A 57,671-nucleotide genomic window follows, 5' to 3' on the forward strand; every position below is an offset into this window, starting at 1 on the left:
TTTAACTTTCAAACTATTGAGTTTTCTAGGTTCTGGCGTTGGTAGGAGGTGTTTGCCTCTCTCCCTGCGCATTTACTAATCTAGCAACTCTACCTTTGAGTGTCAACCCCTTTGAGCAAACTTTTTTTCTTAAGCGCTACAGCTAAGTATTCGTATTTCATATATGACAATGCTTTCAAGGGTTTATTTTTTTTTTGAAAGACATCAAAATAAAATATTAGATTCAAAAATATGCGAAATAATGTCCATGTTGAATTTGATTTTTGGACTATTTCTTTTTGCTTAAAGTTTTGGACTATTTCTTTTTGCTGATAAGGAAATTAAAGGAAAAAGGACTAATACTACGATACTAACTACATATATATACATCATAAGTTATCTCAAATCTAAGGCCACAGAAGAAATTGAAGAAGGCACTTATGCAGGTGGCACTTATGCTGGGCATCGCTGAATACTGGGATGATTTCGGCACTCCACGGGGACACACCGGACACACAGGACACGGGGATTATGGTTTCTGCTATCTGACAAAATCATCCCGCAATTATGCAATGCCTTATGCTGAAGGAACTTCTCAGAAGGAACTTCAGACCCCTCCTGAAAAGGAGCCACTGAACGGAGTTGCTGTGGGGGATTTAAACCCTTGCTCCCTCTCTGTGATCGCCAGAAGTACCAGGCAGATTGCCTTCTGCCCTCTGTCTTCGTAATTTCTGCCTTTTTGTTCACTATACCTAGCTAATTCTGACAAGCTACATATAATAAAATCTACAAATAACAGGTTCACTATTTACGACGATATAAATTCTCATAAAGGATGAGGATATTGTTATTAATGCCATAGTCTTGGTGTAAAGAATTACTAAAATGAACTAAATAGAGAGTAGTAATGGCCTATAAATGTTATCGTAGGGGTAAAGACAGAAAGCGAAAACTTCTCTAAAGTTCATCAAACTTACTCATGACTATAGCTATCAAACTAAAATGAGGAAGTTTGCTCAGTTGTCTATCCATTGAGTCGTTATCAGCTACAATAAAGGTATGAAGCTAGTTGAACGTCATGTTATTACCAAATCACATGATTTGTGGCCAAAAATTGACCACAAGGCTTTTTTGTCAAAAAATCTGTTCAATTTAGCAAATTACTATTATCGCTAATATTTTTTTGAAAACAAAAAGAAACTAAGCTTTAATCAACTGTATCACAAGGTATCTAAAAGTGACGATTATCAAGCTTTACCTACTAAGGTAAGCAAGCAAATAATCAGAAGATTAGACTCAGCTTGGAGTAGTTATTTTGCAGCCTTAAAAGCGTGGCAAAAACAGCCAAATAAATTTTTAGGTAAACCAAAAATCCCCAAATATAAACATAAAACATGCATGCCGAAATATTCTGCCCTATCCAGATGAATCAATTTACAAAAAAACCTTAAAAAAAGGAATTTGTCACCTGTCAATGAGTGAAATAAAAATACCCACTTCACAGACAGAAATAATAGAAGCCAGAATTATCCCCAAAAGTAGCTGTTACATAATAGAAATAGTCTATGAAAAATCGGAGGAAACAACAGATGATCGACAAGTAGCAGGAGTAGATTTAGGGGTAAATAACTTAATAGCTGTAACTACAAATCAAACAGGAACTGCACCTCTATTGATTAAAGGCAGACCATTAAAAGCAATTAACACCTTTTATAATAAACAGCGCTCTTGTTTACAATCTCAATTAAATAGTCACAATAAAAGTAATTCTCATCGGTAAAAAAAAAATAACTCACAAACGAAATTGCCTAAGAGTAGAAAACTATCTTCATACAGCAAGTAAAAGAGTAATAGACTGGTGTGTAAACAATGAAATAGGAATCTTAATCATTGGGCATGATCGGGATTGGAAACAAGAGATAAAATTAGGGAAAAAGAACAATAAACAATTTGTGAATATCCCTCATTATAAGTTAATAGAGATGTTAAGATATAAAGCCCAACTAAGAGGAATAAAAGTAATAATTACAGAAGAATCCTATACATCTCAATCAAGCTGTTTAGATGGGGATGATTTACAAAAATATGGAGATAAAAAACCGAAATTGAGTGGAAGAAGAGTAACAAGAGGGTTATATAAAACCAGAGAAAATAAATTATTAAATGCAGATGTAAATGGGTCATTTAATATAATTAAAAAAGTAATTCCTGATGTCTTAGACCAAGGAATAAAGGGTTTGCCGTTTAACCCTATGGTGGTAGATCCACTAAGAACAACTAAGCTTTCAGGCTTTTGATTAAGTTTGAGTAAGTTTAGTTGAGCGGTAGAGGCAATTTATTAAGTATAAGGATTGTTGTGAAATGAAAAATTATGCTTGTATTGCCATTGGTATAAATCAATATGAGTTTATTCAACCTCTCAGTTATGCTAAACAGGATGCAGAAACACTGCATAGCTTTTTGCTAAACGAAACAAATTTTTCACCAGAACAATGCCTATTATTAACAGATAGTAATTTATTACCAATTTGGGAACAACCAACTTATCCTAGTAAAGAAAATATACTAAACCTGATAGAATACTTTTGTCAAAAACAATTGCAAAAGGAAAATTTTCTCTGGTATTTCTTTAGTGGTTATGGTGTTGTTCATAAAAATCAAGACTATATAATGCCAATTGATGGTAATCCTAAAGACCCTGAAACTACAGGAATATCCATAACAAAACTACTAGAAACTTTGAAAATATCTCCTACGGGAGATATTTTGGTTATGTTGGATATTAACCACAATAGTTTTATGGGAATGAACAACAAAATTGGTGTTAAAACAGTAGAAGTAGCGAGAGAGTTAGAAATACCTCTGTTAATGTCATGTAGTCCACACCAAGTTTCCTATGAAACGTCTGCACTACGTCTAGGATTTTTTACAGCGGCTATTATAGAAGGGTTACGTGATGGGAAATGTACAACACTCAAAGAGTTAGATGATTTTTTAAGTAATCGCTTACCGGAATTATCTGCTCAATATCTACAACCAAAGCAAAATCATCTAATAATGATAAATTCTGCTGAAAAAATGAATCAGGTGATTTTACCTCAAAAAAATTACGATGATTCTAACTCTACCGAAGAAAAAGAAAGTGTAATTGTTGATTCATTAATTGCTTCTACAACAAAAAAACAAGTTTTAAAATCAGTAAAAACTCCTTTAACAAACATTACTAAAATAAATATGGTGAATGGTAATAAGAGTCATAATCATCAAATTGAATCTCAAATAAATAGTAAAAATAATATATATATAAAAGCAGAAATGTCTGAAAATATTTCTCAAAATATTAATTCTGATAGATATTTTTTACAAAAGTTGATTGCAGGAAGTAGTCTAACTTTTCTAGTACTTCTATTAGGCGTATTTTTAACAAATAAATCTATATTTACAGGTACACAGGCAGTAGGTTTAAGAACTATATCTACTATAAAAATGGAGGAAGATGAGTCATCAGAAGTAAGTTTATCAACATTACCTGTGGTCTCTTCTTCTGAAGGTCAATCTAAGGGAAAAACTGATGTTACTAAAGAAGGCAGCAAAAAGCAAGAAGAAAATCAAGCTCCAGCAAATCAATTAATATTATCTGAAGCTGCAACTGAACTTGATTCACTTACAGCTTCTAGTTTTAGTAAAGCAATTATTAAAGCTTCCCAAATTTCTCAAAGTGATCCGCTTTATCCTGAAGCACAAAATCAAATAGAACGTTGGAGTTTAACTATTCTTGATATAGCTAGTGGACGAGCATTTAAAGGAGATTATGATGGTGCAATTAATACAGCTAAATTAGTCCCTGTGAGTGTCCGACCAATTTATCAAGAAGCACAGTTAGCGATCGCTGAATGGCAACCCCAAGTAACTCAACAAAAAAAAGCTAATAAAGGGTTTAATGAAGGATTACTCAAAACTGCAAAAGAAAAGATTAAGCCAGGACTAGCTTCATCTTATATTGAAGCAATTAATGATGCCCGTAAAGTTCTACCTGGTGAGCCTAAGTATGAAGAAGCTCAAAAACTTATTACTCAGTGGAGTAATACTATTTTTAGCATAGCTAAAGTACGAGCCAAAAATAACAACTTAAGTGAAGCTATTTTGGCTGGTGAATTAGTTCCTTATGGAACACCAGCTTATGGATCTGCTCAAGAAGCACTAGCAGACTGGAAAAACCAACAACAAACAAAGAAAAAAAATTGAACCAATCGTAATAATAAATTATCAATCAATAGCTATATTTATAAAAATTATAGAAGCATAGCTTACTGATAACTTTAACTATGCTGTATTCAAGTAATTAATTTGGCTATGCTCAATTCAATACTGAACTTAGGGGATAGAAGTTAGGGAATAGCAGAAGTCCAAGGATAGGATGTAGTGATTTTTATTGCTATTCCTTCATAGGTCATAATAAGAAAATATGAAGTATAAAAATTTGTATTGCTTAGTTGAGTCAACAGCTAAATTGATGAATTCTATCTTCACTAATCAAGTAGTTTATAGTTATTCATTGTATAAAATTACTCTCCAGTAAAGTATGAATTTAAATTATAATTATAAGTTTTAAAATATATATAGCAATCAGGAATGATTTATTAAAGAGAACTATAAATTTATAGTGTTAGGAATCATCAAGATGTCTTGATTGATTGTCCACTTAGCTTCTCACATCTGATTCCTGATTGCTATAGTTTTTTTAAATGATTTGTAAATTTAGATAGTGGGACTTAAACATTTTTAGGTCGAAAAATGCCTGAGAGTCGGTCTAGATCACGAAATTACGTCAATGCCCTAAAAATGCCTAGAACCCTTAGTAATTAAGGATTTATGCCTTTTGAACTTCAAAGCCTTTTCCTGTCTATATTTAAGCGTATTTTCTACTTCTATTTTGTGTAAGTCCCAATAGTCTTTATTTTTGACAAAAAAATTTCTGCATTCTCTTTCCCTGATTGGAGTGCACCTTCCCTCTTTTGGTCGATTGGATATGGGGCGCAGGTTTCTCTTCCCGACAAGACCCTAAGCATTTTTTTAGGGAATGCTGCGAAATATATCAGCGATAGCTGTTAACGTAGTTTTGTGCTAGCAAAATGCTCTCTTGCCTCTAGTCTCTTATAGAAGAGCTAAAGCACTTCGCTAACATAAAGTCCCACTGCTGTTGTTTTTTGTGGACTATTGAGTGTTTATGAGCCAGATAAAAATTTTATAGTAGTTGAAAATTCAACTTTTTCTGATGTTAATAAGTATATATTCAATTGTGGAGACTACAATAATTTTGTGTCCAAATAATCCACAACCATATTTTAATAAGTTCTGCTCAAAAAAATTAATATTAAAATTAGTCTGATAGCTTGATAATACAAATTAATATTTACAATGTCTACTAAATTTTAGTAATTTTTAATATAATTAAAATCTTTAAATATTGAAGCATTATCTGCTTTAAAACTTTAGTATTTTTAACTAATTTAGCTTAGTAGCTAAATCAGAATATTCCTACAATTTAAGATACAGTAATTATCAGTTAAATATAAAGCAAAAAAGTAAAGTTGTCTGAAATTATAATTACTAACCAATCTAAGTACCGATACTGAATTTCAAAAAATAGCTACAATAGAAGTAAGATATCTAATGCAGGTTAACTACATTATATATTCCTGGATTCCTTATTGCTGAAAACTCACATTTTTCCCTCGTCAATTGAAAGAATGCTACAAGCAAAAGCTTTCTCAATACTTTACTTAGTTAATGGATAAGAAATGAGGATTTTATTATCTACAAGAGTTAAATGGAGTATACCGTCAATAGATATAGTTCCATTCGTGAATTTCTGGAGTTGATTGAATTTTCAACCCTAAATTAATCCTTAACAAGAGAAAATTAATATTAAAGTTATGTAGCTTGTAAACCTAAGAAATTCTGTCAATCAGAAACTCGTCTACTATGACTCACACCCAGCTAAAATCCCAAAAATTTGATAAACTTCTAGAATCATTGATCCATAAAGCTTGTTTAAGTATTAATGGAGATTATGTAGAAGTATGGATACCAGATAGTAATGGTACTAGGATGGAGTGTAGTCCAATCTGGTATGGACGACCTGAGATTCAAGAATTACTAACAAAATTTCATAGTTACAGTGAAGAAATAACATTTCCACCTAATGTTGATATGGCTGGTCGAATTTGGATTTCTCAACAACCAGAGTGGGAACAAGATATTAGTAGTTTATCAGAAACAATTTATGTACGAACTAAAAAAGCAACTGAAGTGGGTATCCAAACAGCTTTAGGATTTCCAATTTTAGCGAACAATATTGTTGCTGCAGTTATTATTTTTTATTTTAGAGAAATTCGGCAGTACGATCAAAATATAGTAGATTTAATATTTTCTTTCAGCCACTTAGGAGCATTGATTTCAAATATATCTTCTCCAATGAGACTACTTGATAATCAAGATTACTTCCGCCTAATGATAGAAAGTAATTCTGATGCAGTCACGGTTATAGATATTGGGGGCAATATTTTATATAATAATTTAGCCACCGAAAAAATCTTCGGTTATCAAAGGCAAGAATTAATTGGAAGAAATTTTCTAAAATTTGTTCATCAAGATGATTTTTTACTTATTATAGATAAATTAACGGAGATTATTCATAATCCAGAATCAACAGTAAACATACAAGCAAGACTTTATCATATTGATGGTTCCTGGAATCTATATGATTTGGAAGCAAAAATTTTTTTTAAAACATCAGAAATTGAGCAAATACTAATCTATAGTCGCGATATTTCACAATTAAATCAGGAAGATTTTTTACCTAAACAAGACTTATTTTATACAAAAGAAATAGTAAAAAGTAGCAACAATGGAATAGTAAAATTTGATATTAATTATAATTGTATAGATTGGAATAATCGACTAGAACAAATATCAGGAATTAGTACCAATGATGCTATTGGTAAATCAATATTCGCTCTATTAGTATTCACTGTAAATCACAAAAAAAAATCTGAAAATATTTTTTTTCAATCTCAAATAATCAATAGTAAAAATGCTTTTAATGAAACCATACAATCTACTGCCATAAATACAGAAAAAGAAAGATTATTAGAATTTGATTCTTACCCTATTAACAATGAAAAAGATCAATTTATTGGTGGCTTGATTACCATTCGCGATATTACTGAAAACCAACAGCAAAACACGCGAAAATATGATATCTTTAAAAAAATTTTACTAGAACATATACCTATAGCAGTAGCTATTTTAGACCAAGATATGTGCTACTTATGGACATCTAGGCGTTGGTTAACTGATTACAATTTAACAGAAAAAGATATTATTGGGCATAGTCACTATGAAGTTTTTCCCAACATTACCGACCGCTGGAAGCAAATTTATACCACTTGTCTTGCAGGAGAAATTCAAAAATGCGAGGAAGATCGATTTTCTAAACCAGATGGTTTCTTGGACTGGATACGATGGGAAATACACCCTTGGTATAATAGTAAAGGTGAAATTGGTGGCATAATTATTTTCACTGAAGTAATAACAAATTATAAATTATCGCAGAAAGAACTTATAGATCGAAATGCTAACTTACAACAGGTAGTAGATGCTGCAACAGAAGTTGCGCTCATTGCTACAAATATTGACGGTCAGATTACCACATTTAATTCTGGTGCACAGAAGCTTTTGGGTTATGAGAACAAAGAAGTAGTTGGTAAAGAAAACCTGACAATATTTCACGACAAATTTCAATTGATAGAACGCACCAAAGAATTAAGCAAGAAATTAAATCGCCCCATAAAAGATTTCGATACGTTAGTAGAATCAGCACGGCAAGGAATTTTTACATCTCAAGAATGGAATTACATCAGAAAAGATGGTTCTAATTTATTAGTAAATTTAGTCATCACAACACAACTTGATAGTGAAGGAAAAATTATTGGATTTCTTGGTACTGCTATTGATATTACACAACAAAAACAAACAGAAACTAAACTAAAACAAGCAGAAAAAAATATTCGCGGTTTCTATACATTAGCTTCAGAAACAGACCAAAATCTTGATACTCTTTTACAAAGAATTTTGGAAATGGGGCGAAAGCAATATGGAACAGAAATAGGCATCTTAGCAAAGATTAAAGGAGAAACTTATGAAGTAGTAGCATCTCAAGTACTCCAGGGGTTTCCTTTTTCGATCACAGCAGGAGATACAACCGATATAAAACAAACTTATTGTAGCGAGACAATCAAAAAAAATGAACCAATAAGTATTGAAGCAGCAGGAAATTCAGAATGGCAAAATCATCCTGCTTATGCTCAAACATTTTTTAAGCTAGAAACTTACATTGGGTGTCGCGTAATGGTAGAAGGTAAGGTGTATGGTACTATAAATTTTGCAAGTCCATACCCAAAAACGGAATCCTTTAAACAGAGCGATCACCAGATATTAAAACTAATGGCACAATGGGTAGGAAATCAAATAGAACGTTATTCCTCAAAAGCTGCCTTAAAAAACAACATAAAACACATTTTACTCCATAAACGGTTAACCACAGAAATTCGTTCTAGCTTAAATAGCGATCGCATATTTCAAACAGCAGTCAAACTAATAGGTCAAACATTTAAAGTAAATCGCTGCTTAATTTATTGCTATATTGTTAAACCATCACCACAAATTCCTCTAGTAGAAGAATATCTCGAATCAGGTTATAAATCAATACAAGGTCTATCACTAGTATTAGAGGAAAACCATAGTCTGCAAAAATTATTAGCTCAAGACGAAGCTATTAGTAGCGAAAACACTCAATTAGATCCATTATTATTCAAAGATACTGAAGTTTGTTGCTTAATAGAAGTGAAGTCAGTATTAGCAATTCGCACCTCATACAAAGGAGAACCGAACGGAGTAATTGTTCTACATCAATGCGACCGCATTCGTCATTGGGCAAATGAAGAGATATATTTATTAGAGTCAGTTGCTGTACAAGTAGGAATTGCCCTAGCACAAGCTCATTATGTAGAGCAAGAAAAACGGCGACAAATAGAACTACAAACTGAAAATTTAGAGTTAGAAGTAGCGAAACAAGAAGCTGAATCTGCCAATCGAGCTAAAAGTGAATTTCTAGCTATGATGAGTCATGAAATTAGGACTCCAATGAATGCAATAATTGGCATGACTGGGTTATTACTGGATACAAAATTAGACTCTCAACAACAAGATTTTGTAGACACTATTCGTCATAGTAGTGATTCATTGCTAACAATTATTAATGACATTCTTGATTTTTCTAAAATTGAATCTGGGAAACTAGAATTAGAAGACCAACCTTTTAATCTCCGCAGTTGTATAGAATCAGCCTTAGATTTAGTAACCCCCCAAGCTGGTGCTAAAGGTTTAGAATTAGCTTATATTATCCATCAATATACCCCAGAAGCAATAGTAGGTGATGTGACAAGGTTACGTCAAATACTTGCCAACTTACTTTCTAATGCTGTTAAATTTACTGCTAGTGGGGAAGTCATTGTCTCAGTAAATGGAAAAAATTGGTTGTCAGCTAATAGTCAATTGTCTCAGTCAGAAGATATTGATAATAACCAAACCAGTACAAACTCAGTAGCTAAAAGAAATCCCACACCTGTTGATAACCTATACGAAATTGAATTTGCGGTAACAGACACAGGAATCGGAATTCCTACAGATAGATTAGAAAGATTATTTAAACCTTTTAGTCAAATAGATGCTTCAATGACCAGAAATTATGGAGGTACAGGTTTAGGATTAGCTATTAGCAAAAGGTTAAGTGAGGCTATGGGTGGTCAAATGTGGGTGGAAAGTGAAATAGATAAAGGTTCTACTTTTCATTTTACCATGATGGCAATGGCAACTGAAACAAATACTGAATCTAACCTCAAAAAATCACAGCCTGAACTTACAGAAAAGCGACTACTTGTAGTTGATGATAATGCAACTAATCGCCAAATTATCACTCTACAAGTACAATCTTGGGGAATGAATGTCACAGCAGTGGAGTCAGGAGAAACAGCTTTACATTTACTCCGCTGTGGGGAAATTTTTGACATTGCAATACTAGACTTACAAATGCCAGAAATGGATGGCTTAACCTTAGCGGAGAAAATTCAATCCATGCCAGAATATAGAAAATTGCCTTTAGTAATGCTAAGTTCAATAGGCAAACTGACATCAGAAGAAATTGCAGGAAGAGCTTCATTTGCAGCTTTTGTGAGTAAACCAATTAAACAGTCTAACTTATATGAAATGTTAGTTTCTGTGCTAGGAGTACAACCAATATCAGTGAATCCTGAAACTTCAAAAGCAAAATCAATTTTAAGTGATGAAGTAGAAGTTGGGTTGCCATTACACATCCTGATAGTAGAGGATGTAACGGTAAATCAGAAAGTAGCTTTACTCTCCTTAAAGAGACTAGGTTATCGTGCTGATATAGCTAATAATGGATTGGAAGCTCTAGAAGCATTGCGCCGTCAACACTATGATTTAGTTTTCATGGATGTACGAATGCCAGAAATGGATGGTTTAGAGGCAACAAAACGAATTTGTCAAATTTTCTCTGAAGTCAAACGACCTTGGATCGTAGCTATGACTGCTCACGCAATGCGGGGCGATCGTGAAGAGTGTTTAGAAGCAGGGATGAATGACTATATAAGTAAACCAGTGCGAGTGGAAGCATTGGTCGAAGCATTAAATAATTATATTAGTCACAGAAAGTCAAAACAGATAAATGATTTGCCCACAAAAAGTTTAGTAGTAGAAGATAAGATAGTTGCAGCAGTAAAAGAAGTTGATTCACAATCAAATCAACTTAATCAAGAGTTAATTCCAGAACAAATTGTAAATTTGGAAAATCAAGTTCCAGTAGAATCAAATATTACTCTACAAAATAATCTAGTATTAGAAGATGAAGATCGCAACGATCATTTATCTTTAGTCAACTCTCTCAACGAAAATATATCAAACTTTATAACTCCACCTATTGATGAATCAGTATTTGAATATCTAAGAGAGCAAGCGGCAGGGGGAGACGAAAGCATTTTACAAGAAATAATTAATAGTTATTTAGAGGAAGCTCCTCAAAAGCGAGATGCAATTATAGCAGCAATATTAGCTCAAGATGGAACTGCATTGAGAAATGCGGCTCATGCTCTAAAATCTCTTAGCTTAACCATAGGAGCTAATAATTTAGCTCAACTATGTGGACAATTAGAAGCAATAGGTAGTATGGGCACAACAGAAAATGCAGAGCAATTAACAGAAGTAATGAATCAAGAACATCATAGAGTGAAAGTAGCATTACAATCAAAAAATAGAAATAAATCTATAAAATGATTAAACCAGGTTGTTGGACTGTAGCACCCCGAATACTAATAGTTGATGATGAAAAGACTATTCGACTAATACTGCGTCGTATATTGCAGAAAGATGGGTATCAAGTTATTGAGGCAAATAATGGAGAACAATGCTTAGAAATTTGTCAAAAACAATTAGCAGATATGGTATTACTTGATGCAATGATGCCCCAAATGGATGGCTTTACTTGCTGTGCTAAACTACATCAGCTATTGGGAGAAGATAGTCCACCAGTATTAATGATTACAGTTCTTGACGATCAAGCATCTGTTGATTTAGCATTCCAAGTAGGAGCAACAGATTATATTACTAAACCAATTCACTGGGCAGTTTTACGTCAACGAGTTCGACGTTTATTGCAAACTCAATGGGCAATGAGTGAACTACGACGACAAATAGAAAAAGAACAGATGTTGATTGAAAAACTGGGAAAAGCTAATAAAGAATTGGAGCGTTTAGCTTCTTTAGATAGTTTAACCATGATTGCTAATCGTCGCAACTTTGAGCAGTTTATAGAAAGTGAGTGGAAGCGTTCTCATAGAAATGGTTTGCCATTATCCATAATTATGTGTGATGTGGATTTTTTTAAAGCTTATAATGATACTTATGGCCATCAAGCAGGAGATACTTGCTTAAAGAAAATTGCTGATATTATAATTCAAAATGTTAATCGTTCTACTGATTTAGTAGCTCGTTATGGAGGTGAAGAATTTGTAGTTGTTTTACCAGAAACAGGGGTAGAAGGAGCTGTTTATGTGGGAGAAAAAATTTGTAAAAGTATTAAAGATGCTGCTATTGCTCATCAAGGTTCAAAAATTAGTAATTGTGTGACAATTAGTTGTGGAGTTGCTACTAGAAAATCATTATTATGGGAATCTGAATCTGAATTTCAGCCTAGTGATTTAATTAAAGAGGCAGATTCAGCACTTTATGAGGCTAAATCTCAAGGGCGCGACCGAGTTTATTATTCTTGTATAGATTAAATAATTGTCATTATTACGAAACTTTTTTTTAATAAAAATTATTCTCAGTGAATGGATTTAATAAATGATAAAACAACTGAATAATTATATAGTTTTGATCAAAACTATTTTTCTGCAAAAAATCAAGATACCGCTGCGGGGAATGATATTTTTATCTTTGATTATTCCTACATCAATTACAGTTTTATTTATCGCCTGGGCATCGTTACAAAAGGAACAAATAGCAGTTAAGCAATTAGCCATTCAGCTTAACAGTCAAACAGGTAGTTCTCTTACCCATGATTTAGATAATTATTTAGAAGTACCTAGTTTGATTCATAAAATCAACCAGGATTTAATTAAGTTAGGATGGTTGGATTCTAATGATTTAATTAAAATCAAGGATTTGTTTTTTCAGCAAATAAAACAATTTAATGTCGGCCAGATTAATTTTGGCAGTACAAAGGGAGAGTTTGTGGGAGTAAAGAGAAAAAATGACAATAGTTTAGTCACTAATTTAATGACTAAGTCAAGTTCGGAAAATCTCACAGACATATCTAAAGATAACGAATATAATTATCAAACAGAAAGTTGGTATAGAGATGTCGTTAAAACAGGTAAACCTGTCTGGAATAAAGTTTATAATTCAGAATATTCGTCAGAATCACAAGCAATCTTAGCTAGTTATCCAGTTTACGACCAGAATAATAGTCTCATTGGGGTATTAGCAGTTGAGTTACCTGTATCAGAAATTGATAAATTACTTCAGACAGCAAATATAACTCAATCAAATGTAATTTATCTTATAGAAAAATCTGGGATTGTTGTTGCTAGTAACTCAAATCAATCATTAGATAATTCTAGCAAAATATTAATTCAAGAAATAGCTAATAAATTATTAGAGACAAAAGAAGATTACTATGATGTTAAAAATACAAAATATTTAGAATTAAAAGTTACAGGGGAGCAATATTTTGTCAAATTAATACCCAGTCAAAATCAAAATAACTTAGATTGGTTAATTGTAGTGGCTGTGTCAAAGTCAGATTTGGCAACACAAATTAATACAAATTTTAAAAGAACTCTCTTTTTATATTTATTAGCAATGACTTTAGTTATCTACTTAGGGATATTAATCTCTCACTGGATAACTAAACCAATATACAAATTATTAAAAGCAGCTCAAAATAATCTTATTAATGAAGAAGATTTATCCTCAGTTTCAAAAATAGTTTTGTTTAAAGAAATTGAAGATTTAGTACAATCATTTAATCAAGTCAATGAACGTCTGAAAAAAAAATCTAGAGAAGGCGGTCGCTTTTTTGATATTTCTCTTGACTTATTAGTAATTGTTGGTACTGACGGTTACTTTAAAAAGCTTAATTCAAGTTGGTCAAGAATTTTAGGTTATACGACAGAAGAACTATTAACAGTACCTTATATTGAGTTTGTACATCCAGAAGATAAAGATACTACTCTTGCAGAAATCCAAAAAATTACTGATGGTGCTAAAGCTATAAAATTCCAGAACCGTTATCGGACTAAAGATGGTTCGTATTGTTGGTTAGCTTGGAATAGTGTTCCTTTCTTAACAGAAAATTTAATTTATGCAGTGGTACGAGATATTACAGATGAAAAAGAAACTTTAGAAAGTTTTCTTCATAGTCAAGCACAATTAATAGAAGCAGAAAAAATTGCTGGTATAGGCAGTTGGGAAAATGATTTGGCTACAAGTCGATTAATTTGTTCAGAAGAAGTATACAAAATTTTTAGTATACAACAAAAATCGACTTTTGTAACTATAGAAGATTATTTGAAATTAGTTCATTATGATGATTTGTCAACAATACAAAAAGCAATTGATTTAGCAATTAATCAAGGTCAAAGCTATCAACTCGATCAACGAATTTTATGCCCAGATGGTGAACTAAAATATATATCAATTACAGGAAAACCAAGTTTTGATGAGGAAGGTAAAGTAATAAAACTTTTTGGGACAATATTAAATATTACCGAACGCAAACAAATAGAAGCAGCATTACAAGAAAGTCAAGACATATTTAATAAACTAGCAGAAAATATCAATAGTGTTTTCTGGGTACATGATCCTCAAAACAATCAAATTTTTTATATTTCTCCTAGTTATGAAAAAATATGGGGTTATCGTCGCGATGAGTTATACAAATCACCCCACTCTTTTCTAGATGCTATTTATCCAGAAGACCGCCCAAAGGTAGTGGAAGCTTTAGCAAATTTCACGGAAGTAGAAGAAAGGCAAGAATATCGTATTATTCTACCTAATGGAGAAATACGTTGGATTTTGACTCGTGCTCTTCCCATCAAAAATCAGGCAGGGAAAGTTGATAAAATAGCTCGAATAGCACAAGACATTAGTGAAGATAAACTGGTAGACGCAAAGTTACAACTAATTCAAGAACGATTGCAATTAGTATTAGAAACTTCAGGTGATGGGTTATGGGATTGGAATATTAGCACGGGCGAGTGTTATTATAGTTATCGATGGTTAGAAATGTTAGGTTACGATCCAGACGATCTTCCTAAAAAGATAGATTCTTGGGAAATGTTAATTCACCCACAAGATAAGGTTTGGGTGATGGATGCTTTAAATTTGCACTTAGAAGATAGTTCATTTATCTATGCTTTTGACTATCGGTTACAAACTAAATCTGGTGAATGGAAGTGGATAGCAGTTTACGGAAAGGTTGTAGTCAGGGATGAAATAGGCAAACCATTAAGAATGATTGGTAGTCATAAAGATATTAGCGATCGCAAAGCAGCAGAAGTAACTCTCAAGCAACAACTAGAATTGGAAAAACTTGTTGCTAATATCTCTACTAGCTTTATTAACCTTAATCCTAATGAAATTAATAGTAGTATCCAAATAGCATTAAAACAACTTTGTGAGTTAATAGGTGCAGATCGTAGTTATATGTTTTTAGTAAGTAACGGTCGAGTTCAAGTTAGCAAAACTCACCAATGGAGAGCTACAAAAACAGAAGCTGAAATTGAAAATCAACAGAATATTCCTATAGATTCTTTACCATGGATCATGGAAAAACTCAATCAACTTGAGGTCATACATATACCATTAGTTTCCAATTTACCTCTGGAAGCAAGCATGGAAAAACGAATCTTATCAGCGCAATCAATTCAATCTTTGTTGTGCATTCCTATGGTTTCTGGAGATGAATTAATTGGTTTAGTAGGTTTCGATGCAGTAAGTAAATTATGCAGTTGGACAAAATCTACAATTAATTTGTTAAAAATTATTGGGAAAATTTTTGTCAGTGCTCTAGAACATCAAGAGGCAGAATTAGCATTGCGCGAAAGTGAAAAACGTTTTCGGATGATGGCTGATAGTGCCCCCGTATTCATTTGGATGTCTGGAAGTAATAGTCTTTTTAACTATTTTAATCAAAGATGGCTAGATTTTACCGGGCGTAACTTAGAACAAGAAGTTGGCAAAGGTTGGTTAGAGGGAATTCATCCTGAAGATGTGCAACATTATTTGGAAAATTACCGGGTAAATTTTTATACCCATCAATCGTTTACCATAGAATATCGTTTGAGAAGAGAAGATGGCGAATACCGTTGGATTTTAAATCAAGGGGTTCCTAGATTTAATCTCAATGGTAAGTTTGCTGGTTATATTGGTAGTTGTATTGATATTAGCGATCGTAAAACAGCAGAAGAACAAATTCAAAATTCTCTTCAAGAAAAAGAAATTTTGCTTAAAGAAATTCATCACCGAGTGAAAAACAACTTGCACATTATTTCTAATTTATTAGATTTACAGTCTGATTATATTGAAAATCAAAAAGTGCAGGAATTATTTGCTGATAGCCAAAATAGAATTCAAAGTATGGCTTTGATCCATGAACAACTATATCAGTCAAAAAATTTAGGGGAAGTTGATTTTAGTGAATATATTCATGCTTTGATAGATAATTTGTTTTGTTCTTACGCGGACAGAGGAAGCCTAATTCAGCCTATAATTAATGTAGAAGCAATAACTCTTAATTTAGAAACTGCAATTCCTTGTGGTTTGTTAATTAATGAATTGGTGACTAATTCATTTAAACATGGTTTCCCTAATAGTAAATCTGGAGAAATATGTATTGAATTACATCAAGATCAACAAGAAAAAGTTTATATTACAATTAAAGATAATGGCATTGGTATTCCTCCAGATTTTGATTGGCAAAATAGTTCTTCTTTAGGGTTAAAATTAGTACAAATTCTTTCTAAACAATTGAAAGCTGAAATTAATTTTGATAGTAATAAGGGTACAATAGTTAATTTAATATTTTCTCCTCTCAAGTATAAATCCAGATTTTAAATGAAGGGAAATAGACACCTCCATAACTATCCTTGAGGAACTCCTATCTGTATCTGATCTCAAATCCGGTAGCATCGGTATAAATCTTTTGAATATAGAGGTCATTTGATATGATTTAAAGTCAATCTATTTTAACATCTTAATACTACATTCCGCACAATAAAATGTAGGTATTAAAAGTAAAAATTCTAGTAGTATGGAATTTTATTTTAAACCCTTTATTCTCGGTTGGAATGTAGAAATTAGTAGCAATGGCTTAATGATATTTTTTGAAATTTGTTTAATATCGCAGTCGCCATTACTGTATTTGACATATCAAAAGCTTAAACCTCAGACAACACCAGATTTTTCCAACTTTGGTCTTTCCTTGTGCTATATTATAAATTTTCTGCTCTTTCCAGCAAGGTTTGACTTAGAGCTAAATCTTCTATTAGTTTTAATTTACGTTTTTCCTGTTCTGCTAAAAGCAATTTCTGCTCTTTTTTCTGATTCTGAATATCAAGATTATGACCAATAGCAACTGGAATACTACCAATTAAAAAATTTATTGGTAAGCTCCCAAAATTTCCATCTCTAATTAAACCAGTAAAACTACTAATCATTATAAAGCTAAACCAACCAAGAGAAATAATATGTTTTCTTGGACGAAATTTTGATGTAGAATTATTAGACATATCTTCCCACTCCAAACATTGAATAAAATCATCTAGACTCTTTTATTTAGATCCTTCATGCCATCAGGAAATTCCGGAAAATAGTAGCGATCGCTCCGGTCATTTCAGTTATCAATTATCACTTATCACTACCAACCGCTGTTTGCGCAGCATTCCGTAGGAAAGTCAGAGGCTTAAAATACTGAAGCAGGACTTACGCAAAAGACGAAATTATACACCATTTGTTGATACAATTTGTAGGGGTTAACGGCCGTTAACCCTTACCATCAGCGGTGGTTATCCTTGACATCCTCCCCGGCCGAAAGGAACGGGGATTCCTACTGAGCCGTAGATCCTCGGCGGGTTAACGCTTTGCTTCGCATAGCTGCCGCTAACACAGGGTGCTGCTTCCTTGACGGTAGTCTAACGCTTCCCTCCACGTCCGCGCACAAGTTTCCGAGTGCCCCCCGGCAACTAATAACACTATAGCATATATTCAATTCACTTACAAATAAAATAAAAAGTCGCCCTACAAGGGCGAGGCTTTAAACCCAATTTTTTGGTAAGTCCTGTCATAGTTCATAAAAATATAGTCAAATATGACATATCCTTCGGATCGCAGGTGTATCCTGACGCTCGTTTTAGCGTAGCTCCTCCGTTTGCGCAGCATTCCGCAGGAAAGGAGAAACTACAATACCCTCGCTTCCCATGGTCAAAGACAAAAGGGAGCTGCTTTTTCTTTTCCTCTTTTTTGATAATCTCCCTGATTCAATTTCTGCTTGGTCATAATACAGAGGCTTGGACATAGGTTCTGATGTGTCTAGAAGTAGCGTGTCAGTCGGTGGAATTTCACCCTATTGAACTCAGATCGTTGACTTGAGGAGGCTATTTGATTTTCGTCGTTATCACAGACATTGTTAAATTCTCTCAATAGTCGCCCAAATTTCTGGAGACAAAAGACTATATTTAACTATATATGACTATATTTCAACGTTTATTATACATCTATTTAGCAACGCCGTTCATCAATTATCTATGTTCCTTTACTTTTGAACTAGAAGAAAATCAAATGTTCCTAAATTCAATATTTCTTCTGGATTCTTCAAAGCATTAGAGGACTAAATCCATGTTTGATGGATAACTTACCAATGAGTTCCATTTTTTCCACAGTAATTAAATTACGCCCCCAAGAAAAATTAGTATATAACTTTTCAAACTCCAGTAGCATTGACTCTGCAAAACAGGCAAATAACTGACGACCAGGCACATCCATATTGACAATGTTCATAATTTTCCAGTCAATATCAAGAGAGTGTTCTACTATTCCACCACTGAGAACATGGATTCCTTCTTGCTGAACTTTAGTCGCCATGTTTTTTGGATAACCACCATCAATTAATAAACAAGGTTTCTTCAAAACATTTGGATCGATTTTTACACCCTTGGGCATACTAGCTACCCAAACGATAATATCCGCTAGAGGTAAAGCTGCATTTAATTCTAGAATTTTGCCTCGCCCTAATTCCCCTTGTAGATTTTTTAGCCGCTCTTGCTCGCGAGCTATCAATAATAATTCTGCCACTTCTGTTTTACTATTGAGCCAACGACAGACCCCACTACCAATATCACCAGTAGCCCCGCATACTGCTACTGTGGCTTTTGACAATTCGATTCCTAACTTTTCGGCAGCTTGCTCTACTTGCTGACAGATAATATAGGCTGTATGAGTATTACCAGTAGTAAAACGTTTAAATTCTAATGTAATATTACGGATTTGCTGAAACTTTTGCAAGTTAAAATTCTCAAAAATAATTGAGGAGAACCCTCCCAAAGCAGTTATATCAATACTATGCTTCTGAGCGTGAGCCATAGCATTCATTATTTTACGAGTTGCTGCTTTGATTCGACGAGCTGCTAGCATTTCCGGTAGAAAACAAGATTCTACATACTTGCCTTCAATTTTTTGACCTGTGATACTTGTTACTTTAATTGTATCGACTATTTGAGGCGGAGCGCTACACCAGAAATCAAGACCTTGATCTGCATACTCTGGATACCCTAAATCCCTTGCTACTGATTGGGCGTGTTCTAAGCTAGTTAGATGACCAATTAGACCAAACATTAAATTGTAAGTATTATTAGTAAGTTAGTTATTGTTGATGGTGTGTGGAAATCAGAGAGAAATTGGTATATGGCAGTTGGCAACTATATATTTTCACGATGAAAAAGTTTTTTTTAAATGCTACACCATTACTCATTCCTCATCCTAATTTCCATTTTGATTGAAATCAACTATGCAGCGGCCAGACCATAAGCTGACATCCGCATGATTTCTCCAGTTGTAAAGCCAATATTGTTCAAAGCTTCGCCATAAGCAATCATAAAATCTTCAATCAAAGCTTCTTTTTCCATTCCTAGGGTTTTAGCATCTTTTTCCACCTGGTTCAGCATTTTCCATACTAGGGGTAAGTTCTGGCGATTTGCTTTCTGTAGTTCTCCTTTGGAGTCTTGAAAATGCTCTTTTAGCCATACTTCGCCAAAATTGAGGTGGCTATATTCATCTTTGACTACACCTTCAGTAATTTTCCGAGCAAAGGGGTCGGCAACTGGTATATAAATATTGTAGGCTGCGATCGCAAAGCATTCAATAATTAGAGATTGAATTAGTAAACAAGTAACTAAATTACCTGTTTCTGCTGCTTCTTGGAAGTTTTTATGTAGTGGCTCAAAAAAACTTTTGGCGAATTCCATATCTGGTGTCACCTTCAAATTTCGGCCACAAGCCTGAAAGCCTTTTTTGTGACGATTTTCCATTTTGGAGAGGCCCTTGAGCTGCTCTTCATGGTCTGGTAGCATTTCGACCAGACTTATATAATTTTCGTATGCCTCTTGTTCTCCTTCAATCACAATTGCATTGATTCGGCTGTAAGCATCTTTGTAAGTTTCACTTTCAAATATTGTTTTGTCAGTTTCACTTTGAGAATCTATTGTTTTGTCAGTTTCACTTTCAAATATTGTTTTGTCAGTTTCACTTTGAGAATCTATGGTAGAAATTGCTTCAAGCTTTGTCATCAGTTAGTTATCTCCTCATCAAAAAATAGCTTTATCAGGGCAAAGAAAAATATTTGGTTTATCTTAACTTAGCTTATAGTTTAATGTACCTACTTTATAGAATAATTGCCTAGTCTAACAGTAATTTCTTCGGTGAATCTGGCCTTAATCTTGGTTAGAACCTCCATTTATGTCAATTCTAGTTGAGCTTTTAGTATAAATACTTACTCACAATTAAATTATACATCAATCCACTGACCATTTTAACAGAAACAATGAGAAGTCCCGCAAACTTTAGTCAGAGAAAGTTGTACGAGATAGAGACCGATATTATCATCAAAATACAGGGGAGCGGCATCACCTAGTGTATGAATAAGGACTACCTGTGAGAGTTGAAGCATCCCTCGATGTTGTGCCATGGGTAAGCTAGGAAATATGTCAACCTCATAAGTACAGTGAATATTTACTTGGCTTGCTTATTGGTATTTTAGATTACACTTTGTTATTTATGGTTATTATTTACCGAAAAATTGGGTTTAAAGCCTCGCCCGCTTATGGGCGACTTTTTAGTTGTTTTTTTGAATACATATGTTATTTTTTTTTATTAGTCGCGGGTGGGCAGTCCGAGACAAAAAACGGACGCGGAAGCAAGCGTAACCCATCGAGGAGCTACGGCTCGTAAATTTCTTCATGGAAATCTAGTTTAACTGGTTGAGTTTTAATTTCATAAATAAACTCAGTATAAAAACAACTATTACCATGTCAAATCCTAATCTATTTAATTCATTTCCATTCTAAGTTACTCGATATTTGAATCTAAAAAGCGTCCAATTAAAACCATTTTTTCACCTTGCGTCCTAATGGAACTTTAATTTATTTATCAGTAAGTTTGAGGGATTTTTGAGGATAATAAACAGTAAATAAACAAGGTTTTGGATAGTTAGCAGCCTTGGGTTTATTTACTAATTCATCTTTTCCAAACAGCTTAAGTAGTTGTTTAAAACTTCTCAAAGATTCAATAACACCGTTGCATATTTGTTGGGCACTAGAACTATACATCCTATTAAAATGTACCTTTCATTTCATCTGCCTACAAACTTCGCCTTGAGTGACAAATCTATTTTCTTTAAACCAGACTTGTCGGCCATAATCAACAGAACAATTGAATACCTTATTGGCCTCGCCACACAAGTATTCTAATATGGCTAATAGGTTTTGAGCGGGATGCAGTAAAGCTTGTTGACCAAAAAATTAGGTCTCAAGCCTCCCCTTTCAAGGGGATGAAAAAAAATAAACTTCAATATTTCAAGCCTCTGACTTTAGGCAGAGGTACTGATAACTGATAACTGATAACTGATAACTGAAATGACATCCGATGTTTTTTGTTTTTTTTGCTCATATTTTTATGCTCATTCAAGATGTTGATAAATGTCAACTGATCAATATTAAAAATCCTTCAAAAGAATATCCTCATAATAACCATTCTGTCGGTTTGGCTCATGTCCATTTAGTCTGGATACCTCAAGGACGCAAAAAGCTTTTAGCGGGTGAAGTTAAAATCAGGTGAGACAAAATTTTATGGGAAGTGACCACAGAAAAAGCTTGGTTAATCAAAGGATTAGAAATAGCTCCAGACCATGTTCATGTGTTGGTAGAGCATGGCTGTGATGTGGCAATCCAAATAGTAAAAGCTTTAAAAGGCAGGTCTTCTCGATTGTTGGGACAAGAGTTTCCTGAATTATGCAAGCTGTCTAGTTTATGGACTCACAGCTATTTTTATGATACTACTGGAAAAGTCAGCACCGCCGTTCTCATCAGGGCAGGGCTAATTCTTTGTGGTCAGAGAATATTAAGTTAGAAATACATTTAATTGTGCTACTGGAGTGGCACACCTAAAACTGTGCACTCTGATTTTTGTTTCTAGGTGTCTTTTTCTCCCTCTAACCCCATATTCCCCTCCAGGAAGGGACGCGCGGGTGGGTACCCACACTTGCCACACTCCCCGCACTCCCTATCAATTATTCTAAGCGTGACAATAAATTAACCCTGCCCTTATCAGCTATCCATTACCCACATCTTTCTTAACATAAAGCTTGACAAAATAGACGAGTTATGATTAAGTATTGGGTCTGCTTTTTCGGGAGAAAAAATGTATTTTCCAATACATCATTTTGAAAACTTCAGTAGTTTTACTTAGTTACTATAATTTTTTCTCCTTTCTCCCCTGCTCCCTGCTCCCATTCCCTTTCTGGGAGGAGTTAGGGGTCGGTATCACAAGGGTTTCAAGACTTATGGATAAGGGGATAGCCCTCATCAGGGGGGTTGAAACCGCCGTTCGTTTTTCCGCCCCGCGCCTAAATTGACGGTGTTACAAAATTCTCGAACTTCCTCCGTGTTAATTATTATTAATAAACTTTGGTGCAGATATTAGGGGTTTGCCTCTCTCATCTGTTATAGTCTTTTGATTTTCTTCTCTCAATTGTTGAGATTGGTCTGGAGGAATAGGTATAGTTTGATACTCTACAGCTTCTGGAGTTGGAGTCTGATATTCTGGAGTTGGAGTCCTATCTTCTACAGATGGAGTTGGAGTCAGCCAGGTTTGCCAAATTCTAATTTGACTCTGAGCTGAGTTATAAGCAACACTATTTACTGGAATTTTGCTAGCAATCTCAATAGCTAGTGGCACATTTCTATTTACTTCATCCATAGCGATCGATAAGATTTGTTGACCCCATTGATTAATCAACTGGGAAGCTTCAAATTGCCTAGAGCTGTAAGTTGGTACTTTTTGTGCTAAATTGATAGCTTGGGCATAACCATCTGCTGTACCTAATGCTGCTGCTTGGCGAGCATTCTCTAAACTTTCTTCTGCCTCTTTTTGAGATTGCCACTGTTGTATTTTGGAGCTAGCTTGGGGATATAGAACTCTTCCTTGTTTAATCTGTTGTGCTATGAGAATTGCCTGTTCTAAATTACCTGAGGATGCTAGGAGTTCTGCATTATCAAGGATTGGTTGATCTTGAGAACGTTGAACTCTTTGTGTCCACTTTTGGATTTTCTGTTGAGCTTCCTCATACAGAGTTCTGCCCCTACCAATTTGACTTGCTTCATCAATTGCTGCTTGTATAGAACTAAGATCGCCAAAACTTGCTAATTTTTCTGCTTTTTCCAAATAAGGTCGGTCTTCTTGTTGCTGTAGTTGTCTACTCCAAGCTTCTATCAAAGTAGTTGCTTCTTGTCCTCCAGGGTTATAAGGAGGAACAGTCTGCAATTTAGCGATCGCTGCTTTTAAATCGCTAATTCCTCCTGGTTGGGCTAGTTTTTTTCCTTCTTCTATAATCTTGACATCTGCAATTTCTTGTTGCCAAATACTAATTAACTGTTGAGCTTTGCTGTAAAGAGGTCGTTCAGTTTTGAGTTTTTGAGCCTGGGCAATAGCATCTTCTAGTCCCACTATTGTACCCAAATTAGCTGGAGAATGGGCACGGGCTAATATTTCTATATCTTTTACTTTTTCCTCTAGGACATCATTTTCAGGAACTTTATTGACTATCTTAATTGCTTCTTGCCAATTTCCTTCATTTAGTTCAACTAAGGCCATATCTGCTATTTGTTCGCCCAAATTTAGTATTAACTTTTGAGAGGTCTGATAGAGATAGCTATTTTTTCCAATTGCTTGAGCTTTTTTGACAGCATTCGTAAGATTATCTAGTCCACCTTGTTCGCCTATGTCTCGTGCTTGGTTTAATTTGCCACCTTCTTTGCGAGTTCTTTTGATGTCGTTAATTAGTTCCTGGTATTTTTTCGTTTCCCAATGTACATTTGGTACTGACAGTAAACGAGAAGCTTCCATGGAAGCTTGATTCCATTCTTCCTGACGCAGATGTTCTTGAGCTTTCTGATAAGTTGTTTCAGCTTTAGTCCAAGTTTTTTGCCAATTTTCAATCTGTTTTTTGACAACTGGGTAAGCTGACACCTTCTGAGGTACTTTTTGGGCAATTTTAATAGCTTCTTCTAATTTTCCATCTTGAAAAGCTAAATCTCCCAGGGACAATATTTTTTCAGACCATTGTTCAATGTAACCATCAATATTTGGACGCATTGGATGGTCATTTGATAAAACATCTACCAAATTAATTGCTTGAAGTAAACTATCTACTGTGGGAGAAGTAGCTAATATCTGAGCACAATAAAGACGTTTGCTTGCTGATGCGGTTGGCCAATAACTTGCTTCACAATCTGCCTGAGAAGGTAATTTGAATAAGGCTGATATGGCTGTTATACCTGCCCCAGCTGGAACTATTACCAATAGTGCTATCCAAAATAGCCATTTTATCGGCCAAGTATTATTTGCAGATTTTGGGATTTTTTGCTTAGTTTTTTCTATTCGAGAAACTGAATGTTTTTGCAGAGTGGAAGGTTTGGCCGGATGTTTGTATGTTTGTATCTGACTGCCATTGGATCTAAGTTGCTGCAGTCTTTCTTCGCGGTTTTTCCTACGTTCAGGTAGTTGCCATTGGGTTTGTTTTTTTTGCTTCATCTGGCGTAGTGTCCGTATACGGTCTATTGTTTTGTATTTTTCATTCATATACACTACTGATCCCGAACAGCAAGCAACAGATATATTTCATGTTTAATGACTTTCCGGTTGGTTTAGCCTATGGGTAAGCCTTTATCTAAAATGTTAAATTTAGGCTTTAATTATCTGCGGTTTATATTTATACACTATTTTGGGAAAAGATGCAACCTCAATATGAACAGAAAATGAATTATTTGAGAAAACAATAATTAATACCAGGAGGTTTTACAAGTTTTTCAGTTGAAAAAATGAAAACAAAAACTTAGTTTAATCGCTAATATGGAAAACCCATATTTAATAATATGAAACCTATTTAACATCTATAAATTTATAATTATTATTCGTAATTATCTACAGAAAAATTAGCCCTCACATTTGATTTTCATTACCGAACCTATGCCTCCCTTATTCTTGTGACCAAGGTATAAAATTAGTTATATACAGCTATGAATTCAGAAGACAATGATCAATTATTGATGTGTTCTGAATTCTTAGAATAAACTTATGAAGATGATTTGTGTAGTTGCCCAACAGGAATTTCTGTGAAGGGTTGTTGTAAGTCCTCAATTAGTTGTATCAGGTCTTGTTTACTAGCTTGATATACTTCTCCACAAAATTCGCAGACTGCTTGGGCGCCATTATCTTTTTCAATCATATCTTTCAGTTCATCAGCACCAAACATTTTTAATGCTCCTAACACTTTTTCAAAAGAGCAACCACAGTGAAAACGAACTATTTGACTTTCGGGAAATATATTTAAGTCCATGTCCCCCAAAAGTTGTTGCAAAATTTCTGGTAATGTTTGGCCAGCTCGAAGCAATGGAGTGAAACCTGATAGGGAAGCTATACGAGATTCTAAGGTTTGAACTAATTCTTCATCTATGGCGGCTTTGGGCATAACTTGTAACAAAAGTCCTCCTGCTGCTTGTATGCCTTCTGTATCTACAAATACTCCTAGGACTAAAGCGGATGGTGTTTGTTCTGATACGATTAAGTAATGAGCAATATCTTCTCCAATTTCTCCAGATACTAACTCTACTGTACTGGAGTATGGGTAGCCATAACCTACATCTTTTACTATATATAAGAAACCTTGATTGCCTACAGCTTTTCCTACGTCCAATTTGCCGATTTGATTTGGTGATAGCTCAATTGTAGGGTTATCTACATAGCCTCGTACTGTTCCATCTAGTCCTGCATCTACAAGCACTCCTCCTAAAGGACCATTGCCCTGGACGCGAATATTGACTCTTGATTCGGGGGTTTTCATACTAGAGGCTAATAATAGTCCAGCAGCCATTGTGCGGCCAAGAGCAGCGGAGGCCACCCAAGAAAGTTTATGTCGTTGTCTTGCTTCTTCAGTTAAGCGGGTGGTAATTACACCAACAGCACGAATGCCACCTTCTGCTGCTGTAGCTCTAATTAGTTGGTCTGCCATTGAATTCCTTACATTTCTTAATAAGAAAGATTTTCTTTATCATAACTCTGTTGGAATATTCCTGGTGAACTACTCCACCGTATAGACGGATGGAGCTTCTGAACTCAAAGGGGAATGCCTCAAGACAGACTTACGTCCACCTTTTGGTCTTACTTCCCCTCCTTCTCTACGGGACGCTACGCGAACAGCAGCAGTCCTTCCAAGACCGATATTTCCCTGATGCCTTCTGCCCTAATATTTTTGGACGCATTTTCGTCTCGGTCGTGGTGAGTACCACAACTCGGACAAGTCCACTCTCTCACATCTAATGGCATTTCTGATATTTGATAGAGACAATTAGAGCAAGTTTTAGAGCTAGGAAACCATCTATTAATCTCTACTAATAAACCACCTTTTTGTTGCAGTTTATAGTTAACAAAATTGATAAACATTCCCCAACCCACATCAGAGATACTTTTAGCTAAGTTGTGATTACGTTTGCGCAGCATTCCGTAGGAAACCATACCCTTGATGTTCAGATTTTCAACAATTACTACTTGATTATCATTGACTATTTTTCTTGATAATTTATGTAGAAAGTCTTGACGGGTATTACTTATACGTTCGTGAACTTTAGCTACTAGCGTTCGTGCTTTTTCTCTTGATTTACTTCCTTTTTTCTTACGGGCTAATTTAGCCTGTTTTCGAGCTAAGTTTTTTTGATGTTTTTTGAAGTGTTTAGGGTTAGCATACTTAGATGTTTTGTCGCCATCATGGGTAATACAAAAGTCTTTTAGTCCTAAGTCAATGCCAACAACTTTACCTGTAACAACTACTTCAGGGGTTTCAAGTTCTGTGTCAAATAATAATGAAGCATAATACTTTCGGGTGGGTGTTTTGGCAATTGTTACGGTTTTAAGTTTTCCATCAAATAGCCTATGAATTGAAGATTTTATCACTCCAATTTGAGGTACTTTCACACCTTTATCTACTACTTGGCAGTTTTGAGGATATTGACAGGTTTGCCTCCCTTGATAAGACTTAAATCTGGGATATTTCGCTCTACCTTCAAAAAAGTTTTTGAATGCTTTGGTGAGGTTGAGAGTGGTTGACTGCAAAACTTGAGAATAACACTCTTTTAGCCACTTAGTTTCTTCTGAGTTTTTCAGCTTAGGTAACACTTTGTTTAGTGCTACTCGACTCAACCCTTTACCTGTTTCTTTATAAGTTTCATTGCACAGATTCAAAGCATAATTCCACCACCATCTGGAACACCCCATTACTTGGTTTAGTTTCTGGGTTTGCTCAGGATTTGGATACATTCTGACTTTTACTGCTCTGTACAATGATTTCACACAAAACATAGTTTATGGTAAGAGTATAACACAATAAAATTGCGTATTGGATGCTACGCAGTTTATTTATTTGTCGGGCATTTATCCCTAATTATCGGGAAATAATGTTAGGCTAGATATTTGTGATTTTCTAGGTTTGTTCGGTCAAAAGATACCAAGTATAAATTCAAAAATTATATTACTATATTGTTATGTTAGGTACTTTCCAAAAAAGCCATTTGCGGATTGAAATTGAAACTACTGAATCTAGGATTAGAGAGAGTTTACTAGGTTCATCTCAGTTACAAACATGGTTGTGGCCTCAACGCTTTTCTCCCGGACTACCAGAACAATTGTCTGAAGGTTTAGAGTTTAAAAGTATTGTTGGTGTAATAGAAATTAAACATTATGTTGATGTAGTAGGGTCGAATTGTTTGAGGTTGCTACTTAGTCAAGGTATTGATGGATTTCACGAGTGGTATTGGGGAGATGGTTGGATACAATCTCGTTTAGAAGGAATATCTATGTTGCCTCTAAATTTAGGTCAGACTTTTAGTTTACTTCGTTTGCGAGAGTTTTTAGTTACATCAGAAAAAGCTGTTAAGTTTTAAGCTATTAATTCTTAAAATATGGTAATTATTTCTACTTACTTTACTAAGTTAGTATATCAAGTCTCATTAATTAGCCAAAGGTAAAAATGTTCTTCTCTTGAGAGAGAATATTTTTTCCATTTGTCATGGGGAGCAAACAAATTTCCTCTTGTTCCCTACTCCCTACTTCCTAAATTATTCCGAAGTAGTTATTGAAAGAGATATGATATTAGCTATTTTTCGCCGACTGCTATTAATACAAAAAAAATTAAAACCCACATTCTGCACTTCAATTTGTAAAATAAAAATTAGTATAAAATTATTGGATTGCTTAGGTATTTATATTATATAAATTATCTTCATTTACCTCAATCAAGAGTCAAATTCTCAGTTAAATATTAAGCATAAATACTTACTGAATCCTTGACTCCTATTGACCACTATAAATTTTTTCTGACTTTTGACTTTTGACTTATATTTTTATGCTACATTTTGTGGCGCGGAATGTGGGTTAAAAGCGATGGCTTAAAATCATCAAATTTATAATTTTATTTCTTTGGCAGCTATAACAATTAAATTATCTTTGTCCTGAAATATATAGCGCTGTGGATTAATTTCAAACTTACCTTGAGGCTGGGAAACTGCTATTAAAATAGCGTTATGATTCTGCTTAATATATATAAACAAGTCTAAAAAAGTTTTCCCTACCCATTCAGCAGTAATAGTTATCCGATAAAACTGATTTCCCCTTTCATAAGTTAGTAATTCTGAAAATACACCCATTAATCCTTTATTCAAAGCAGCTTGAGCTAATAGAAAACCACTTTGTTCCTGGCTAACTATATAATCATTGACATGACCCATATCTAAATGAGAGCCATATTCACGATTAAGTAATTCAGCACAGGTATAAACATTTGGATTTAATTTTTCTGCTGTTAAAGCTGCTAAAATTGTCCGAGCATCTGCATCTTGATCGCTACGACCATGAGTTTTATCGCACAAAATAATACAAGTTTCAGCTCGACGTATACCAGCTTTTTCTAAAGCAGTAACTTTGGTAAAATCGTCTTTGAGAAATTGTATCCGAGATTTTAAATCTGGGGCCATAAAATTAGGTTCATCATCAAATTCAGCTATGACAATAATTGGTATTCCTTCGCTTTTACCAGCAGCTTTAAATTCTCTAACTATAATCTCAGCTTTGCGATTCCAGCCACAAATAATTGTATGATTACTAAAGCTTTCCCAGTCCACAATATCATCCTCTCTACGGATTTTATCTACCATAAATGCTGATACTGTTCCAGTGAACATAGCAAAAATAGTAACATTCATAAAAATGACAAATACTCCAACTATTTTTCCTCCTAATGAGGATGGTTGAGCTGGAATTGGTTCGCCAGCAAATAATGAATAAACACTAAACCAAAATCCTTCTTCTAAGGAAGTGAAGTTGGGATTATTACTACTTTCAAATACTAGGATAGCAACAGTACCAAACATAATAGTTAGTAGCAGTAGTCCAATAACGATTAGATATTCTTTAATTCCTCTTTGTAAGATATAGGGAAAGGTGCTGCCATAACGGTTGAAAAAAACAGGTAATCTGAATATTCTTAGTAGGCGTAATAGTCGTAAAGCTCTAATGGTTCTGAATACTCTTAGTAATGGTAATATAGCTAGTATATCTAACCAATATTCTTGAAAATAAGCTTTTTTATTAGGGGCAACTAGGAACCGGAAACTTAATTCAATAACAAATAATATAGTAAATATTTGACTAAGGATATTACATATTAATAGATAGGGTGATTTTTCAGGTATAGATAATTCTACTATGGTTAATATAACTGACAAAATTATGATGATACCAATAGTAATATTGACTATTGGTAGTTGCAAAAAACGTTGTAGATAAGGCTGGTAATTGTGTTTTTTTAATAGGGATAAAAGACTAGAATTTGAATTAGTCATAAATCAAACATAAAAACACACTTACTAATACATTATTCGACTATATAAAATAGCAGCTGCCAGAGCGGTTAGGACAGAGAAAAGTCAAATTTATTAGACTATTTCTATAGAGGCGATATAGCTGGCGTACTTGCTCTGTTAAGGCTATTTTTTCCTTGATTTCCTAAGCACCTTGGCGACTGCTATATATCAATATCTATAAATATTAAGCAACCATCAAAATTTTTATAAGAGCAACAGCTTGTTGATTAAAGAAACCATTATTTGATAATTTTTGCAGAAAATTATTGGAGTAAAAAATTAGAAAGTTTTTTTGTTATATTTAGTCTCCTAGTTTTTTCTTAAAATTTGGATAGGTACTATGGTCGTTGATATTTACTATGCGACTTTCATCATCTGTTGCTGTTATATTTTCATAGATTCCTTGGTCTCTTTTTACTAATTTACTAAATCCTTGACTTTTTAAATCGCTGACGCCCGTTTCTACTATTACTCTAGGAGCACTAATCATACGTTTAACAGGAGTGTCTTCTGGAGTGTCACCTATATCACATTTAGCTAATTTACATAACTGGCCCCAAGTTGTAATATTTTCATTTATACTGTGCCAAACTTCCAGTTTTTGCTGATTAGTTGGACAAAAATAATCGTATACAGGCATAGTAATACTTCTAGAAGTAAAAGGCTTAGTTTTTAATTATAAATGATGTTAAAGTGTTTCTAGGTATAAACATAAAATTAATTTTTTGAGGGATTATGAAGGTAAACATTTCCTGCGGACTGCTGCGCAAACAGCTATTAACTGTCAGTTCTCAACAAAAGGAGCGAATTTAAATGAATATAGACTTTAAAGCTGACTTTGGTAGTAAGATTTAATTCTGCTTTAATTAGTAAAGCTTTTATCTAAAACTAAAAGCAATAGCTGAATGCTGAGTGCTGACTGCTGTTTGCGCAGCATTCCGGAGGAAATCCTTACTTATGAATAATAGTGACGGTGAATCAAGAGAGTTTTTGCTAGGAAAAAATTATAGCCTAATATTTACAACTCATCTTTCAATAATTAATAATTAATAATTAACAATTACCTCTCCTTCAAAATAAGAGGATTGACGCTTAACGAATTTTTTTTCTTGTTTCTTCTTTAAAGGAAAGGCTTTAAACCTTAGTTATTGGGTAAAAATTATCTATATATTATATCAATTTTCAAAATAATCCTACAAAAAAAGACTGAAAATTCTGGAGAAAAAGAACTTATCTAATCCTATAAGCAACCTATTTAGATCGCTTTTTCTTCTTTTATCTTTTCTCTCATGGGTTTAATACCCTACTTTACAGCGGGTGCTTAAAATTGGTTGGGGTTATAAGATACAAAGTGGCGTTTAGAAGACATCCCGGTCTAATTTTCCCTTCTGCCTTCTGCTTTCTTCAAGATTTGTTTATTACTTATTCCTAATTTTCTCTTACTTCTTTATTAGTGATAGGTCTGGAGTTCTATACTTTTTGTCTGAGACTCATCTGGTAAATTACTTAAGCTTAATTATGATTTTCAAGAGTCTTTATAAAGTGCTACTAAACTAATTATTTTTTTTGTTGCAATCCAGCTTTTTTAGTTTAAATCTATATTTGATGCTAATATAAAATCTAAATATACACTAATCAAATAATATTAAGGAGAATTGATTAATGAGTGATTTTAAAGTAACACCACAAAAGGAACTAACTACTAGTCAAATGCTAGAGAGATACAATTTAGACGATGAAATAACTCTAAAACGTTGGGCGCAATTACATGGTATTGACAATAACCGTGGTTACTACAATCCAGATGAAGTGGATCTAATAGATCATGTACATCATCATATTTATAATCTTGGCATGAGTATTATCGATTATCAAAGTTTTATAGATCGTCGTCAAATTCCAACACAACAATTTACTCAGGAAAATGGTGAAAATATGATGGAAAATAATATTTATACAAATGTAAGTAATTCGGCAAAAAAACATCAAGGAACAGAAAATTTTGTTTGTAATGATTATGATGCAATAAATAAGACTTCAGAGGAAATTAATAATGAAGAGTATGCAACCATAGAGTTGTTAAAAAAGCAGTATTCTGAAGCAATTGATTTAATGGGAGAAAAAATAGCTGACCATTTTATAGATGAATTAGATGTATCTGTAATGCGACATCTTATTAAGAAGGTAAAAGAGCGTCAAAGACTTAATGGTAAAGTTTCATCAAATCGTTTTCTGAAAACAATTAAAGCTGTTTTACAGCCTCAAAATGGTAATTTTCTTGTTCCTAAAGATAATGAGGATGAATCTAGTATTGAACTAGAACAAAATCATCGACTTGGTTAGTTAATTTGTTTAGCACTAGTGCAGAATGGCGGAAATAACTGACCAGTTACAAAATCCTAAAAGCCTTACCAATCAATACTTCTGACTTCTGAATTTTGACTTCTTACTTCCGTGTAGCGGCACTAGTTTACTGTTATTGGGATGGGTTTTACATCAGGTTTTTTTTGAGGTTAGATTGAATCTTTTGTTAAACCTAATACTCCTCATAAATGCTAGGAATAGAGCATTATTCTAATAAATATAGTAATCTTATTGAAGATAGCAATCTTCTTCAATTTGTGAAATATTTTAGATTTTGAGGGAACTGGAAATAATCAAATTATTATGAATGATTTAGGATTCCTACAAATAGTAATTGATTAGATAAAAGCTGAGACTCTGGCTTAATGCTTCCTTGGTTAGGACTCCCCAACTTTAGTAAAATATGAAGGCTAAAATAGAAAAACTATAACTAGCTAGATACTTATAATTTTTTTTGTATTGCTATGAATTATAAACTATAAAAAAAATGATTAAATCTTGGATGATAATTGGTACGGTTACTTTCTTAATAGCATTCAGTAGTAGCATTTTTACGCCGTCTAGAGGTATCCAATGGTTTAGACATCTACAACGACCTTATTGGTTAACTTTTGAAAGAGCAATTCCCATCATTTGGACGATAATTTTTATTTGTGGTGCTTGGTCTGCATATATTATCTGGGAACAGGAGTCAGGAACTCAAAAAACTTGGTTATTAATGGCATTATATTTATTGTTAGAAATTGTGACAATAGCCTATACACCTGTGATGTTTTGGATGCAAAATTTGAAGGTGGGAACAATTATTGGAGGAACAGGTTTTGTATTAAGTCTGATACTAATTTTGACTGTCTGGCAAATTAATAGTTGGGCTGGAATATTATTATTACCTTATACATTTTGGAGTCCAATTGGTACTTATACTACTTGGGAAATGAATCGTATTAATTCTGAAAATCAGTTAGAGTAATTAATTTTTAGCTAAAGGGATGGCGAAGTCTCCTCGCCATATCCAATCGACTAAGAGAAAAGGGACTATTCTTGATGTCAAGCGTCCTTATTACAGAGGTAATGATAACTGAAATGACCTTCCCGGGGCAGCATTAAAGTTACTCATTTTGTTTGTAGCGATCGCCAGAGAATGAAAGAATAGAATCAACGCTAAATTATCCTAAGATTTTTTTGACTTCAAATAATAAATAATACCATTTTCAAAAAATACTGTAACAGTGCTTTATTCTGTTGTTAGGAGTTTTGAGATTAATACTGTAGCGACCTTTTTTGAATTTGGTATAAGTAGTTGATATAGACAACAATAATATCTCCTTGAACACGAGAATCACAAAATGTTTGATGGTTTGCTCTGACTAAATGATGAGAAAAACAGTCGAGGGATAGCGAGTTATCCTATCCCTCCGGTCTTGAATGGAACTTTATATCCAATCGACCAAGAGAAAATAAAAAAAATATTTTGACTTAATTCTTTTTTTTAAGTAGAGGTAATTGTTAAATATTTTATCCTGATTATTATCGTCATAAATATTTTCCTTTTGAAGAAAATTGTAGGTATAGCGTTTTTAAATGAGATGTCAAACAAGAGCTGGTTATTTACTAACAGTAAAAAGTCTAGCAAACCTTCTTAGCTATTGCCTCTTGCCTTTTACCTAAAAGTTGCCAGATTTTTTACGCAACTCAAATTAAATTACTATAGTAGATGCTAGGTTTTAGATTCAGTATTATTGGAAATTTAACTAGCTCTGGGCTAACAGTTTTCAGGCATAAATTTGGGTTTAAAGACCATTTAAAAGGGAATTTATCTCGGTTTCAGTATAAATTCAAGCTAAATTTTGACTGCTGAATTGCTGGACTCTTTTTAACCCCAATCAATTGTAGATAATTAGCGTGATACTAAAGTTTTAAACAAGAGTTCCTCCACAATTAAAAAATTTAATAAAAATAGAAGCTACAAAAAAATTGAGGAATCAGGTTTATACTCAGAAGGAAAAATTTGGGTAAATTGTATAGTAATTCTATTTCAGTTGTGAATTTTTTTTGAATTTAGGTGACAGGGGTAAAAGTTTCATAATTTTTATATATCCTGAGATTTTATACAAACCATTTTGGATTGCTATATTTTGATGAAAAAGAAATTAATTAATAGCAGTAAAATAGCATTTATTTTGGCAATTTATATTCTAAATATGAAATAGATGTATAACAGCTGAAGTAAAAGTTAGGACATATAAAAAGCTGAAAATTAAGATAACGCAAAATTTTCCTTCTATCCTAAATAACTAATCGCCTAGATAACTAAATCCCTTCTTCTTTTTTCCTTCTTCCTTCTGCTATATAGGGGTTCTCAAGTTACTGAAGTACAGTAATTTTTTTTATTTTATACTCCCTAAAAAAAATGAGTTTTATACCTCATCAGGATGGGAATTTCTATATTAACCTTTATTAATACTTCTACAAGATTATCGATTAATTTTATCTACAACAATTGAAAACAGAATCAACAGATAGTTTATTTTGTCGGCTCGAGCGTAACAATTATCAGAAATTATCATAATTGCTATAGTGCTATCTTTGATATAAAATTATCAATGATAATTGATTTAGAGATTTATTTTTATGGAAATAATTGATTACATAATTGTGATAATTTACTTAGTATTTATTATGATTTTTGGTTTTTTTCTGCAAAGAAAAGCTTCCACAGGAATAGAGTCTTACTTTCTCGGAAATCGGAATTTACCTTGGTGGGTTTTGGGTGCTTCTGGTATGGCTTCTAATACTGACCTTGCAGGTACTATGATATTAACTGCTTTAGTTTATGCTTTGGGAACTAAGGGATTTTTTATTGAAATTAGGGGTGGAATAGTATTATATTTAGGGTGTTTAATGACATTTATTGGAAAATGGAATCGTCGTGCTCAAGTAATGACTGTTGCTGAATGGATGCAGTTACGTTTTGGTATGGGTCGAGAAGGAAATATTGCCAGAATTATTAGTGCAATTGCTAATATTATTTTTGCTATTGCTTCTATTAGTTATTTTGCTGTTGGAGGTGGCAAGTTTTTAGGAGATTTTTTGGGAATTGATGATGGAATTGCTGGGATTTTACTGATTTTATTAGCTTTAGTTTATACTGCTGTTAGTGGTTTTTATGGAGTAGTTTTGACAGATATTTTTCAAGGAATCTTGATTTTTGTGGCAATTTTATATATCTGTTTTATAGCTTTTCAAACTGTAAATCTACCAGAGACTTTTTCAATTTCCATTCCTGGTACGGAACAATTACAACAATGGAATTTGGCAGAATGGAGTAGTCTTACTCCACCAATAACTATTGATTTGCCAGGGGATTATAGTATTTTTAATTTGTTTGGTGGAGTGATGTTGTTTTATACTTTTAAAGTATTTCTCGAAGGTGCTGCTGGTGGGGGTGGTTATGTAGCTCAACGTTACTTTGCTGCAAAGAGCGATCGTGAGGCTGGGTTACTTTCTTTATTCTGGATTTTTTTATTATCATTTAGATGGCCTCTGGTTACTGCTTTTGCAGTATTAGGAATAGATTATGGTCTGAAAAATCAGGTAATTTCTGACCCTGAATTAGTTTTACCTACTGTAATTGCTGAATATATTCCTGTAGGAATTAAGGGTTTATTAGTTGCTTGTTTTATTGCAGCAGCAATGTCAACTTTTGATTCTATTATTAATTCTAGTGCTGCATATTGGGTCAAAGATATTTATCAAGCTTACCTTAAACCTGAAGCTTCTAATCAAAAATTACTTACCCAAGGTCGTTTAGCGTCTATTGTCATTGTTGGTTTAGGGTTAATTTTTAGTTTTAATATTACGAATATTAATGATATCTGGGGATGGTTAACTTTAGGATTAGGAACTGGGCTGTTTATTCCTTTAGTATTGAGATGGTATTGGTGGAGATTTAATGGTTATGGGTTTGCCATTGGTACTGGAGCGGGTTTGGTTGCTGCTATTTTGACAAAAGGGGTAATTTTACCTGTGGTGAATAATTCTCAAATTCAGGAATATGTTTTATTTTTGGTGCCGAGTATTTGTTCTTTTTTAGGATGTATTTTGGGTACATTTTTGACTCCAGCAACTAACTTAGAAACGATTAATAATTTTTATCGGGTGACCAGACCTTTTGGCTTTTGGGGAGTAGTGAGGAAACAATTACCAACTAATATTCAGGCAAAAATTCAGGCAGAAAATCGACGAGATATTATGGGAGCTTTGATTGCTACTCCTTGGCAGTTGGTTTTATTTTTGATGGGAATTATGTTGATGATGAAGCAATGGGATAATTTTGGTATTTTATTACTAATATTTATTTTATTATCGATTGGATTGTATTTTACTTGGTTTAGGTATTTGGATAAAATATAGACTCAAGCTAATATGCTTTTATTTTGGGAATAATCTAAGATAATGGATGAAAGGAAGACCAGTTCTGGAAATAAATAGGGAATATACAGATGTTTTGGCATTATATAGTTATTTCGGTTTAGATTAAGACAAGGGTTTATTGGTTTGAAAGACTGTCAGCCGAAACAGTGTTTAATTCTTATTTGAAATGACTATATATTCACAATTTAAATTTGCTATAACTGAACATTATTTTCTAAATTTTATATATCGCTCCTATCCTTTCTTTAGAGTGAGGTTTTAGGGATAAAGTTGAGGGCAAAATAATTATTTCATATCTATTTCCTAGTTGAAGGCATTTGAGATTTTTAATACTAAAATCAGGGAAACTTTATCTACCTAAATTCGCCTCAAGTTTTGAGATTTATTTCTAAAATAGTAAGACCAATTTTATGTGAAACTGCACAAAAAAACCAACTTCTATAAGTTATCAACCTCGATCTATAGTCAATTATTTATTCTTGAAACCTTAATTCTATGCAACCCAATCTTAAATTACTATTAAGTTATTTGAGAACTGTGCCAATTACTAAGTAGCTGGGTTTAATTATCCATAAAATAGCGATAGAAATTCAAAACTTTAAAAATCAGGTTGAAAACTGCCTTATGGCTTCATTTTCATACTCTTCATTTTTTTGCGCAGCATGACAAACGGAAACGTTTATTTATCCCTACCTACTTAATTACCAACTTGAATTTTTTGTTTTGGAATTTTTAGTTATTTTTACATTTCTTATCAAAATCAGATTGTAAAAATACTTAATACTAATTGAGGCGAATTTTAGTTAAGCTGAAGATAACTCATTCATATATAACTCTAAATAGGTAAAAATATATGGCAACTATTTCTTCAAATCTGGAATCTAATCAAAAACGTTGGCAAACAATAGTTTGTTTAACTTTAGGTTTCTGGTTAAGTGCCTGCATAATTTTAGACGTGGTAATTATGCCTAGTATGTATGCTTCTGGCATGATGAATACATCAGATTTTACAGCAGCAGGTTCAATAATGTTTTCCTTGTTTAACCGACTTGAATTAATTTGTGCAAGCTTGGGTTTAACAGGTTTATTAGTATTAAGTGCCACACCAAATAATTTAATTAAAAATACTAAAACAGCAATTATATTTTCTATAGCATTGTTGGCGATCGCTTTAATTGATACTTACGGTTTAACTCCTCAAATGAGTGCTTTGGGTATAAATCTAAATCTGTTTGAGTCAGTTAAAGAAGTTCCTGTTACCATGAATCAAATGCATGGCGGTTACTGGTTATTAGAAGTAATTAAATTAGTTGTTGGCGGTACTTTACTTGGTTGGTGTTATCAACAAAAAAACTAATAATAAGGTAGTCGGTGAAAAAAGTAGGGTGGGTGAATTTTGGTTGAGATAAAATTAATCTCGATTAAGTTAATATTTGCCTACCCTACAATCTTAAAACACAACATATCTCTTTTCTTTTTCCTGTTCCCTAAAATCTAGAACTTTGTACCTCTCCAGTATAAATAATTGCTATAGCAATCATATTTCAGTTGTAAAATTTTAGTGGTAATTAGGTAGGGAAGCTGCCGGATTGGCGACGTACAGAAGTCAGAATATAAAAGGATTTTGACCGGTATTAAATGTTATTAAATATCTCATAAATCATTCGGTGATTACTATACATTAAAAATTCCCTCCAAATTTTGAAGGTGTTAACCAGTTTTGTCAGTTATAGGTTTTAAGGTAAGTAGTGCTACAGCTAACTTTAGTATAACAATCTCTTTAACCACAAATATAATAGATGTAGAAATATTTACTTTTATTTCTAGAAAGATTTATGCCTTACAGTAAATTCACCTTAGAGGAAGTCCTGACAAATTTTAATCTCAACGTGGTTGAAAACTTCGGTAAATTTAACCAATTACCAGAAGTTTCTCCCAGTAAATTTATTCAAGAAGCTTTAGAACATTATCTACCATTAGCAGTGGCAGTCGCTTCAGAAAAAGCTCGTTTCCTGACGGAATGCTCCGCAAACATAATTTATTATTGCACCGATATTAGCAGAAGTAAAAAAAATATCTAATAACCAGATAAGTTTATTTTCTGGCATTGAGTTTAATGTTAATCCAGAGTTAGGATTAAATGGTTTTTGTGACTTTATTATCAGTTTTTCAACGCAGCAAATAGTTCTAAAAGCACCAATAATAACTTTAGTAGAAGCTAAAAACGATAATCGGAGAAATTGTTTAGCTCAATGTATGGCAGAAATGGTTGCTGCTCAAATTTTTAATCAAAGCAAAAACAAAGAAATTCCCAAGATTTATGGAGTTGTTACTACTGGTACTGCTTGGCAATTTCTAGAGTTAGAAGCTCAAACAATAATCATAGATTTAGAGGAATATTCCGTCTATAACTTACCGAAGATTTTAGGAATATTAACCAGTTTTGTGAGTTAGTATTTACAGAAAATTCCAAGTATGTGAGGTTGCACAAAATTAGGTGTTAGGTCTGAGGTACTAGGTTTTAGTTGTTGTAGCAATTTTATATGAGGTGGCACACAATTATGAAATTTATTCACTTGTCTATCTCGATCTACAGTCAACTCTGATTAAGATTAATATATTATTCTATGCAACTTCCTATGAATTTGGTATAAAATCCAAAACTTGTGTCTCTCACAAAGAGTAAGAAACGCTGTAGTAATTAGTTAATTATAAATCTAATATAACCAACCAAATAAATCTGCAACAGATAATTGCCAATTTGTTAATAAATTGAGGATGGGTAAATTATCATAATCATATCTAACTTCTGGTTGCTAGTTAGGTTGAAAAATCACTACAGATTCATCTTCAGAATCTATTAACCAACCAAGCTGAGTACCATTATTTAGACAGAAAATAATTTTATTAATTAATTGATTAGGACTTTGGTCTGGCGAGAGAATTTATATTACCCAATCTGGTGCTATTTCAAATCTATTTTAGATTCTGCCATTAGGTTTTATCGGAATAAGTTGCCATGCAAAAACTGAAATATCAGGAACTATAGAACAACCGTTAAAAGTACATATTAATTCTGGCAATGCCATTACTAACTTTTGTGGTACACCTGCTTGATTAATAGCTGATGATAGGCAAGTTTGAATTGCACTATGTTCTCCTTGTGGCATTGGTTTTTGATAAATTTGATTGTTAAAATATTCACTTGCTGGTTTTGTTTCTGGCAGTTCTAGAAACTCTTCGAGAGTAATTTGTTTAGATGGTTTAACAGAGTTTAACATAACAATTTTACCTCAATGGGAATTTTTACTTATTCATTCATTATATCTATTTTTTACTACCTATTAATCTAGTATCATAATTAATTACAGCGCTTTTTATGATTATTAGACCACAAAGACGTTGCATGCAACGTCTCTACAAAGTTATCGTTTTTTTTATGTGTTTCATTGACCTGAAAACTGATGTAATTAGATTGAATATATAGTAATCGTAAGTAATTTGTGCAAAAAAACAGTAGGGGTTTGGTCTGCAAATTTTATTCGCACTTTGGTTGGGAAACTAAACCCCTACGATCAGATATTACAACCTATTTATAATTGCTATAGCAGTCGCTGTTACTGTTAGGAAACTTTCGCTCCTCTCAAATTTAATCACCGCAAGAATGTAGGGGCGAATGGCCATTCGCCCCTACTAAATTATGAATTTATTCGATATGATATACTGCTTCAGCAAAGGTAAAAGAGTAAAATTATTTTCTTGTTTTTCTATTAGGGAACATCGCTGCAAAGATTTAATGATATTCAATAAATCTGAAAGTGGTATTTGTAAACTATCTAATAAATTTGCAATAGCTATTGCTTCGGTTTTGGTTGCTAAGTGAGAGATTACTTGTTTTTCTAATTCTGATAAACGGGCAAACTCTTGATGTAATAATTCTTTGATGTCTGCATCTAAAAATAGAGGGTCGTATTGAAATAATTCTGAGATATTTCCACTGAATAAGTCATTAATGGTTGTGGCAATTATATTTAACCAAGTCGGGTTGCCTTGATAAAAGTCAATCAATTTTTGCCATTGATTATCTATTTGTAAATCTTGGTCTTTGAGAATTTTTGTAGCTGCTTCTTTGTCTAAACATTTGAGGTGTAGTGAGCGTCGCAATAACTTTATAGTTAGTGTTTATCCGAACATAATAATCCCTGGAAACTCATATAATGGGTAGGAGCGAATGGCCATTCGCTCCTACAGAATTTTAGTTGCGACGTGAGGTTGATAAATAGACAATTTCAAATATTACAGGACTTACGCAAAGAAACCCCGTTTCTACGATAAACCATTATTTTTAACAATAGACATTTACCAGAAACCGGGTTTCTGGGTTCCTCCTGCGTAAGTCCTGTATTAGTTAAAGCAAGATTCAACCTTAACTATTTTCCGATTCTTCTACTTCCTCTTCACCAGAGAATAAAAGACGAATACCCATAATTGCAAATCCAATTGCAGCCGTAATTTTTACTATATTTGTTGGTAAAATTTCTGCTACTCCTTGCCCTACTAAAACTCCTAAAAAGCTAGTTAATAATAGAGCAGTTGCAGTACCAAAAAATACTGCCTGGGGAAATTTTGAAGACCCACCAAGGGCGATCGCTGCTAATTGACTTTTATCTCCTAATTCGGATAAAAAAACTGCGATAAAACTTAAACCTAAAAGTTGCCAATCCATAGTTAGTTAATAAGTGAGAAGGAAGAAGGAAGAAGGAAGAAGGAAGAAAAATATTTATATAAGAGGAATGAGGAATTCTGAAAAGTTTTTTGATACAGAATTTTGCCCCCCTAGCCCCCCAACTTTGGGGGAACAAGAGTCAATTTGCTTGCTCTAGTCCCCCAAGATTGGGGGATGCGCGGGGGCTTGGATTTAGCATAAGGGAGTTCTCAGACAACCTCTAAAGTCAAGCTTTTATCAAGAAAGAATTCAGAATTTAATTTTATAAGTAGGAAGATGTATCTCTTGTTTCTAATGAAGAATAATAATTTACTTTAAATCTCTTAACTCCCATATTCTTAATTCTGACTCCTGACTCCTGACTCCTGACTCCTGATTTCTCAACCAGGAAAATTTTCATAAAATACCTCTATTATTAAAGTTAAAGATATTAGTAATAAAATAATTCCTGCTGCTCTTTCTACAGTCTTAGGAGAGAGGCGACTAGCTAACCATTGACCCAACAAAACTCCTAACAAACTGGTAGTTACTAATGCACTACCTGCACCTAAAAATACTATCCAAGGAGACTGAGATTCGGCAGTCATTAAAAGAGTCGTAATCTGAGTTTTATCGCCAATTTCTGCTAAAAATATTGTGACAAAAGTAGAAGCAAATACTTTCCATGCTCCTGTTTTTTGTATTTTCGCTTCTTGTTGTTCTGATTGAGAATTTTTGAGGGGTAAAAGCTCACCCGTTTCTGACCTAACTTGTAAAGGTAAGACCTCAGAAAAATCTTTTTCTTCTAAATTTATTTTAGGTTGAGGTGTATTTTCACTGAAAGATTTCACAGGCAAATTTACTAAATAACTGAATATATGTAGATTCTTTAAATTTTCTTTATTGTTTCAGATAATTATGTTATTTGTCAACCACTCTACTTTCTTATCTCTGGAAACCTGAATTAATACCCACTGCATGATTAAAGCGCAACATTTCTAGACTACGATCGCCGTACATATCTCCAATGTGCTGCTGACAACAGTCAATGGCAAATTCATTGAGTTCTTCTGGTTCAATACCGTAAAATTCTCTAAAGGTATCTGCTTGGACTCGACAAAAACGGGGCCTTTCAGGGTAAATACGGCATTCTCGCGTTAAACTATCGTAATTAATACACCATCCATCTGCTCCTACTAAACTCATATAATGCTTTAGCTCTTCTGAAGATAAATATTCTTCTAATTCTGGACGCTCTGTTGGGTCTAAGTAACAACAAGCACCACAATTTTTTATACAATGCCAACTAGCCATTTTTTTTTAGCCAATAGTTATTGATTAACGGCCTTCTGATTGTAGCAGACTAAATTATTGAGTTTTGTAAAGTATCTTAAATTAAACTAGCGATGGCTTGGTAGAATAAAGAACGGTTTTTCAGCTCAATATATATTTGATTTATACTTAGGGGGAATATGGGGTTTTTAACTGATTTGTTCAGCAACATTAACTTTGAAACTATTGCCCAGTTAACAATGTTGGCCATGGTTGTAATTGCTGGCCCTGTAGTTATTGTGCTACTGGCACTTCGGGGCGGCGATTTGTAATACCGTTTCACGGAAGTCAGAAGTCAATTGTTTGGGGTTATAAGACACGGAGTGGCGTGTCGAAGACTATCCATAAGCAATTAGACCTTCTGCCTTTCCTATATCCCAACATAAGAGATAATATACTAATAGAAGTAAGAACAAGGTTTGTCCCAATGAACCAATGCTTGTAGGGGTGGAATTCCTGTGCTCAGGAAACAAGTAGGACGTATTGTCGCTACCAAGACCAAGGCAACAGACAAGCAGGCAGCAAAGATAGGGATTTATAGCTCGCTCCTTGAGTAAAACCACTCTGAAAAGATTAATCATAAAAAGTAAGCGTAAAGCATATGGTATTAATTATCAGTATGTTAGAGCGTCTAGGTGGTATATGAGCTGCCACCACCGAATTGTCGGTGACAGTTAAGTGTGAAACGTGGAGAATCTTGGTTTTAACCCGATTCAAAACATCAGCTTAGAATCTCTCGTGTTTTAACCGAGAGAGAAGTCAATTTCTCCAAATCGATAACCTTTTCGATAAACAGTATAAATGAGCGGTAACTCTCCATTTACTTCTATTTTTCGTCGCAATAAACGTACTTGTGCTGCTAAAACGTTACTGCTTGGTTTTTCTCCTTCTCCCCACAAATATTCATAGATTTGCTGATGAGTTAGAAGTTGACCGGGGTGAGCCATAAAATATGCCAGCAATTTACATTCTTTTTCTGATAAATTAATTATATGTCCACCGCGATAAGCTACTTGATTTTCTATGTCTAGCTCTAAATCTGCTACTTGTAAATGTTGCTCAGTTGTTCTTGTTTCAATGTTTTGGGGACGACGTAATAATGCCCGAACTCTTGCTAATAACTCTCGCAACTCAAAAGGTTTAACTAAATAATCATCTGCTCCAGCATCTAATCCAGTAACGCGATCGTCTACTGTATCTTTGGCAGTAAGAAATAAAACAGGTGTATTGTCGTGGTGCGATCGTAACTCCTGACAAATTTCCAATCCTGTTTTGTGAGGTAACATCCAATCTAAAATCAGCAAATCATAGTTACCCTGACTTGCCATCTGACCACCAATTTTTCCATTATCAGCAACATCAACACTATACCCCTCTCGCTTCAAAGCACGACTTAGAGGAGAAGTTAACTCCGGTTCATCATCCACTAAAAGAATTTGCATTTCGATGAATGTCAAAATCGTCAGTTAAAATTTTGAATCAAAAATAGTTTCTGACTCAACTTCTGCTGCTGCTAACCATTCTTGCATATCAGCTAATGCCCAAACTGCTTCAGCATAAGCTTGTGCCACTGGTTCGAGTTTCACTTGATAAGTGGCAAAGCGAGAGACTACCGGAGCATACATAGCATCAGCAATTGTAAACTTACCAAATAGCATATCACCTTCTGCTCCAAATTTTTCGCGACACTCTCGCCACATTCTCCCGACCCTCTCAATTTCAGGTCTAACCTCTGGAATTATACCTACTTCTGGGTAACGACCTCGACAATCCATTGGCATATATTTGCGTAAATTTGGGAACCCTGCGTGCATTTCGGCACTAATTGCCCGCGCTACTGCTCGTGCTTCGCGGTCTTTTGGCCACAAAGAATTAGCAAATTTCTCCGCTACATATTCACAAATTGCTAGAGATTCCCATACCTTAATATCCCCGTCTAACAAAACTGGTATCAGACCAGTGGGAGAATATTTTAAAATTTCTTGGTGGGTAATATGTGTATCCAGAGGAATTTTAACTTCAGTAAATTTCACTCCTGCTTGTTTCATAGCTAACCATACTCGCAATGACCAAGAAGAATAATTTTTATTACCGATAACTAGAGCCAATTTACTCATCATTTTTTCAAAATTTTATAAGTACAACATACAACTAACTATTAGACTGATATTCTTTGCTTAAGATAGTATAGTATACCACGTTAGTCTGATAATAATTAGCCGGTTTTTCGTATTTCATTCCTATTTTTTCCATTACTCGTCGGGAGGCAATATTTTCGGGTTGAGCGACTACTACAATTTTCTCTAACTTCAACTCTTCAAATCCGTATCTTAAACTTGCTTTTGCTGCTTCTGTTGCTAATCCTTGATAGCAATATTTAGGATTTAATAAATAGCCAAGCTCTATTTCTGGAGTATTGTCGAGGAAACAAAGTCCGCAACGACCAATCATTTTATTATCTATTTTATGAACTACCGCCCACATTCCAAAATTATTTTTTTTCCAACTCTTGATTATACTTAATATTCTTGTTTCTGTTTCTGCCCTAGTGAGGATGCCTTTTCCCACATACTTCATTACCTTTGGATTATGATACAGATTGTATAATTCATCCAAATCATCAAAGATAAATTGTCTTAATTTTAATCTTTCTGTTTCAATTTAAGCCATGATAATTAGAATTATTTATGAGCCATTAATTGTGAATATTTAGCTGATATGCTACCTTATAAAAACATCAGACTACCTACAGTTTAACTAAAAAAAATCCATGAGAAGCATCTCACCGAAAACCCATAGAAATAAAGAGCGAAATAATAATAGTGAAACGGACTGGCAACTAATTAAAAGAATGATAGGCTACGGTCTAGGTCACAAAAAATTAGTAGTTACTTCACTAATATTATTGTTACCATTATCAATTTCCAGCGCAATTCAACCACTATTAATCGGACAATCAATTTCTCTAATTTTAGGAGAAAAAACCTGGTTATTTCTCCAAAAAATATCATTATCTCAAGGATTGAATATTTTAGGATCTATATTAATGTTGACTATTATTATACGACTAATATTTCAATCTTTACAAGGCTTCTTAGTACAAAAAGTCGGACAACAAATTACTGCTGATATTAGAAATGACTTATTTAAGCACGTTCTTTCTTTAGGAGTTAGATTTTTTGATAGTACCCCTGTAGGAAAATTAATCACTCGTCTTACTAGTGATGTGGAAGCTTTAGGAGATGTATTTTCCACAGGTGCTATTGGTATTGTGAGCGATTTATTTTCGATTTTAATAATTGCTATTACTATGTTTAGTTTGCAATGGCAACTAGGTTTAATCCTGACATTAATGATGTTACCAGTCACAGCAATTATTATTTATTTTCAACAAAGATATCGGCAAGCTAATTATAAAGCCAGAGATGAACTTTCTGGTTTAAATGCTCAATTACAAGAAAATTTAATTGGTATAGGAGTAGTACAATTATTTCGCCGAGAAAAATTTAACTCGGAGTTATTTAGAGCTAATAATATCCATTATGTTAAAGCACTAGATAAAACTATTTTTTATGACTCAGCTATTTCTGGTATTTTAGAATGGATTTCTTTAGTTGCGATCGCTGCAGTATTATTCTTGGGAGGGCAATTTGTTTTAGGAGGAAATCTTGATTTTGGCACTTTATCTTCCTTCGTTTTATATGCTCAACGTTTATTCGATCCTCTGCGACAATTTGCTGAAAAATTTACAGCTATTCAAGCAGGTTTAACTGCAGTGGAACGTATTATTAATCTTCTCAATGAAGAAGTTGAAATTCTAGACCCAGAAGGAGAAATTAAAAAATTACCGACTCTTCAAGTTAACAATTCCAAAATTGGTGAAATTAGATTTGAAAATGTCTGGTTTGGCTATAAACCAAATGAATATGTTCTGAAAAATCTCAACTTTACTATTAAACCAGGGGAAAAGGTTGCTTTTGTTGGGCCTACTGGTGCAGGAAAAAGTTCTGTAATTCGCTTACTTTGTCGTTTATATGATGTCAATAAAGGCAGAATTTTAGTTGATGGAATTAATATTAAAGACTTACCTCAAGCAGAATTACGAAAACATATTGGCGTAATTTTACAAGATGGTTTTTTATTTGCTGGAGATGTGAAAAGTAATATTACTTTGGGAGAAGATTATTCATTAGAGGAGATTCAAACCTCAGCAAAAAACACAAATATAGATAAATTTATTGCAGAATTACCCCAAGGATATAATACTCAACTCAGAGAAAGAGGAGCAAATCTTTCTGGTGGTCAAAAGCAGTTATTAGCATTTGCCCGTGCTGCTATTCGTAAACCTAGAATTTTGGTACTTGACGAAGCAACTGCTAGTTTAGATGTGGTAACAGAAGCTTTAATTCAATCAGCATTAGAAAAACTTTTAGCACAAAGAACAGCTATTATTATTGCTCACCGACTTTCGACTATTAGAAATGTTAACCGGGTTTTTGTGTTGAAACGAGGAGAGTTAATTGAATCTGGTACTCACGAAGAATTATTACAAAAAGAAGGTCTTTATGCTGGTTTGTATAAATTACAAATGTTAGGAACTTAATTAGAGAAGTTCTCAGAAAGATAGAAAAGTATCCACTCAATTATGATGGGGTAGGCAATGATTATATAACTCACTTTGGGATCTATTTAAAATATAGGGGGAGTGTGGGGAGTGTAGGGTCTGGTCTGACCCTGCGCTGCAAACTTCACCCAAGACCCGCATCCTCCTTTTGGACTACACTCGCGCCCCATACCGTCGATTATTAAAAAGCTACCTTTGTCAGGATGGGGTTATACCAGTTTGATAAAACTCAAGAAATGCGGTCAGCTTGACCGTTGATGCCTGTGGACGGAGTGCTGCCGACAGTTCCGGTGGAAGTAGAAAGTAAACATTAAAATTTAACTTCTTATGAGGTTTTATGAAGCAGGACTACTGCCAAAAGCACATACCGCCTGCAAAGATAACAAATGGGTTCTATAATTGCCAAGACCAACCAAAAGAATTGATAGAAGAGCGATCAAATATATCAGCTCAATCAATAATAAACGCAATATTATCAAAATAATAGCTGATTCCCAGGCACTTTTTTCGACCCCAAAAAGGCACTTGTCTTTATATATCAATGCTTTTAGATTTAATCAGCAAGCCCTAATTAGACCTACCTACTACCGAAAACCTACGATATTCTTCAAAATCCATTACCAATTAAAATAAATGGTGCCCAATAATAAGGATGACTAAACTCACTATTAATCATAGTAATTTGTGCTTTTTGGACTGCTTCACTTCTACTTGCACCATTCTTCAAAGCTGCATAAAAATCATTCATAAATTCATGGGTACCCTGGTCATCAACTCGCCATAAAGTTGCCAAAGTTGCTGATGCACCAGCTTCTTGTATTTGATAACCAAAACCGAGAATTTCTACCCCATTTCCTAATTGTTTTCCAACACCTGTTTGACAAGCGCTCAAAACTACTAATTCTACATTCTTTAAATTCCAATCTTTCACCTCTCGTAGGCTAGCTCGACTGCCATCTCCAAATAGTATAAAAGATTCTTCTGGATGACCATTCACAAAAGCAGAATGAGTGGCAAAATGTACAATATTATAGTTATCCATTTGTGATTCCATGGCTTTTTTAGTAAAAGCATTACCCAATAATTTATTAGTTTTAGGAAACATCGTTGCTAGCTTTTCTACCTCTACTCCAGCAAAAGGTAATCCTTCAAAATCAAATTTTTTTTTGCCTACTTGAAAATTATAAATTCCCTCTGTTAAAGCACCTGCTAACACTAGAGGATTAATCTCTGTTTTCGGAGTTAAATCCATTAAACTTGCGGCGGTAATATTATTGATGTTAAACTTCTCTACTAACCATTTTTCTCCATCATATAGTGCTGCTAAAGGAACATAACGTAGTTGACCATCAGGTGCATAAACAATAGTTTTAGTATTATTGATTTTTAGGTGATATTCTATAGGTTTAATCAACCAATCGTAAAGTTTTGAAGCAGCTTCCATAACCCTTTGATCGGATTGATTATTATTTCCTCTAGATAACAATTGAGCTTTATTTCTATTAATTAATCTCGTTCTTAATTTAAGGATAGCTTGATTAAATTCTTCCTTGGTTAATAAAACAGTGCGATGAACTGGCTCGGAATTAGCACTGACTAATATTAATTCTAAGCGGTCTTCTAAAAGTAATGGATATAAGACTACTGTATTTTGTTCTTGATGCTCTTGAAGTTCATACTTTAAGGAAAGTAACACATCTGAAGTAAGTTTTTGACTCTTAGCATTTTTATCTAATTCTGAGACAATTTTTGTTACTTCTTCACTATCAATAAAACCATGAATACTAAGTAATTTTTCCCCAGAAAAATTATGATTATAAATCGGGTTACTGCCGACTTCATTCATTAGCTGAATATACCTCTCCCAGAACTTTTTTTCCAGTTCTAGCAGTGGAATTTCAGTAGATTTATTTTCATCAGCATCAGCTTTTAAGTTTCCCATATACTCAAATATCTCTTGTACCTTCAATAAATCTAGAATTTGATGTGCTTCTATGACGCGTTTTTCTTGAAGCAATAAATCAGCCAAAGCACGATATATTTCTGCAACACTCTCTATATAATATTTCTGCTGTTCTGCTGGTAATATTTTTAAATTTTTGCGAATAGTTTCAGTAATATTAACTGATTGTTTATAAAAGATTATTGCTAATTGAGGGTGATTTTTTCTTTCTAATAATCTACCTATATTTGCCAGGGTCATTCTTTCTCCATCCTGGTTACCAAGTTGTCTATTAATAATTAAAGTATGAGTCAGAAATTGTAAAGCTTCTGGATGTCGATCTGACTCCCTATGTACTATACCAATATTATGAAGTGTAGCTGCTTGACCTTCCTTGTCGCCTAATTCTTCCCGAATAACTAATGCTTCCTGATGAGATTCTAATGCCTGAGAATTTTTTCCCTGTTCTCGATAAATTACACCTATATTATCAAGAGTTGTAGCAATACCAAGACGGTCTAGGTTTTGCCGATGAATTGTCAAAGCTTGTTGATAAACTTCTAAGGCTTTTGGAAACTCTTTTAAGCAACGATAAACAGCACCAATATTATTTAAAATTGTAGCTTTTGTTGGGGGGTTAGTCTTTAAAACTTGCTGATAAAATTTGATGGCTTGTTCATATTGACCTAACTGGGAATAGATTAACCCAATATTACTTAAAATTGCACTAATATTTGCATTATCTTTTTCCTGTTGAGCAATTTTTAAAGCCTCTTGATAAAACTCTAAAGACCGGAAATATTTACCTTGAGTATCGTAAATAATAGCAATTTCATTTAAAGTGCGACTAATAGCAGCACGATCGCCCAGTTGTTGACGCATTGCCAATGCTTGGTTTAATGATTCTAACGCTTGAGGATATTGACTAAGATGATGATAAACTGTACCAATATTGTGTAGAGTGGCAGCAATTCGGTCTTGGTCTCCTAACTGTTGAGGAATTTCCAGTGCTTGCTGATAATACTCTAAAGCTTGCTGATACTTCTGCTGTTGCTTGTAAATAGTTGCTATGCTATAGAGGGTACTACTAATATTAAAGCGATCGTCCTGTTGATTACGAATTTTTAATACCTGTTGCAAAGTTTCTAAAGCTGCTTCTAATTCGCCATTTTGAAATTGCTGTGTACCTTTCTCATAAAGTTGTTGTGCTTCTATTTCTAAATTTTCTTGGGTGAGGCGATCGCTATATTTTGTGGTGTGTTGTGCAATTGCTTTTGAATGTATTTGTATTTTCTCTGTTACTAGAAATGGACACAAAATCAGGAAAAATCCAGTACCGATAATGAGTCTAAAATATTTCCAATTTCTCATTTTATATTCTTTGGGTGAATTTATTTGATATCTATAAACTCATTATAACTTCAACTATTTGCATAAATATACTGGGAATTTCTTCTAGAAGCAATTTTCCACCTATACAATTATTATTAAAAATTCTTTTATTCATCTAGTTTTGAGGAAAAAATTAGCCCTCAAACAACTTGAAATTTTATAGACTTGATAGCAAATACATGACTTTATAATGAAAACTAATTATCCACACATAATAAAGTTCTAAATATTCTTATGCAGTCTAGGATTTGTTTCGGTCAATAATCTCAAATTTATATCAAAAATCACTGTTGATAATTAGTATATAACATACTAACTTCAAACTTATTATTTAACGATTTATCTCACAGGAAGTATTTCAATTCTAATCTTAACTCCCGTTTCTTTAGTATTAGGAATATATTCAAGATTAAGCTTAGGAATACAAGACAAGCGGTCGTCCTGCAGCACCCCCGCACCGTTTAACGTTAAAGCATCAAGACAAGCCCCTGCTAAATTATCTAAATCAGAATTAGTACGATGTTTACCACAAAAACTGATAGAAATAGCTGCTCTTTGAATTGGTAAATTTACTTCTAAATTAAGGTCAGAAACTTGACGGTAAATTTCAACTTCTGCTTGATTTCTCCAGGCACGATATCGAGGTGGTAAATAAGTACCATTAGTCGTAACTCGTGGGCGTGCTTTTGGAACTACTTTCCCAGGAAGATAAAAGTTAATAATTGTGGCATTTTCAGATTTTTCAGAGTCTGGAAGGGAGGTCGGAAAATTTTCAGCGTTGCTCAATAAAGGAATAATTTGCTTAACTTCTGTCTCCACATCTTCTTCAAAACTATCCTTTGACTTAGAGGAAATAAGTGACATCTGGGGTATATTCTCCATAGCAGATAGATCCATTTTTCTGTAAGGATCTAATTGCGTCCGGAAACTAGGCCAGCTTTTAGCTATTTGCAGATAAGTTTCAGCACAACTTTCTGAGAAATGGCAATTCTTTTTGAACCAAGATTGCCATTCAGCGGGAGAAAATAAAGCTTGAGTTTCTAGTAATAATTGCCCTAAAGAATAAGCAAATGCCATAGCATTCATCGGATCGTCTTGGCATTGTTTATGTTTAAAATTGATTTCTGCTATTAAGTATTGCCAATTAAGTAACATTTTATATTAAGTGAAGAAGTTGACTACAGAGCTATTTTACCGAATAATTGGGTGCATATCATATTTGCAAAAATGCTTTTTTCCTATATATTCCTTATTCCCTATTCCCTATTCCTTGTTGCCTTTGGCCAGATGAGCTGTTCCCTAAAAGCGATAAATTTTTGGCTTTATTCACGCATTGAGATGTACCCAAATAATTAAGGCTTAAAGCTTAATTGTATTAAGGATAAAAAAGAAAAAATCCTTGGTAGTCCTATATATGTAGTGATAGGTTAATATAAATGATCAATTTATGATATTAATCTCTCAAATATTGAACTTCAATCTACTTTAAAATTTTAAATTTATTTTGTAGGCAATTGCTAACGCAAAGCTCCGCTAACATTTGATATAATCAACCAGTAAGTTATAAATAACTCAACCTTAGATGTAATACAAAAATTCTGATAATATACATTTCAAAAATATTTTATCAATATCTAATCCTATGCCAAATAATGATTTAATCTATGCCAATTGTGGTAGTGACCATATTGTGATCAATGACACAATTCATAACAAAAAACATAAATATCAATGTCAAACCTGTCAAAGACAATTTGTCCCAAATAACTCCAAAGTATACATCAACTATCAAACCAAAGAATTGATTGATAAATTATCAAAGTGAAAAAATTAGTTTATACCAAATTCAAAAAAGGTAGTTACATCTTAATTTGTGATTTATTGCTACAATTAAAAATTGTATATATCTATCAAATTTCAAAGTTAAGCATTTTTTCCCCTTTTTTATCCAGTTTTTCTTTCCCTGTTGCCTGTTGCCTGTTGCCTGTTGCCTGTTGCCTGTTGCCTGTTGCCCGTGTTGAGACTGTAGCAATATTTTATGAAATTGGTATTAGCTGGCATTATTCCTGTAAAAGGTGTATCTGAAAAATGGCTTCACGCATTAAGTTAATAGTAAGTATACAGAGGTTTATCAGTCTATTAAATCTACTAAAAAAACCGGAAAACTCACTATTGAGTGTGATGAAATGTGGTCATTTGTTGGGAGCAAACATTACAAGTAATGGCTCTGGCTAGGCATTGACATAGACACCAAAGAAATTGTGGGTTTCTTTTTAGTTAGGAGAAAGACGTAAAAAAGGTCTATTAGGGTTGTGAAATTGATTGCCGGGTATTTACAGACAATGTGCAATTTGTTATACAGATTTCTGGTGAGCTTATGATTTGATTTTTTCTGATTGTAGACATAGCTCAGTGGGAAAATAAACTGGTTTAACTGCCTATATAGAAAGATTAAATAATACTTTCCACACTCCCCTACTCCCCTACTCCACTACCATTTTTTGTAATCGGGTGATTTGTATCTAATTTATAAGCTTTACCTAATTTAGCATCAAATGCCCAAGCTGCAATTTTCAACTTACCTTCTGGGAGTAATTTACCAGAAATTGTTTGTTCCCAACCTGCGTTAAGGTATGCAGGATTATTGAATAGTTGAACTAAATTTTCTCTTTGAGTTTGAGCAGACATCAAAACATCAAAAATAATCCAATCATCTTTTTCTTTTAGGTTTAATACCCCGCCGTCTACAGGGTGTTTATAATTGCTTGGGGTTTGAGTCCCCATCCACTTTTTCCTTCTTCCTCTCTTGGTGCGCATTCCCTTGGGTCTGTCGCCGACGGGGGGTAGCACCACTTTTTCCTTCTTCCTCTCTTGGTGCGCATTCCCTATCTTGGTCAGCATTCCCTCTCTTGGTCGGCGTTCCCTTGCGCCTGTCGGCGGCGCGGGGTCCGACCGCTTGCGACTGTCGTCGTCGCGGGGTCTGACCGCTTGGGTCTGTGGCAAACGGGGGGTAGCACCGCTTCTTCCTTCTTCAACTGCTTGATTTTTATAGGTTAAAATAATTGCATCTGCAGGCTCGTTACGCTCTGGTAAAAATGCCCAACCATTAACAAAGTACCAACTATTTAAAGGTATAATTCCATCTAACGATCCGTAAGTTTGATCTGGAGATTTTTCAGCAGCGATCGCTTCGATATTATTGCTGACAACTAAATTAGGTTTTAACATACCTAAGGAATTAAGTCGCTTGACTAAATCTTTAACATAATCATAATTTCCTAAAATATTTTCTTCAATACAAAGCTTATTTTCAATGATATTAATGAATGACAAACAAGTTTTTCCTTCCATACGCAATTGATAGCTATATTTAATTTCTTTCACGCTATAAGTCAATGATTTATAGTGTAAAATCATCAATCCAGTTATGGCAATAGCGACTATAACTTTATAGAGCAATACTTGCGATTTTCTCGGATTTATATGACTATAAATATGGCTAAAAACTATTGGTAATAAATGTATAATAGCGATTGTAAAATAAATAGAAAATGTTGTATACTTTGAAGGTAAAGCACTTTCTACTCCAAAACCAACTCTACCAAAGGCAGTAATTAAAGCACTAATTATTGAGTATAGAGCAATCATCATCCAACCAATAGTTCTCTCTAAAATATGGTAATTTTTAATATGTTTGAGTAGGTAAATAAATAAACAGCAAAATATTCCTATTTCTACTCCACCAATAAATATCGAAGAAGTAAGAGGAGATATTTCAAAACCAGAACCCAAAGGAGAACCCAAAAAGGCTAAGAAAAACTGTAAAGTTTGCTCTGGATGCCGAAATGCTGGTATAAGACTAGGGCTAAGTTCAGGCTTTTGATAATCATAAAAATAAATAATTATATTGCTGATAAAAACTGCTATCCAGCTTAAGAATAACCATTTTTGTTTCAGTAAATCTGATGTTGATTTTGCCGTAATTAATATTAGTACAGGTAAAATTATTATCCAAGCTATCATCCCATTAGAATAGGAAAAAGTACTAATGATGCAAAGCATTATACAAATTAAAAATTTATATCTAGTATGAAAGTGGGAGTAGACAACTGAAATTCCTGTAGTAATACAAACGATCGGCATCAAAACTACTAATTGGATTCCCCAAAACCAGTTATCATATTGAATTGGAGAAAAAATCAGGATATTTGCCAAGAAAGCTATGAGTGAAGTTGTCAACAAATTAGCATTTACGGTTAATCGATTGAGGCGATAAATATTAACAGAAACTAGACAAGCTAAGATAAATATTACTAGCATTTCATATCTAACATCCCAGTTAGTTAAATATGCCAGTCCGAGAAATATTAGTCGTGGAAATAGTTTTCTACTTTCATTATGTTGAGCAATCAAGTCTTGCCAGGACAAGGAATTTTGGGAAATTTTTATGAATAACTGAGGCATAAGATTCCATTGGTCCCAATAAGGCATATTAACGCTGTAGGTCAGAATTAATATTCCCATTGCAACTGCTGGAAGTATAACTAAAGCTATACTTATCCAATGTAAAAGTTGGAAATTATTCTTGAAGATTTTTTTGCTAATTGGGGATTTTTTTTCTGTTGTCATTATCCTCATTACGCTCTAAAGGTTCTATCGCAATTTGAAAAAGGTAGTTAGATATTAATCTTTGAAGAAGGAAGAAGGAAGGACTGAAAAAGGAAAAACAGGATGGGGACTCAAACCCCAACCAATTGTAAACACCGCGTAGACAGCGGGGTATTAAACCCAAAAGAAAAAGATAATTTTTGGCCTTAAGTATAAAATTTGATCGTTCGCAGATATTGTAAATATTTAATTTTTTTTCTCTTTTTTCATATACTTCTTTTCCTCTGCGACCTAGGGATGTTGCATACAATGTCCTTACCTAATCCCTGCTTACTCTTCCATGAATGTAGCAATATTTTATGAACAGGACTTAAGCAAAAGACGAAATTATACACCATTTTTAGGGGTTGGCCGTTAACCCCTAGGCATAAGTGGTGGTTATGCGTAAGTCCTAATGAAATTGGTATTAGATTTTAGGTGGTAGATTGAAGAGAAACTTGTTGTGCAACCCTGGTTTAAAATTCGACTGAAGTATTAACCTAAAAACTATAACTAAAAACCTTCTTTAACTCCATGAAATTAATCTGCTGAGTGAAAAAAATATTTGATAAATAAAATTGAATATAAATTGTTATCCAGATACTGAAAAAGTTGTGTACCACAGTTTTTAGTAGATAACTTAAATCTTCTTATTCAACCCACTATTAAAAATTTTAACTTTCATCTGAACTTATTTTCTCAAAGCCAATTTTTTCTCTAATAATATAGTACGGTCTTTGTCTAACTTCATCGTAAATACGACCAATATATTCTCCAATAATTCCTAGAGACAGCAGTTGTATTCCCCCCATAAAAAATGTTGTAGTTAAACCATAAGCCCAGGATAAAAATTCTTGCCCTAAAACAAATTTAACGTAAAGACCAATTAATCCTATAATAAAAGAGAAAATTGCAGAGACTAAGCCTAAAATAGTTGCCATTTTCAAAGGAATTGTTGAAAAAGAAAATATGCCATCAAAAGCAAGCTTAAATAACTTAGAAACTGAAACTTTAGGCTCACCTCTATATCGAAGACCACGTTCTACATAAACACCTATTTGTTTAAATCCGGCATAGGCTCTTAAACCACTTAAATATTTGTTGCGTTCTGGCATTTGTCGTAGAGTTAAGATGACCTTTCTATCCATTAATGAAAAGATACCTGCATCCATTGGAGTGATAATTCCTGACAACTTTCTTTGAATGTAATAAAAACTTTTAAATGCTAATCGTTTCAACAATTTTTCTTTACGATTTTTTCTAATAGCATAAACCACATCATATCCCTGTTGCCAAAGTCGTGAAAAACTAATAATTGCTTCTGGAGAATCTTGCAAATCTCCATCCATTAAAATAACTGCTTTTCCATCAGCATGATCGATTCCCGCAGACAAAGCAGATTGATGTCCAAAATTTCTAGAAAAGTTAATAATTTTTACTTCTAGGTGTTGCTGAGTTATTTTTTTTAACAGTTCAAAGGAAGAATCTACACTACCATCATTGATAAAAATTACTTCGCTATTACCATCAAGTCGCTGTAAAACATCTAATAACTGTCGCCATAGTTCAGGGATAATTTCTTCTTCGTTGAAGATGGGAATAACTACAGAATAATCTATATTTTTCATAGTCTTTACTCACTCCTCGCACAATCATACATATCTAGTTTATCATTGTCAACTTTTAGGGAGTAGGGAGTAGTAATTCGGGAAGGCAGGGAATAGAAAAGAGGAAAAAAATTGTACCTCAGTAACTTGATAAACGCTATATCATAATTCAAGGTAAATATTGCAAATATAATCCTTTCTTGCTTCCTGTATTCTATAAGTATAAAAGTATAAGAATAAATCAATTATATCAAATCCGGTTAAT

Annotated in this window: 36 protein-coding genes and 2 pseudogenes; 17 read left to right on the top strand and 21 right to left on the bottom strand. The window is 33.6% G+C overall.

Going from position 1 to position 57,671, the window contains the following annotated elements; all coding sequences use genetic code 11:
- Positions 1 to 1,453 precede the first annotated feature (1,453 nt).
- The 6 genes from F6K23_RS29245 to F6K23_RS29270 all read left to right on the top strand — a co-directional run bounded on the left by F6K23_RS29245 (position 1,454) and on the right by F6K23_RS29270 (position 16,737).
- A complete protein-coding gene (locus tag F6K23_RS29245) occupies positions 1,454 to 1,759 on the top strand; it encodes a transposase (RefSeq protein ID WP_293162289.1) in 306 nt (101 codons plus the stop codon).
- Positions 1,760 to 1,829: 70 nt separating this feature from the next.
- Positions 1,830 to 2,276, top strand: a complete 447-nt coding sequence (locus F6K23_RS29250) for a transposase (protein ID WP_293162372.1) — start codon at positions 1,830 to 1,832, stop codon at positions 2,274 to 2,276.
- Between the two features lie 64 nt (positions 2,277 to 2,340).
- Positions 2,341 to 4,224, top strand: a complete 1,884-nt coding sequence (locus F6K23_RS29255) for a caspase family protein (RefSeq protein ID WP_293162292.1) — start codon at positions 2,341 to 2,343, stop codon at positions 4,222 to 4,224.
- Positions 4,225 to 5,964: 1,740 nt separating this feature from the next.
- Positions 5,965 to 11,394, top strand: coding sequence for a response regulator (locus tag F6K23_RS29260; RefSeq protein ID WP_293162295.1), 5,430 nt, complete (start codon positions 5,965 to 5,967; stop codon positions 11,392 to 11,394).
- On the top strand, positions 11,391 to 12,398 hold the full coding sequence (locus tag F6K23_RS29265; protein WP_293162298.1) for a PleD family two-component system response regulator: 1,008 nt from the start codon (positions 11,391 to 11,393) through the stop codon (positions 12,396 to 12,398). Before F6K23_RS29260 ends, F6K23_RS29265 begins: the two co-directional genes overlap by 4 nt.
- A 64-nt stretch (positions 12,399 to 12,462) precedes the next feature.
- Positions 12,463 to 16,737 carry a PAS domain-containing protein gene (locus F6K23_RS29270; protein ID WP_293162301.1) on the top strand — a complete coding sequence of 1,425 codons (4,275 nt, stop codon included), beginning with the start codon at positions 12,463 to 12,465 and terminating at the stop codon, positions 16,735 to 16,737.
- A gap of 377 nt (positions 16,738 to 17,114) precedes the next feature.
- On the opposite strand, the gene F6K23_RS29275 is transcribed toward F6K23_RS29270, so the two are convergent.
- From F6K23_RS29275 to F6K23_RS29290, 4 genes are all read right to left on the bottom strand, one after another.
- On the bottom strand, positions 17,115 to 17,411 hold the full coding sequence (locus tag F6K23_RS29275; protein ID WP_293162304.1) for a hypothetical protein: 297 nt from the start codon (positions 17,409 to 17,411) through the stop codon (positions 17,115 to 17,117).
- A 1,081-nt stretch (positions 17,412 to 18,492) separates the two neighbouring features.
- On the bottom strand, positions 18,493 to 19,512 hold the full coding sequence (locus F6K23_RS29280; protein ID WP_293162307.1) for a long-chain acyl-[acyl-carrier-protein] reductase: 1,020 nt from the start codon (positions 19,510 to 19,512) through the stop codon (positions 18,493 to 18,495).
- Between the two features lie 170 nt (positions 19,513 to 19,682).
- On the bottom strand, positions 19,683 to 20,462 hold the full coding sequence (locus tag F6K23_RS29285; RefSeq protein ID WP_293162310.1) for an aldehyde oxygenase (deformylating): 780 nt from the start codon (positions 20,460 to 20,462) through the stop codon (positions 19,683 to 19,685).
- An 852-nt stretch (positions 20,463 to 21,314) separates the two neighbouring features.
- Positions 21,315 to 21,500, bottom strand: a complete 186-nt coding sequence (locus tag F6K23_RS29290) for a hypothetical protein (protein WP_293162313.1) — start codon at positions 21,498 to 21,500, stop codon at positions 21,315 to 21,317.
- 514 nt (positions 21,501 to 22,014) lie between these two features.
- Between F6K23_RS29290 and tnpA the strand changes: the two genes are divergently transcribed.
- Positions 22,015 to 22,299 (top strand): IS200/IS605 family transposase, encoded by a 285-nt coding sequence (gene tnpA, locus F6K23_RS42980; RefSeq protein ID WP_375340797.1) that lies wholly within the window; start codon positions 22,015 to 22,017, stop codon positions 22,297 to 22,299.
- 537 nt (positions 22,300 to 22,836) lie between these two features.
- On the opposite strand, the gene F6K23_RS29300 is transcribed toward tnpA, so the two are convergent.
- The 3 genes from F6K23_RS29300 to F6K23_RS29310 all read right to left on the bottom strand — a co-directional run bounded on the left by F6K23_RS29300 (position 22,837) and on the right by F6K23_RS29310 (position 27,759).
- On the bottom strand, positions 22,837 to 25,029 hold the full coding sequence (locus tag F6K23_RS29300) for a hypothetical protein (protein WP_293162316.1): 2,193 nt from the start codon (positions 25,027 to 25,029) through the stop codon (positions 22,837 to 22,839).
- 493 nt (positions 25,030 to 25,522) lie between these two features.
- Positions 25,523 to 26,458, bottom strand: a complete 936-nt coding sequence (gene hslO / locus F6K23_RS29305) for an Hsp33 family molecular chaperone HslO (RefSeq protein ID WP_293162319.1) — start codon at positions 26,456 to 26,458, stop codon at positions 25,523 to 25,525.
- 176 nt (positions 26,459 to 26,634) lie between these two features.
- Positions 26,635 to 27,759: an RNA-guided endonuclease InsQ/TnpB family protein gene (locus tag F6K23_RS29310; protein WP_367267853.1), complete on the bottom strand. Its 1,125-nt coding sequence runs from the start codon at positions 27,757 to 27,759 to the stop codon at positions 26,635 to 26,637.
- Between the two features lie 224 nt (positions 27,760 to 27,983).
- Here F6K23_RS29310 and F6K23_RS29315 point away from each other — a divergent pair, with 224 nt between their 5' ends.
- Positions 27,984 to 28,382: a hypothetical protein gene (locus tag F6K23_RS29315; protein ID WP_293162322.1), complete on the top strand. Its 399-nt coding sequence runs from the start codon at positions 27,984 to 27,986 to the stop codon at positions 28,380 to 28,382.
- A 519-nt stretch (positions 28,383 to 28,901) separates the two neighbouring features.
- On the opposite strand, the gene F6K23_RS29320 is transcribed toward F6K23_RS29315, so the two are convergent.
- On the bottom strand, positions 28,902 to 30,338 hold the full coding sequence (locus F6K23_RS29320) for an ion transporter (protein WP_293162325.1): 1,437 nt from the start codon (positions 30,336 to 30,338) through the stop codon (positions 28,902 to 28,904).
- Positions 30,339 to 30,660: 322 nt separating this feature from the next.
- On the bottom strand, positions 30,661 to 30,999 hold the full coding sequence (locus F6K23_RS29325) for a zinc ribbon domain-containing protein (protein WP_293162328.1): 339 nt from the start codon (positions 30,997 to 30,999) through the stop codon (positions 30,661 to 30,663).
- Positions 31,000 to 32,021: 1,022 nt separating this feature from the next.
- Between F6K23_RS29325 and F6K23_RS29330 the strand changes: the two genes are divergently transcribed.
- The 6 genes from F6K23_RS29330 (at position 32,022) to F6K23_RS42240 (ending at position 39,611) form a co-directional block, all read left to right on the top strand.
- Positions 32,022 to 32,702: a hypothetical protein gene (locus F6K23_RS29330; RefSeq protein WP_293162331.1), complete on the top strand. Its 681-nt coding sequence runs from the start codon at positions 32,022 to 32,024 to the stop codon at positions 32,700 to 32,702.
- Between the two features lie 508 nt (positions 32,703 to 33,210).
- Positions 33,211 to 33,693, top strand: a complete 483-nt coding sequence (locus F6K23_RS29335; protein ID WP_293162334.1) for a TspO/MBR family protein — start codon at positions 33,211 to 33,213, stop codon at positions 33,691 to 33,693.
- 1,661 nt (positions 33,694 to 35,354) lie between these two features.
- Positions 35,355 to 37,136 carry a sodium:solute symporter gene (locus F6K23_RS29340; protein WP_293162337.1) on the top strand — a complete coding sequence of 594 codons (1,782 nt, stop codon included), beginning with the start codon at positions 35,355 to 35,357 and terminating at the stop codon, positions 37,134 to 37,136.
- Between the two features lie 874 nt (positions 37,137 to 38,010).
- On the top strand, positions 38,011 to 38,514 hold the full coding sequence (locus F6K23_RS29345) for a DUF4149 domain-containing protein (RefSeq protein WP_124144056.1): 504 nt from the start codon (positions 38,011 to 38,013) through the stop codon (positions 38,512 to 38,514).
- Positions 38,515 to 38,992: 478 nt separating this feature from the next.
- Entirely contained in the window at positions 38,993 to 39,238 is a 246-nt protein-coding gene (locus F6K23_RS42235; protein ID WP_367267854.1) for a hypothetical protein, read from the top strand.
- A 184-nt stretch (positions 39,239 to 39,422) separates the two neighbouring features.
- Positions 39,423 to 39,611 (top strand): hypothetical protein, encoded by a 189-nt coding sequence (locus F6K23_RS42240; protein ID WP_367267855.1) that lies wholly within the window; start codon positions 39,423 to 39,425, stop codon positions 39,609 to 39,611.
- Between the two features lie 362 nt (positions 39,612 to 39,973).
- Here F6K23_RS42240 and F6K23_RS29355 read toward each other — a convergent pair.
- The 5 genes and pseudogenes from F6K23_RS29355 to F6K23_RS29375 all read right to left on the bottom strand — a co-directional run bounded on the left by F6K23_RS29355 (position 39,974) and on the right by F6K23_RS29375 (position 43,176).
- Positions 39,974 to 40,438 (bottom strand): annotated as a pseudogene (locus F6K23_RS29355) (Uma2 family endonuclease).
- A gap of 412 nt (positions 40,439 to 40,850) precedes the next feature.
- Positions 40,851 to 41,321 carry a hypothetical protein gene (locus F6K23_RS29360; protein ID WP_293162341.1) on the bottom strand — a complete coding sequence of 157 codons (471 nt, stop codon included), beginning with the start codon at positions 41,319 to 41,321 and terminating at the stop codon, positions 40,851 to 40,853.
- A gap of 262 nt (positions 41,322 to 41,583) precedes the next feature.
- Complete coding sequence (locus F6K23_RS29365; protein WP_293162343.1) at positions 41,584 to 41,883, bottom strand: TMEM165/GDT1 family protein; 300 nt, start codon at positions 41,881 to 41,883, stop codon at positions 41,584 to 41,586.
- Positions 41,884 to 42,263: 380 nt separating this feature from the next.
- Entirely contained in the window at positions 42,264 to 42,713 is a 450-nt protein-coding gene (locus F6K23_RS29370; protein WP_293162346.1) for a TMEM165/GDT1 family protein, read from the bottom strand.
- Between the two features lie 94 nt (positions 42,714 to 42,807).
- Positions 42,808 to 43,176, bottom strand: coding sequence for a YkgJ family cysteine cluster protein (locus F6K23_RS29375; protein WP_293162349.1), 369 nt, complete (start codon positions 43,174 to 43,176; stop codon positions 42,808 to 42,810).
- 158 nt (positions 43,177 to 43,334) lie between these two features.
- Here F6K23_RS29375 and psb30 point away from each other — a divergent pair, with 158 nt between their 5' ends.
- Positions 43,335 to 43,466, top strand: a complete 132-nt coding sequence (gene psb30, locus F6K23_RS29380) for a photosystem II reaction center protein Ycf12/Psb30 (protein ID WP_124144053.1) — start codon at positions 43,335 to 43,337, stop codon at positions 43,464 to 43,466.
- A gap of 471 nt (positions 43,467 to 43,937) precedes the next feature.
- Here the strand turns inward: psb30 and rppA are convergent, their stop codons facing one another.
- The 3 genes from rppA to F6K23_RS29395 are packed head-to-tail and all read right to left on the bottom strand — an operon-like array spanning position 43,938 to position 45,855.
- A complete protein-coding gene (gene rppA / locus F6K23_RS29385; RefSeq protein ID WP_293162351.1) occupies positions 43,938 to 44,636 on the bottom strand; it encodes a two-component system response regulator RppA in 699 nt (232 codons plus the stop codon).
- A gap of 24 nt (positions 44,637 to 44,660) precedes the next feature.
- Positions 44,661 to 45,314 (bottom strand): glutathione S-transferase family protein, encoded by a 654-nt coding sequence (locus F6K23_RS29390; RefSeq protein WP_293162352.1) that lies wholly within the window; start codon positions 45,312 to 45,314, stop codon positions 44,661 to 44,663.
- A gap of 31 nt (positions 45,315 to 45,345) precedes the next feature.
- The gene (locus F6K23_RS29395; RefSeq protein WP_293162374.1) at positions 45,346 to 45,855 is read right to left on the bottom strand and encodes a GNAT family N-acetyltransferase; all 510 of its coding nucleotides are present in this window, start codon (positions 45,853 to 45,855) and stop codon (positions 45,346 to 45,348) included.
- 109 nt (positions 45,856 to 45,964) lie between these two features.
- On the opposite strand from F6K23_RS29395, the gene F6K23_RS29400 reads away from it, so the two are divergent.
- Positions 45,965 to 47,797: an ABC transporter ATP-binding protein gene (locus tag F6K23_RS29400; RefSeq protein ID WP_293162354.1), complete on the top strand. Its 1,833-nt coding sequence runs from the start codon at positions 45,965 to 45,967 to the stop codon at positions 47,795 to 47,797.
- Between the two features lie 628 nt (positions 47,798 to 48,425).
- Here the strand turns inward: F6K23_RS29400 and F6K23_RS29405 are convergent.
- Together F6K23_RS29405 and F6K23_RS29410 are read right to left on the bottom strand one after the other, a co-directional pair.
- Positions 48,426 to 51,131 carry a tetratricopeptide repeat protein gene (locus tag F6K23_RS29405; RefSeq protein ID WP_293162357.1) on the bottom strand — a complete coding sequence of 902 codons (2,706 nt, stop codon included), beginning with the start codon at positions 51,129 to 51,131 and terminating at the stop codon, positions 48,426 to 48,428.
- A gap of 360 nt (positions 51,132 to 51,491) precedes the next feature.
- Positions 51,492 to 52,307, bottom strand: a complete 816-nt coding sequence (locus tag F6K23_RS29410; RefSeq protein WP_293162360.1) for a RusA family crossover junction endodeoxyribonuclease — start codon at positions 52,305 to 52,307, stop codon at positions 51,492 to 51,494.
- Between the two features lie 886 nt (positions 52,308 to 53,193).
- Between F6K23_RS29410 and F6K23_RS29415 the strand changes: the two are divergent.
- Positions 53,194 to 53,573, top strand: a pseudogene (locus F6K23_RS29415) (IS1 family transposase); the annotation flags it as partial.
- 54 nt (positions 53,574 to 53,627) lie between these two features.
- Here the strand turns inward: F6K23_RS29415 and F6K23_RS29420 are convergent.
- Together F6K23_RS29420 and F6K23_RS29425 are read right to left on the bottom strand one after the other, a co-directional pair.
- Entirely contained in the window at positions 53,628 to 55,781 is a 2,154-nt protein-coding gene (locus F6K23_RS29420) for a hypothetical protein (protein ID WP_293162363.1), read from the bottom strand.
- 692 nt (positions 55,782 to 56,473) lie between these two features.
- On the bottom strand, positions 56,474 to 57,427 hold the full coding sequence (locus F6K23_RS29425; protein WP_293162366.1) for a glycosyltransferase family 2 protein: 954 nt from the start codon (positions 57,425 to 57,427) through the stop codon (positions 56,474 to 56,476).
- Positions 57,428 to 57,671 lie beyond the last annotated feature (244 nt).

The sequence above is a fragment of the Okeania sp. SIO2C9 genome (genome assembly GCF_010672455.1).
In the GTDB taxonomy this organism is placed as follows: Bacteria; Cyanobacteriota; Cyanobacteriia; order Cyanobacteriales; family Microcoleaceae; genus Okeania.

What these genes read in the sequence shown, in the direction of transcription:
- F6K23_RS29245 (WP_293162289.1), top strand. Translation starts at nt 1,454, where the DNA reads ATGAGTGAAATAAAAATACCCACTTCACAGACAGAAATAATAGAAGCC.
- F6K23_RS29255 (WP_293162292.1), top strand. Translation starts at nt 2,341, where the DNA reads ATGAAAAATTATGCTTGTATTGCCATTGGTATAAATCAATATGAGTTT.
- F6K23_RS29260 (WP_293162295.1), top strand. Translation starts at nt 5,965, where the DNA reads ATGACTCACACCCAGCTAAAATCCCAAAAATTTGATAAACTTCTAGAA.
- F6K23_RS29265 (WP_293162298.1), top strand. Translation starts at nt 11,391, where the DNA reads ATGATTAAACCAGGTTGTTGGACTGTAGCACCCCGAATACTAATAGTT.
- F6K23_RS29270 (WP_293162301.1), top strand. Translation starts at nt 12,463, where the DNA reads ATGATAAAACAACTGAATAATTATATAGTTTTGATCAAAACTATTTTT.
- F6K23_RS29275 (WP_293162304.1), bottom strand. Translation starts at nt 17,411, where the DNA reads ATGTCTAATAATTCTACATCAAAATTTCGTCCAAGAAAACATATTATT.
- F6K23_RS29280 (WP_293162307.1), bottom strand. Translation starts at nt 19,512, where the DNA reads ATGTTTGGTCTAATTGGTCATCTAACTAGCTTAGAACACGCCCAATCA.
- F6K23_RS29285 (WP_293162310.1), bottom strand. Translation starts at nt 20,462, where the DNA reads ATGACAAAGCTTGAAGCAATTTCTACCATAGATTCTCAAAGTGAAACT.
- F6K23_RS29290 (WP_293162313.1), bottom strand. Translation starts at nt 21,500, where the DNA reads ATGTATAGTTCTAGTGCCCAACAAATATGCAACGGTGTTATTGAATCT.
- F6K23_RS29300 (WP_293162316.1), bottom strand. Translation starts at nt 25,029, where the DNA reads ATGAATGAAAAATACAAAACAATAGACCGTATACGGACACTACGCCAG.
- hslO (WP_293162319.1), bottom strand. Translation starts at nt 26,458, where the DNA reads ATGGCAGACCAACTAATTAGAGCTACAGCAGCAGAAGGTGGCATTCGT.
- F6K23_RS29310 (WP_367267853.1), bottom strand. Translation starts at nt 27,759, where the DNA reads ATGTATCCAAATCCTGAGCAAACCCAGAAACTAAACCAAGTAATGGGG.
- F6K23_RS29315 (WP_293162322.1), top strand. Translation starts at nt 27,984, where the DNA reads ATGTTAGGTACTTTCCAAAAAAGCCATTTGCGGATTGAAATTGAAACT.
- F6K23_RS29320 (WP_293162325.1), bottom strand. Translation starts at nt 30,338, where the DNA reads ATGACTAATTCAAATTCTAGTCTTTTATCCCTATTAAAAAAACACAAT.
- F6K23_RS29325 (WP_293162328.1), bottom strand. Translation starts at nt 30,999, where the DNA reads ATGCCTGTATACGATTATTTTTGTCCAACTAATCAGCAAAAACTGGAA.
- F6K23_RS29330 (WP_293162331.1), top strand. Translation starts at nt 32,022, where the DNA reads ATGAGTGATTTTAAAGTAACACCACAAAAGGAACTAACTACTAGTCAA.
- F6K23_RS29335 (WP_293162334.1), top strand. Translation starts at nt 33,211, where the DNA reads ATGATTAAATCTTGGATGATAATTGGTACGGTTACTTTCTTAATAGCA.
- F6K23_RS29340 (WP_293162337.1), top strand. Translation starts at nt 35,355, where the DNA reads ATGGAAATAATTGATTACATAATTGTGATAATTTACTTAGTATTTATT.
- F6K23_RS29345 (WP_124144056.1), top strand. Translation starts at nt 38,011, where the DNA reads ATGGCAACTATTTCTTCAAATCTGGAATCTAATCAAAAACGTTGGCAA.
- F6K23_RS42235 (WP_367267854.1), top strand. Translation starts at nt 38,993, where the DNA reads ATGCCTTACAGTAAATTCACCTTAGAGGAAGTCCTGACAAATTTTAAT.
- F6K23_RS42240 (WP_367267855.1), top strand. Translation starts at nt 39,423, where the DNA reads ATGGTTGCTGCTCAAATTTTTAATCAAAGCAAAAACAAAGAAATTCCC.
- F6K23_RS29365 (WP_293162343.1), bottom strand. Translation starts at nt 41,883, where the DNA reads ATGGATTGGCAACTTTTAGGTTTAAGTTTTATCGCAGTTTTTTTATCC.
- F6K23_RS29375 (WP_293162349.1), bottom strand. Translation starts at nt 43,176, where the DNA reads ATGGCTAGTTGGCATTGTATAAAAAATTGTGGTGCTTGTTGTTACTTA.
- psb30 (WP_124144053.1), top strand. Translation starts at nt 43,335, where the DNA reads ATGGGGTTTTTAACTGATTTGTTCAGCAACATTAACTTTGAAACTATT.
- rppA (WP_293162351.1), bottom strand. Translation starts at nt 44,636, where the DNA reads ATGCAAATTCTTTTAGTGGATGATGAACCGGAGTTAACTTCTCCTCTA.
- F6K23_RS29390 (WP_293162352.1), bottom strand. Translation starts at nt 45,314, where the DNA reads ATGATGAGTAAATTGGCTCTAGTTATCGGTAATAAAAATTATTCTTCT.
- F6K23_RS29400 (WP_293162354.1), top strand. Translation starts at nt 45,965, where the DNA reads ATGAGAAGCATCTCACCGAAAACCCATAGAAATAAAGAGCGAAATAAT.
- F6K23_RS29405 (WP_293162357.1), bottom strand. Translation starts at nt 51,131, where the DNA reads ATGAGAAATTGGAAATATTTTAGACTCATTATCGGTACTGGATTTTTC.
- F6K23_RS29410 (WP_293162360.1), bottom strand. Translation starts at nt 52,307, where the DNA reads ATGTTACTTAATTGGCAATACTTAATAGCAGAAATCAATTTTAAACAT.
- F6K23_RS29420 (WP_293162363.1), bottom strand. Translation starts at nt 55,781, where the DNA reads ATGACAACAGAAAAAAAATCCCCAATTAGCAAAAAAATCTTCAAGAAT.
- F6K23_RS29425 (WP_293162366.1), bottom strand. Translation starts at nt 57,427, where the DNA reads ATGAAAAATATAGATTATTCTGTAGTTATTCCCATCTTCAACGAAGAA.